50 protein-coding genes and 7 pseudogenes (2 of these 57 cut by a window edge) are annotated in these 57671 nt (G+C 35.3%); 26 read left to right on the top strand and 31 right to left on the bottom strand.

Going from position 1 to position 57671, the window contains the following annotated elements; genetic code table 11:
- From H5J24_RS03795 to H5J24_RS03760, 8 genes are all read right to left on the bottom strand, one after another.
- Nucleotides 1–809, bottom strand: the 5' portion of a protein-coding gene (locus tag H5J24_RS03795; RefSeq protein WP_068944330.1) for an erythromycin esterase family protein. Its footprint begins 427 nt before the window's first position; 809 of the gene's 1236 nt are visible here — the first part of the coding sequence; the start codon lies at nt 807–809; its stop codon lies off the left edge, out of view.
- A 76-nt stretch (nt 810–885) separates the two neighbouring features.
- The gene (locus tag H5J24_RS03790; protein ID WP_232816045.1) at nt 886–1161 is read right to left on the bottom strand and encodes a hypothetical protein; all 276 of its coding nucleotides are present in this window, start codon (nt 1159–1161) and stop codon (nt 886–888) included.
- A gap of 88 nt (nt 1162–1249) precedes the next feature.
- Nucleotides 1250–1735 carry a carboxypeptidase-like regulatory domain-containing protein gene (locus H5J24_RS03785; protein ID WP_232816044.1) on the bottom strand — a complete coding sequence of 162 codons (486 nt, stop codon included), beginning with the start codon at nt 1733–1735 and terminating at the stop codon, nt 1250–1252.
- Between the two features lie 210 nt (nt 1736–1945).
- Nucleotides 1946–3841, bottom strand: coding sequence for a molecular chaperone DnaK (gene dnaK, locus H5J24_RS03780; protein WP_068944332.1), 1896 nt, complete (start codon nt 3839–3841; stop codon nt 1946–1948).
- A gap of 228 nt (nt 3842–4069) precedes the next feature.
- Nucleotides 4070–5083 (bottom strand): DUF2931 family protein, encoded by a 1014-nt coding sequence (locus H5J24_RS03775; RefSeq protein WP_228407662.1) that lies wholly within the window; start codon nt 5081–5083, stop codon nt 4070–4072.
- A gap of 97 nt (nt 5084–5180) precedes the next feature.
- Nucleotides 5181–6194: a DUF2931 family protein gene (locus H5J24_RS03770; protein WP_228407663.1), complete on the bottom strand. Its 1014-nt coding sequence runs from the start codon at nt 6192–6194 to the stop codon at nt 5181–5183.
- Nucleotides 6195–6273: 79 nt separating this feature from the next.
- Nucleotides 6274–7893 carry a phospholipase effector Tle1 domain-containing protein gene (locus H5J24_RS03765; RefSeq protein WP_068944334.1) on the bottom strand — a complete coding sequence of 540 codons (1620 nt, stop codon included), beginning with the start codon at nt 7891–7893 and terminating at the stop codon, nt 6274–6276.
- Nucleotides 7894–7929: 36 nt separating this feature from the next.
- Nucleotides 7930–9903, bottom strand: coding sequence for a type VI secretion system Vgr family protein (locus H5J24_RS03760; protein ID WP_228407664.1), 1974 nt, complete (start codon nt 9901–9903; stop codon nt 7930–7932).
- Between the two features lie 390 nt (nt 9904–10293).
- On the opposite strand from H5J24_RS03760, the gene ppk1 reads away from it, so the two are divergent.
- The 9 genes and pseudogenes from ppk1 (at nt 10294) to H5J24_RS03715 (ending at nt 18965) form a co-directional block, all read left to right on the top strand.
- On the top strand, nt 10294–12366 hold the full coding sequence (gene ppk1, locus H5J24_RS03755; RefSeq protein WP_068944335.1) for a polyphosphate kinase 1: 2073 nt from the start codon (nt 10294–10296) through the stop codon (nt 12364–12366).
- Complete coding sequence (locus H5J24_RS03750) at nt 12363–13247, top strand: Ppx/GppA phosphatase family protein (RefSeq protein WP_068944336.1); 885 nt, start codon at nt 12363–12365, stop codon at nt 13245–13247. Before ppk1 ends, H5J24_RS03750 begins: the two co-directional genes overlap by 4 nt.
- A 388-nt stretch (nt 13248–13635) precedes the next feature.
- Nucleotides 13636–14289, top strand: a complete 654-nt coding sequence (locus H5J24_RS03745; protein WP_068944337.1) for an NAD-dependent epimerase/dehydratase family protein — start codon at nt 13636–13638, stop codon at nt 14287–14289.
- Nucleotides 14286–14435, top strand: coding sequence for a hypothetical protein (locus H5J24_RS03740; RefSeq protein ID WP_167387028.1), 150 nt, complete (start codon nt 14286–14288; stop codon nt 14433–14435). The genes H5J24_RS03745 and H5J24_RS03740 overlap by 4 nt, the downstream gene beginning before the upstream one ends.
- A gap of 138 nt (nt 14436–14573) precedes the next feature.
- A pseudogene (locus H5J24_RS03735) lies at nt 14574–17131 on the top strand (choice-of-anchor I family protein); the annotation flags it as partial.
- Between the two features lie 36 nt (nt 17132–17167).
- On the top strand, nt 17168–17611 hold the full coding sequence (locus tag H5J24_RS26345; RefSeq protein WP_488153956.1) for a T9SS type A sorting domain-containing protein: 444 nt from the start codon (nt 17168–17170) through the stop codon (nt 17609–17611).
- Nucleotides 17612–17830: 219 nt separating this feature from the next.
- On the top strand, nt 17831–18220 hold the full coding sequence (locus H5J24_RS03725; RefSeq protein ID WP_082811265.1) for a DUF3060 domain-containing protein: 390 nt from the start codon (nt 17831–17833) through the stop codon (nt 18218–18220).
- A gap of 32 nt (nt 18221–18252) precedes the next feature.
- Entirely contained in the window at nt 18253–18690 is a 438-nt protein-coding gene (locus tag H5J24_RS03720) for a hypothetical protein (protein ID WP_232816041.1), read from the top strand.
- On the top strand, nt 18642–18965 hold the full coding sequence (locus H5J24_RS03715) for a barstar family protein (RefSeq protein ID WP_232816040.1): 324 nt from the start codon (nt 18642–18644) through the stop codon (nt 18963–18965). Before H5J24_RS03720 ends, H5J24_RS03715 begins: the two co-directional genes overlap by 49 nt.
- Before the next feature lie 73 nt (nt 18966–19038).
- Here the strand turns inward: H5J24_RS03715 and H5J24_RS03710 are convergent, their stop codons facing one another.
- Entirely contained in the window at nt 19039–19287 is a 249-nt protein-coding gene (locus H5J24_RS03710; RefSeq protein WP_045500144.1) for a NifU family protein, read from the bottom strand.
- 48 nt (nt 19288–19335) lie between these two features.
- On the bottom strand, nt 19336–20442 hold the full coding sequence (locus H5J24_RS03705) for an Mrp/NBP35 family ATP-binding protein (RefSeq protein ID WP_068944340.1): 1107 nt from the start codon (nt 20440–20442) through the stop codon (nt 19336–19338).
- A 150-nt stretch (nt 20443–20592) separates the two neighbouring features.
- Between H5J24_RS03705 and H5J24_RS03700 the strand changes: the two genes are divergently transcribed.
- Nucleotides 20593–21048, top strand: coding sequence for a hypothetical protein (locus tag H5J24_RS03700; protein ID WP_068944341.1), 456 nt, complete (start codon nt 20593–20595; stop codon nt 21046–21048).
- A gap of 146 nt (nt 21049–21194) precedes the next feature.
- On the opposite strand, the gene H5J24_RS03695 is transcribed toward H5J24_RS03700, so the two are convergent.
- Nucleotides 21195–23177: a TonB-dependent receptor domain-containing protein gene (locus H5J24_RS03695; RefSeq protein ID WP_232816039.1), complete on the bottom strand. Its 1983-nt coding sequence runs from the start codon at nt 23175–23177 to the stop codon at nt 21195–21197.
- Between the two features lie 16 nt (nt 23178–23193).
- On the bottom strand, nt 23194–23535 hold the full coding sequence (locus tag H5J24_RS03690; protein ID WP_232816038.1) for a carboxypeptidase-like regulatory domain-containing protein: 342 nt from the start codon (nt 23533–23535) through the stop codon (nt 23194–23196).
- Between the two features lie 390 nt (nt 23536–23925).
- Between H5J24_RS03690 and H5J24_RS03685 the strand changes: the two genes are divergently transcribed.
- On the top strand, nt 23926–24762 hold the full coding sequence (locus tag H5J24_RS03685) for a chitobiase/beta-hexosaminidase C-terminal domain-containing protein (protein ID WP_068944343.1): 837 nt from the start codon (nt 23926–23928) through the stop codon (nt 24760–24762).
- A 100-nt stretch (nt 24763–24862) separates the two neighbouring features.
- Here H5J24_RS03685 and H5J24_RS03680 read toward each other — a convergent pair whose 3' ends face one another.
- Both H5J24_RS03680 and H5J24_RS03675 read right to left on the bottom strand, forming a co-directional pair.
- The gene (locus H5J24_RS03680) at nt 24863–25585 is read right to left on the bottom strand and encodes a phytanoyl-CoA dioxygenase family protein (protein ID WP_068944344.1); all 723 of its coding nucleotides are present in this window, start codon (nt 25583–25585) and stop codon (nt 24863–24865) included.
- A 3-nt stretch (nt 25586–25588) separates the two neighbouring features.
- On the bottom strand, nt 25589–26839 hold the full coding sequence (locus H5J24_RS03675) for a dicarboxylate/amino acid:cation symporter (protein WP_068944345.1): 1251 nt from the start codon (nt 26837–26839) through the stop codon (nt 25589–25591).
- Between the two features lie 220 nt (nt 26840–27059).
- Here H5J24_RS03675 and H5J24_RS03670 point away from each other — a divergent pair, with 220 nt between their 5' ends.
- The 6 genes from H5J24_RS03670 (at nt 27060) to H5J24_RS03645 (ending at nt 32829) form a co-directional block, all read left to right on the top strand.
- Nucleotides 27060–27548: a BON domain-containing protein gene (locus H5J24_RS03670; protein ID WP_068944346.1), complete on the top strand. Its 489-nt coding sequence runs from the start codon at nt 27060–27062 to the stop codon at nt 27546–27548.
- 10 nt (nt 27549–27558) lie between these two features.
- Nucleotides 27559–27978 carry an SH3 domain-containing protein gene (locus H5J24_RS03665; protein ID WP_045500166.1) on the top strand — a complete coding sequence of 140 codons (420 nt, stop codon included), beginning with the start codon at nt 27559–27561 and terminating at the stop codon, nt 27976–27978.
- A gap of 76 nt (nt 27979–28054) precedes the next feature.
- Complete coding sequence (locus H5J24_RS03660; protein WP_232816037.1) at nt 28055–28960, top strand: TonB-dependent receptor; 906 nt, start codon at nt 28055–28057, stop codon at nt 28958–28960.
- 7 nt (nt 28961–28967) lie between these two features.
- Nucleotides 28968–30590 carry an outer membrane beta-barrel protein gene (locus H5J24_RS03655; protein WP_232816036.1) on the top strand — a complete coding sequence of 541 codons (1623 nt, stop codon included), beginning with the start codon at nt 28968–28970 and terminating at the stop codon, nt 30588–30590.
- Nucleotides 30479–30760 carry an outer membrane beta-barrel protein gene (locus tag H5J24_RS03650; RefSeq protein ID WP_346729985.1) on the top strand — a complete coding sequence of 94 codons (282 nt, stop codon included), beginning with the start codon at nt 30479–30481 and terminating at the stop codon, nt 30758–30760. Before H5J24_RS03655 ends, H5J24_RS03650 begins: the two co-directional genes overlap by 112 nt.
- 209 nt (nt 30761–30969) lie before the next feature.
- Nucleotides 30970–32829 carry a CocE/NonD family hydrolase gene (locus tag H5J24_RS03645; RefSeq protein WP_068944347.1) on the top strand — a complete coding sequence of 620 codons (1860 nt, stop codon included), beginning with the start codon at nt 30970–30972 and terminating at the stop codon, nt 32827–32829.
- Between the two features lie 297 nt (nt 32830–33126).
- Here the strand turns inward: H5J24_RS03645 and H5J24_RS03640 are convergent, their stop codons facing one another.
- From H5J24_RS03640 to speB, 3 genes and pseudogenes are all read right to left on the bottom strand, one after another.
- Nucleotides 33127–33738, bottom strand: a complete 612-nt coding sequence (locus H5J24_RS03640) for an alpha-ketoglutarate-dependent dioxygenase AlkB family protein (RefSeq protein WP_068944348.1) — start codon at nt 33736–33738, stop codon at nt 33127–33129.
- 221 nt (nt 33739–33959) lie between these two features.
- Nucleotides 33960–34801: pseudogene (locus H5J24_RS03635) on the bottom strand (bifunctional helix-turn-helix domain-containing protein/methylated-DNA--[protein]-cysteine S-methyltransferase).
- Nucleotides 34802–34870: 69 nt separating this feature from the next.
- Nucleotides 34871–35731, bottom strand: coding sequence for an agmatinase (speB, locus tag H5J24_RS03630; RefSeq protein WP_068944350.1), 861 nt, complete (start codon nt 35729–35731; stop codon nt 34871–34873).
- A gap of 300 nt (nt 35732–36031) precedes the next feature.
- On the opposite strand from speB, the gene H5J24_RS03625 reads away from it, so the two are divergent.
- Both H5J24_RS03625 and H5J24_RS03620 read left to right on the top strand, forming a co-directional pair.
- Nucleotides 36032–36691: an HAD family hydrolase gene (locus H5J24_RS03625; RefSeq protein ID WP_068944351.1), complete on the top strand. Its 660-nt coding sequence runs from the start codon at nt 36032–36034 to the stop codon at nt 36689–36691.
- A gap of 16 nt (nt 36692–36707) precedes the next feature.
- Nucleotides 36708–37805: a hypothetical protein gene (locus H5J24_RS03620; protein WP_232816035.1), complete on the top strand. Its 1098-nt coding sequence runs from the start codon at nt 36708–36710 to the stop codon at nt 37803–37805.
- 87 nt (nt 37806–37892) lie between these two features.
- Here the strand turns inward: H5J24_RS03620 and H5J24_RS03615 are convergent, their stop codons facing one another.
- The 6 genes and pseudogenes from H5J24_RS03615 to H5J24_RS03590 form a co-directional block, all read right to left on the bottom strand.
- Nucleotides 37893–39287 carry a type III PLP-dependent enzyme domain-containing protein gene (locus H5J24_RS03615; protein WP_068944353.1) on the bottom strand — a complete coding sequence of 465 codons (1395 nt, stop codon included), beginning with the start codon at nt 39285–39287 and terminating at the stop codon, nt 37893–37895.
- A 122-nt stretch (nt 39288–39409) separates the two neighbouring features.
- Entirely contained in the window at nt 39410–40285 is an 876-nt protein-coding gene (locus tag H5J24_RS03610) for a tyrosine-protein phosphatase (protein WP_068944354.1), read from the bottom strand.
- A 245-nt stretch (nt 40286–40530) separates the two neighbouring features.
- Nucleotides 40531–41161 (bottom strand): annotated as a pseudogene (locus H5J24_RS03605) (thiamine diphosphokinase).
- Nucleotides 41151–41719, bottom strand: a pseudogene (locus H5J24_RS03600) (cob(I)yrinic acid a,c-diamide adenosyltransferase). Before H5J24_RS03600 ends, H5J24_RS03605 begins: the two co-directional pseudogenes overlap by 11 nt.
- A 145-nt stretch (nt 41720–41864) precedes the next feature.
- Entirely contained in the window at nt 41865–44282 is a 2418-nt protein-coding gene (locus tag H5J24_RS03595) for a TonB-dependent receptor plug domain-containing protein (protein ID WP_068944357.1), read from the bottom strand.
- 309 nt (nt 44283–44591) lie between these two features.
- Complete coding sequence (locus H5J24_RS03590) at nt 44592–45176, bottom strand: hypothetical protein (RefSeq protein ID WP_141395722.1); 585 nt, start codon at nt 45174–45176, stop codon at nt 44592–44594.
- 175 nt (nt 45177–45351) lie between these two features.
- On the opposite strand from H5J24_RS03590, the gene H5J24_RS03585 reads away from it, so the two are divergent.
- Complete coding sequence (locus tag H5J24_RS03585; protein ID WP_068944359.1) at nt 45352–45843, top strand: DinB family protein; 492 nt, start codon at nt 45352–45354, stop codon at nt 45841–45843.
- A gap of 74 nt (nt 45844–45917) precedes the next feature.
- Here the strand turns inward: H5J24_RS03585 and H5J24_RS03580 are convergent, their stop codons facing one another.
- The 3 genes and pseudogenes from H5J24_RS03580 to lptB form a co-directional block, all read right to left on the bottom strand.
- The gene (locus tag H5J24_RS03580) at nt 45918–46874 is read right to left on the bottom strand and encodes a helix-turn-helix transcriptional regulator (RefSeq protein WP_068944360.1); all 957 of its coding nucleotides are present in this window, start codon (nt 46872–46874) and stop codon (nt 45918–45920) included.
- A 40-nt stretch (nt 46875–46914) separates the two neighbouring features.
- Nucleotides 46915–48642, bottom strand: a complete 1728-nt coding sequence (locus H5J24_RS03575) for an ABC transporter ATP-binding protein (protein ID WP_068945185.1) — start codon at nt 48640–48642, stop codon at nt 46915–46917.
- A gap of 503 nt (nt 48643–49145) precedes the next feature.
- A pseudogene (lptB, locus tag H5J24_RS03570) lies at nt 49146–49871 on the bottom strand (LPS export ABC transporter ATP-binding protein); the annotation flags it as partial.
- A 154-nt stretch (nt 49872–50025) separates the two neighbouring features.
- Here lptB and H5J24_RS03565 point away from each other — a divergent pair.
- Nucleotides 50026–50322, top strand: a complete 297-nt coding sequence (locus tag H5J24_RS03565) for a TM2 domain-containing protein (RefSeq protein ID WP_068944361.1) — start codon at nt 50026–50028, stop codon at nt 50320–50322.
- A gap of 66 nt (nt 50323–50388) precedes the next feature.
- On the top strand, nt 50389–50565 hold the full coding sequence (locus H5J24_RS03560) for a bacteriocin (RefSeq protein ID WP_141395723.1): 177 nt from the start codon (nt 50389–50391) through the stop codon (nt 50563–50565).
- Between the two features lie 109 nt (nt 50566–50674).
- Here H5J24_RS03560 and H5J24_RS03555 read toward each other — a convergent pair.
- Nucleotides 50675–50893, bottom strand: a pseudogene (locus H5J24_RS03555) (porphobilinogen synthase); the annotation flags it as partial.
- A gap of 95 nt (nt 50894–50988) precedes the next feature.
- On the opposite strand from H5J24_RS03555, the gene H5J24_RS26110 reads away from it, so the two are divergent.
- Nucleotides 50989–51153, top strand: coding sequence for a bacteriocin-like protein (locus H5J24_RS26110; RefSeq protein WP_407918888.1), 165 nt, complete (start codon nt 50989–50991; stop codon nt 51151–51153).
- A 51-nt stretch (nt 51154–51204) separates the two neighbouring features.
- Here the strand turns inward: H5J24_RS26110 and hemB are convergent, their stop codons facing one another.
- Complete coding sequence (gene hemB, locus H5J24_RS03550) at nt 51205–52194, bottom strand: porphobilinogen synthase (RefSeq protein WP_068944363.1); 990 nt, start codon at nt 52192–52194, stop codon at nt 51205–51207.
- Between the two features lie 118 nt (nt 52195–52312).
- Between hemB and H5J24_RS03545 the strand changes: the two genes are divergently transcribed.
- The 3 genes and pseudogenes from H5J24_RS03545 (at nt 52313) to H5J24_RS03535 (ending at nt 54991) form a co-directional block, all read left to right on the top strand.
- Complete coding sequence (locus tag H5J24_RS03545) at nt 52313–52663, top strand: T9SS type A sorting domain-containing protein (protein ID WP_068944364.1); 351 nt, start codon at nt 52313–52315, stop codon at nt 52661–52663.
- Nucleotides 52664–52765: 102 nt separating this feature from the next.
- A pseudogene (locus H5J24_RS03540) lies at nt 52766–53676 on the top strand (ABC transporter ATP-binding protein).
- Between the two features lie 4 nt (nt 53677–53680).
- Nucleotides 53681–54991, top strand: coding sequence for an ABC transporter permease (locus tag H5J24_RS03535; RefSeq protein ID WP_068944366.1), 1311 nt, complete (start codon nt 53681–53683; stop codon nt 54989–54991).
- Nucleotides 54992–55397: 406 nt separating this feature from the next.
- Here the strand turns inward: H5J24_RS03535 and H5J24_RS03530 are convergent, their stop codons facing one another.
- The 3 genes from H5J24_RS03530 to H5J24_RS03520 all read right to left on the bottom strand — a co-directional run.
- The gene (locus H5J24_RS03530) at nt 55398–56069 is read right to left on the bottom strand and encodes a porin family protein (RefSeq protein ID WP_068944367.1); all 672 of its coding nucleotides are present in this window, start codon (nt 56067–56069) and stop codon (nt 55398–55400) included.
- An 18-nt stretch (nt 56070–56087) separates the two neighbouring features.
- The gene (gene sucD / locus H5J24_RS03525; RefSeq protein ID WP_002977143.1) at nt 56088–56960 is read right to left on the bottom strand and encodes a succinate--CoA ligase subunit alpha; all 873 of its coding nucleotides are present in this window, start codon (nt 56958–56960) and stop codon (nt 56088–56090) included.
- A gap of 90 nt (nt 56961–57050) precedes the next feature.
- Nucleotides 57051–57671 carry the 3' portion of a UDP-3-O-(3-hydroxymyristoyl)glucosamine N-acyltransferase gene (locus H5J24_RS03520; protein WP_068944368.1) on the bottom strand. Its footprint extends 282 nt past the window's final position, so the window shows 621 of its 903 coding nt (coding positions 283–903); its start codon lies beyond the right edge, outside the window; it ends in the stop codon at nt 57051–57053.

Genomic DNA, 57671 nt, shown 5'->3' with positions numbered 1-57671 from the left:
GAATTCTGATAGTTTTCTTTCATCCATTTAACATTCTCCGCCATAAATTGGTCCCTCTTGATAAAACTGAGTTCGATATATTGTCTGATAATATCTACATTCAGCAGGAAGCGCGATTTCTCTTCCGGATTTTTTATGGAGATAGATTTTTGTTTTATTAAAAACAGATACTCAGATATAGTGTTTTGACCTTTTTTAGAATAGGTTCTAAAGCCTCTATTATTTTCTTTTAAAGCTGTTTCAAGGTCATTAATCTCTTGTTCAGGCCAGTGATTTTCCTGATATATTTTTCTTATCTGATCTATCGCTCCTTTTGCATACTGCATATCAAAACCATCAAAAAATACTTTTGAATCATGATTTTCATTATGTTTTTTTAACCATTCAACAAAGTTTAAAGTTTCTTCGGTTTGCCACAGCCAGAAATACATACCTTTTAGAATATCTTTAGGGTTTCCTTTTCCTTCCTGAATATATTGATTCATTAAAAAACTTTCAGGCATATTGGCTTCAAGCGAAAAGACATTGAAATTATTATTAGCTATCAAATATTTGCTTATTCTATATTTCATTTGATACACTTCACTCGAACCGTGAGTAGATTCTCCTAATCCTACTATTTTAGAGTTTCCAATTAATTTGTTTAAGATTAGTAAATCATTATTGTCGCTTTCCTCGGGATTAAAAGTGTTTATTGGATAGATAAACTTTGAAATATATTTTTTCTCTTCAGAATTTAAATCATTTTTTGATTGTGCGTTGATTGCTATAAAAAATACAATCAAAATAAAAGATAATTTCAACTTCATTTGCTGGTTATAGTTATAGTCAACAATTATACAAAAATATTGCTTAAAATTATTAATGTAAACATTTTATAATACACTATGTTGCAGATCGTTTTTCTTTTTCAATTCTTACATCAATATTAATTGCCGGACTTCCTGCAATTATTTTCTCCCAATTGCTGTAAAAAGTTCTTTCAAAAACAGTTCTTAACAATGCAGCACTAAAACCAAAATCACCTTTAAATCCGCTCATAACCTGTACAGATACGTAAAAATCTTCTTTATCAATCCAAACAGAATAATCATTTAAATCAAAAGTAAATGTCCCGTCTATGATTTTATCTGCAGTGAGTTCTGTGGTAAGATTTTCCAAAAGAATAGACTCTCCCGGTTGTTTATTTTTATTAGAATAAATATTGAAATTGAGAACGATAGGCTTATCTGTTTTAAACTTTGCAATGTTAAGATGTATTTTCTCTATTTTCAGCCTTTTTTTTGTTTGAAAATGGGATTGCAAATTCCCTATAAGCCGTTTGACTGGAACCATTTGAGCTAAACCCATACAGCATTTTCTTTGCTTTTGATTTGACTCCGATATTCTTATTTTCAAAAGCTTTTGGAACTATTTTTAATTCAGCAATTTCATTAACTTTTTCTTTAAGAATAATAGTATGATTATTTGAATGGATAAAATCTTTGATATTTTGCTCAAAAGAATTATACCCTCCTAATTGAACAATTATTTTTTTAGATTGATCTATATTGGATAAATCAATACTGTAATTTCCATTTTCATCTGTAAGTGCTCCGATATTTTCATTTTCGACTCCGATTCTTGCGTAGGGAATCACCTGATTTTTTTCGTTAGAAATAATTTTCCCAGAAATAAGTTGAGAATTTGCAAAATTGAATAGCAATAAAGAAAAAAAGATAAATTTTATTTTCATATGTATATTTTCTTATTAAAATACTGATCAAATATACTATTTATTATCAATTTTAATTAGTCAACAAATCTTAGTCATTTGCAAACTTATCTGTTTACAAATACCAATAGAAAAATAAAATCAGAAAATATCAAAAGGTAAAAAGAAAACCCACCTTAGATAGTGATCTAAAGCGGGTTTATATATTTATTAATTATTATTAATCAATAATTATTTTACTTCTTCGAAGTCTGCATCCTGTACATCTTCAGCTCCGGCGTTATTTCCGCCAGCGTTTTGAGCACCTGCATCAGCACCTGGCTGTTGACCCGCTGCATATAATTCTTCAGAAGCGGCCATCCATGCTGCATCTAACGCTTCAGTTTTAGCTTTTACATCATCAGCATTTTTAGCTTCGAAAGCAGTTTTCAATTCTCCGTGAGCTGCTTCGATTGCTGCTTTTTTGTCAGCAGAAAGTTTTTCACCGAATTCTTTCAATTGCTTTTCAGTTTGGAAGATCAATCCGTCAGCTTTATTGAAGATTTCAACTTCTTCTTTTCTCTTAGCATCCGCTGCAGAGTTTTCCTGAGCTTCTTTTTTCATTCTTTCGATTTCTTCGTCAGAAAGACCTGAAGAAGCCTGGATTTTGATAGACTGCTCTTTACCAGTTCCTTTATCTTTAGCAGATACACTTAGGATACCGTTAGCATCAATATCGAAAGTTACTTCAATTTGAGGAACTCCTCTTGGTGCTGGTGGAATATCTGTAAGGTCGAATCTACCGATTTCTTTGTTATCGTTGAACATAGATCTTTCTCCCTGTCCTACTCTGATGCTTACCGCTGGCTGGTTGTCAGAAGCTGTAGAGAATACTTCAGATTTTTTAGTTGGGATCGTAGTGTTCGCTTCAATTAATTTAGTGAATACAGAACCCATAGTTTCAATACCTAAAGAAAGCGGGGTAACGTCAAGAAGTAATACGTCTTTTACGTCTCCTGTTAATACACCTCCTTGGATAGCAGCACCAATCGCTACAACCTCATCCGGGTTAACTCCTTTAGATGGCTTTTTACCGAAGAATTTTTCTACTTCTTCCTGGATGATTGGGATTCTTGTAGAACCTCCTACCAAGATTACTTCGTCGATATCAGAAGTTGATAAACCAGCATCTTTTAATGCTTTAGCAACCGGCTCCATAGATCTTCTTACTAGATCAGCAGATAATTGCTCAAATTTAGCTTTAGTTAAAGTCTTCACTAAGTGTTTAGGACCTGTAGCTGTAGCCGTGATATATGGTAAGTTGATCTCAGTCTGTGGAGAAGAAGATAACTCGATTTTTGCTTTTTCAGCAGCTTCTTTTAATCTTTGAAGTGCAATAGCATCTGATTTTAAATCTACCCCTTCTTCAGCTTTGAACTCATCTGCCATCCAGTTGATAATTACATCATCAAAGTCATCACCTCCTAAGTGAGTATCACCGTTTGTAGACAATACTTCGAATACACCATCACCTAAATCAAGGATAGAGATATCGAAAGTACCACCTCCAAGGTCATATACTGCGATTTTCTGATCTTTATGGTTTTTATCAAGACCGTAAGCTAACGCTGCAGCTGTAGGCTCGTTGATAATTCTTTCTACTTTAAGACCTGCAATTTCTCCAGCTTCTTTAGTAGCTTGTCTTTGAGCATCGTTGAAGTATGCAGGAACAGTAATTACCGCTCTTGTTACTTCTTGTCCAAGATAATCTTCAGCAGTTTTCTTCATTTTCTGAAGTGTCATTGCTGAAATTTCCTGTGGAGTATATTCTCTATCGTCAATTTTTACTTTTACTGTATCGTTTGGCCCAGCAACAACTTTATAAGGTACTCTTGAGATTTCCTTAGCATCTTCTTTGAAGTGTGTTCCGATAAATCTTTTGATAGAGTAAACAGTTTTAGTTGGGTTTGTTACAGCCTGTCTTTTTGCAGGATCACCTACTTTTCTTTCTCCGTCTTCTGTAAATGCTACGATAGATGGAGTAGTTCTTTTCCCTTCTGCGTTAGGAATAACAACAGGGTCTTTACCCTCCATTACAGCAACACAAGAGTTGGTTGTTCCTAAGTCAATTCCAATTATTTTACTCATAATATTTTTATTTTTTTCTAATTTTTATATTTAATTTACAATCACTATTTCACAACATTTGTACCATTCAAAGTTTTGTGACAAAATGACACAATCAAGACAAAAACCCTGAAATAATCAGGGTTTTATTTTATTGAAAGTGGAAATTTTTTCTTTTATGTTCCGAAAAAGGGATAGAAAAGGATCTGTACTGGCAGATACTTTATAGAGAAAAGCTGTTTGAAAGATTTACTTATAACTTTCCTTATAATCACCTGACCATTGGTAAATACGGATGCTGTCTGTTTCTAAAGGTTTACCGTTCAGTAAAATTTCAATTGAACTATTATCCGCAGCAATTTTCACCTGCATATCAATTTTATTTCCGGCCTGTTTAAAAGCATCATTGGTTTTTTCCCAATTGAAAAATGCACGGGCATTCAGCTGTTCCTGCTTTTCTTTCCCGGTTTCCCAGAAAAATACCATTTCCTGAGGAATCGCTCTTTCTTTGTAAGGCATATTTAAAACCCACGGTCTCAATGCACCCTCTTTTTCGCCATTATAAGTATAATTGAGAACTTCAAACAATCTGAATTTAGGATTTGTAGAAGATACCACAGGACGCCAATGGTAGCGTTGTCTGTAATCATCCCATTCTTTAGAGTTGGCATCAGGAATATATAACTCTTTAATTGCTTCTTCATAACGTTCCGGACTTATGCGATACATCGTCAGGTATTTTTCTTTTGCTTTGGCAATTTCTGTTGGATTTGTAACAGGCTGAGCCTGGTAACGTCCCAATTCAATACGGGTATTTCCAAAGTTAAGCCATATCACAACCATGCCTTTGGGGGCAAAACCAAAAACCAAAGTAGAAAAACTGTCATAAGCTTTTCCTCCTCCTGATTCAAATCCTCTGCCTAACCTTTTATATTTCATAGTTTCTCCTTTCTTATCTTCTACTCTGGAATAGGCACGTTCCATATAATCCTTTATAGTATCTATTGGAAAGTCCACATTTAATCGATAAAAAGTTTCTGTTCCTTCATATCTTGAATAGTAAGTAATATCTGCACCAATTGGAGTTCCATATTGTTCTGTCCATGTTGATCCTGAATCACCCCAACTCCCAGAACTACCACCATAAGGCAATCCTGCGCGAGTCCCTTCTAAAGTTTTTATTTTATCAAATACAGGCTCTATTCTATATTTCGTTGCTGGAGAACTTATTTCTACATGAAAAGCCATTTTTTTATCATCCATCTTCTGGCATTGTGTTAAATGAATACATAATATAAAGCACAAAATACCCTGTAAAACATTTTTAATATTCATTTTCATACAACTGCCAATATCCAGATTATTTATAACTTTCTTTATAATTTCCCGACCACTGGTAAATACGAATACTGTCCGTTTCTAAAGGCTTACCATTCAGTAAAATTTCTATGGAACTATTGTCTGCTGCAATTTTCACCTGCATATCAATCTTATTTCCTGCCTGTTTAAAGGCTTCGTTGGTCTTTTCCCAATTGAAAAAAGCACGGGCATTTCGTTGTTCCTGCTTTTCTTTTCCGGTTTCCCATGTAAATACCATTTCCTGAGGAATCGCCCTTTCCTTATAAGGCATATTTAAAACCCACGGCCTTAATGCTCCTTCTTTTTCTCCGTTATAAGTATAATTGAGTACTTCAAACAATCTGAATTTAGGATTGGTAGAAGTTACTACCGGACGCCAATGGTAGCGCTGCCTGTAATCATCCCATTCTTTAGGACTCGCATCAGGAATAAAAGCAAGTTTTATTTCTTCTTTGTAACGTTCGGGGCTTATACGATACATCGCCAGGTATTTTTCCTTAGCCTTGGCAATTTCTACAGGGTCTGTAACCGGTTGAGCCTGGTAACGTCCCAATTCAATACGGGTATTTCCAAAGTTCAGCCATACTACGACCATACCCTTGGGAGCAAAGCCAAAAACCAATGTAGAAAAACTGTCATAAGCTTTTCCTCCTCCAGATTCAAAACCTCTACCTAGCCTTTTATATTCCTTAGTTTCTCCTTCCTTATCTTCAACTCTGGAATAGGCCCGTTCCATATAATCCTTTATGGTATCCACGGGAAAGTCCACATTTAATCGATAAAAAATTTCTGTTCCTTCATATCGTGAATAATAGGTAATATCTGCTCCAATTGGAGTTCCATACTGTTCCGTCCATGATGATCCTGAATCGCCCCAGTTTCCGGAGCTGCCACCATAAGGCAATCCTGCACGGTTTCCTTCCAATGTTTTTATTTTATCAAATACAGGCTCTATTCTATATTTTGCTCCAGGAGAACTTATTTCAACATGAAAAGCCAATCTTTTATCATCCATCTTCTGACATTGTATTAATTGAATACATAGTATGAAACATACAAAATATTGTATGATATATCTTATTGTATAAGTACCTTTATCCATATTGTATATTTCTGATTCGTTCTTTTCCACTGACAACCTTTCCTACTCTTGGGCCATATCCTATTTTAGTGGCACTGGCAGACCAGTGGAGGTATTTATTTCTCAATGTTTTAAGTTGATCCAAATCTACAAAATCTTCATAATGCAGCGTTTTTATTTTTGAAAGATAATCTCCCGATGAATTACTTTTGTTAAACTCTTCTACATAAGTATTTCGTAATGTGTTACAGGCATTCATATAATTTCTCAATTGACCATATATCTCGATAAGAAAAGGATCTGTTAATTTATGTCTTTCCTTCAAATTAGCATCATATTTTACTCCAAACTGATCCTGACCTGAGTAATAAAACATGGTATTAAGCGAAACCCTATCATACGTATTAAAAGGTCTTCTTGTTCCTACCAATATGTATTTGGTATTGACCCCATATTTGTGGACTGAGATTATTTTCTTTACTACAATTTCTTCCGGAGTATACCAGCCTTCCTCTATCAGTATTTTCCTGAATTGCTCACATTTTCTTCCTTCATTTTCTCTTTCGGTATACAGATCTACTTTTTCTTCATTCTGGTTGACGTAACAGCCTCCGATATCAGAATGTACACCAGGTAAGATAAATTGTAATCCTTTTACTCCTGTACTGTCAATGTCTGTTAAATCGAAATTATCACGATACTCGTTATCTGCTGCAATCTGTAAAGTAAAATAGGCTTTTTTAACAGCATCCAACCCAAGCTGTTTGGTATCCCCATGAATAATAGGAACTCCTGCTATCGACTTTGGACGATGATCCAATCCATAAGAGGCCACTGTATCATATAACCCGGCAAAGTTGAATGTTATTTTTTTAGGTTCCACATCCCAATATCTTAAACAAGCACCAAAATACCCATGATTAAGTACTAGACTATCATCTAATTTTACTTCTATTCTTTTACCTTCTGCTTCATGAGGCGGAATGGCCATTCCATCTTTACTAGATCCTTTAAGTATTCTGGCACGGTTAGTCGCAATATGCAGAAAATGCCTTGCAGCAGTCGCACCACGGCTAAAACCAAATACATTTACTTTCAGATGAATGTCTTTTCCACTATATTTTGCCAGCTTTTTTCCTGCTTCCACACAGCCTTTGGTCACTTTTGCCCTCACTCCACGTCCATCTGTCCCAAATAGGATACCAGTATTAGGAACATTCCCAAAAAAATGCATTTCACTCTCCCCATCTTTGGTTCCAATACCTTCTATATAAACACGAATTTGATTTTCAGCGGTGGGATCTACAGCATCAAAACCTCTGGCTACATTAGAATAATCATTGGTATAGCTGTCATCATCGTGATTAGATTCCTCATAATCTTTCCCAAGATCAGTATTAGTTTTATTGTTTTGAGTACCGTCAAAAAAAAGATTGAGGCTTACTTCCAATACATTAACGGGCGTATCATTAGGATGTATCGTCTTTGCTTTATTATAACTAACTCCGGATTCTTTCCCGGATTGTTCCAGAGATACTGCAGCGTTGTGGGTGATATTTTCCTTAGAAAATACCAGATAATCTCCTTTTACCTGAGTTTTTATCTTCCCTTCTACTATATATTCTATACTCATGATAGCGGTATTAAAAATTCTTCCTTACTAAATTGATTAGTGATTTTTAGATTTTTCATTACTGTTGTTGGTTATTTCTTTTTCAGCATGATGTTCTATTTTATTTCCACTGCTTACCTCCATTCCTTTTAAGGAAATGGTTTTATGTTCTTTTTCACCATAGGTTTCCATATCTCCTTTTACATAATGGGTAAGTTTTCCGATGACATTCGTGACAAAGTCTTTTCCTACAGTGAGCATATTCATCATTCCTACATTGGAAGATTTATTAATTCCTATAGATTCATTTGAGCTCATTTGAACGGTAGTATTCATATTTTGTCCGACATTAATTGCCAAATTTCCACCTGCATTAAACGTTATATCATTGGGTGCTGTAATGATAATATTCCCCTGTCCGTCCATCAGGTAATTATTACCGCTTGGATCTATGATATTCACACTCTTTTCATCATCGTTCATCAGGATTTTTATTCCCGATTTGGTCTGTATGGATCTCATATGGTTATTCACCCCACCTCCAAGTCCAGTTCCGCCATGAAACATCCCTCCCATGACAAAAGGTCTGTCAGGATGACCATGCTGGAAGTTCACCATTACCTGATCTCCTACTTCTGGGATTGCTACATATCCGCGGTTTTGGGTAATCTGATTGGTTCCCCCAGCATCCGGGCTCATCATACGGATAAAATCAGTGGTCTCATTCAGCTGCCAGTCGAATCTCACACAGACTCTTCCCTGTCCTGCAGGATCGGTATTGGAAACCACTGTTGCAATCTGAGGTTCTGGCCTTGGAGTATAAAATTCTGGCTGGGGCATATATCCTGTTCCTTCAGAAATGGCTTCAAAACTTCCGGTATAATATCCTCTGGCATTTACCTCATGAATGGTTTCTGTAATCATAAGTGTTGTGAGGTGATTTGTTTTGTTGGAGTCCTGCTCTCGTATTTTTATATCTGCCACACATCCCGGATGAAGAAAAGGAATAGAAGTGGAGCCTGAAACATTCATTACTTCTACAGCCTTGCTTCCTGAAGCACTTTTCTGGGAATATTCTACATCAAGATGAGTAACTGCTCTTATGGGAGCAACTCTTAAAGAAGGAGTTTTATAAATTCTGTTATTATTTTTATACGCTGTCTGGGCTAAATCTCCAAGATGTTTTATAGAGGTGTCTCCAGAGGTTAACTTTTCATTTTCATTGCTGTTATAGCCATAAAATTGTGGTTTGATAGGGACTACCCTCAGTTCTATTCTTACATCATTTACATTACTGCCTTCAATAAGCTGAATGTGTTGACTGCCAGATTTCGGAAGCTTTCCAAAGTGCAGAACATAGCCATCGTAAAAGAACTGTTCTCCATATGCTTCAGCCATTCTTGCCAGATAATTGTAATGCGTTTCTTCATATTGGCTGCTGTACAGAATCTGGGAGTTGTCATTAGTATCAATATTAAAATCAAAGTCCGAGCTGTCTAATCCTTGTTTAATAACTTCATTGGCAATAATCCCCATATTTACAGGCTGATTTCCTCCAAAACTCTGGGTATGAGGAGCACCATCAAGCAAAACCGTAGGACTTTGCCCTTTAAGAACAATATCTCCGAGACTTGTCTTTTCCCGGCTGAAACCTACCTGAGTAATCACTCCCACAAAAGACCTGTTGGGGCTATCTTCTACATCTTTATAAGAGAAAGTAGCTGTTAATCTTTTTCCCAATAGCTTGTGAGCATCTTCTAAATTCTGAGTCTGTCTGTTTTCAAGACTGTCATGAGCAAGGATAATTTCAAACTCATGATGCTTTACCGCACTTTGTATTAATTTGAAATGCTTAAAGTGAATTATAGGTTTACCATTGGCATGAACTTCAAGTTTCACCACCCGATTAATTCCAGCTATCTGATTTTCCAAAATCGCTTGAGCATTACTCTCGTGGATAAAAGTTGCTTTTTTAAATTTTGAATACTCCTCATTCGAGGGAATTTCATTGTTGTTGATTTTATTTTTCATTTGTGTGTTTTAAAAATAGGCAGCAAGTCTCCCAAAAGGAAACTTTATTTTAATAGACCGTACATGTTTTGTGGATAATTTGTACTCTATTTCATAGGCTAGAATCAGTCTATGAAAATAAATACAAATCACATAGAAGAAATTTGGTAGTATATCATTTGTGTTGTTTTAGTGTTTAAATTCAAATATAATAAAATATCCAAATAAATCACACATAATAGAAAAATATATTATTCTATAAATAATATTATTAAAAAATGTCACTCTCTTTTCATAAAGCTTATAATGTCTCTACATTTCTGATGTATTAAAATTAATCAAAGTTTAACCTAAGAAATAGAGATAGAATCTGTACGAATTATTATTTTTGATAAAATATACACATTTAGAATGTCATTACACTTTAATCCACGAGATATTACATGGTTGGCCTTTAATGAAAGGGTTTTACAGGAAGCCATGGATGAAAAAGTTCCTTTACATTTAAGAATACGTTTCCTTGGGATTTTCTCCAACAATCTGGATGAATTCTTCCGGGTACGTGTTGCCGGATTAAAGCGTGCCATGGATTTTAAGGAAAAGGTAATTGCCGAATCCTTTTATCAGCCCCCTTCCAAAATTCTTCAGCGAATCAATGAAATAGTGATGAGGCAGCAGTTGAATTTCGATAAAACCTGGAAAAAAATCCAGACAGAAATGGCAGACCATAAAGTTTTCATCAAAAATTCCAAAAACCTGACAGCAGCCCAAAAGGATTTTGTGAGAAACTACTTTGACGAGGTGGTAGAATCTAATGTCATCCCTATTCTTCTTCATGAAAATACCCCAATGCCTTATCTAAGAGATAAAAGTCTCTATCTTGGAGTGGCCATGAGGAAAAAAGACTGGCAATATTCCAGCAACTATGCCATTATTGAAATTCCATCCCGATTTGTAGGCCGGTTTTTATTGCTTCCCACTGAAGATCCTGAAGAAAAAAATGTAATGCTTCTTGAAGATGTCATTACCTTCAACCTACCGCACATTTTCTCTTATTTCGGATATGATGAATTTGCAGCGAATGCTTTTAAAGTAACCAAAGATGCAGAACTGGATCTGGATAATGACATCCGTACCAACTTTGCAGAAAAAATAGAAAAAGGGCTTAAAAACAGAAGAAAAGGAAAGCCTACCCGTTTCGTTTTCGATAAAGATATGGATAAGGCTTTGCTTGAACTCCTTATCAGAAAACTGAACCTGACGAAGAAAGACAGTATTATTCCCGGAGGAAAAATCCATAATTTCAAACATTTCATGGATTTTCCTGATGTTTTTGAAAAATATGAAAGACCTATAGAGCGAACATCATTTACTCATCAGGCTTTTGAACATGGAGAAAGAGTAACAGACGTTATCATGAAAGAAGATGTACTGCTTACTTTCCCATACCATAAATATAATCCGGTGATTGATCTTCTGCGTGAGGCAGCCATGGATCCGGATGTAAAATCCATACAGATTACAGCTTACAGGCTGGCAAGTAACTCAAAAATCAGTAATGCATTGATTTATGCAGCCAGAAATGGTAAAGAAGTAACAGTAATGCTTGAACTGCAGGCCAGATTTGATGAGGAATCCAATCTAGAGTGGAAAAATATGCTCGAACCGGAAGGAATCACTGTTCTGATAGGTCTTCCAAACAAAAAGGTGCATGCCAAGCTTTGCGTTATCAAAAAGAGAGCCCATAATAAAACTATTCAATATGGATTTGTAAGTACTGGGAATTTCAACGAGAAAACAGCAAGAATTTATGGTGATCATTTGCTTCTTACTTCTGACCGAGGCATTATGGCAGACATCAATAAAGTCTTCAATGTGCTTAAAAAGCCAAAAGATGATTACCTTCCCGTTTTGAAAACTTGTAAAAATTTACTAGTTTGCCCCCAATTTATGCGTGAAAAGATTGTTCACCATATTGAAAAGGAAATTGAGGAGGCAAAAGCAGGAAGAAAAGCAGAAATCATCGTTAAAGTAAATTCACTGAGTGACAGATCTTTAATTGAAAAATTATATGATGCAGCTACCGTAGGGGTAACCATCAGACTCATCGTAAGAGGAATCTATTGTGCCGTTAACCAAAAGGAATTTAAAGAGAAAATTAAAGCCATCAGTATTGTAGACGAATATCTGGAACATGCCAGAGTCATGTATTTTTACAATAAAGGAGCAGAAGATATATATATTTCCTCCGCCGACTGGATGACCAGAAACCTTGATTACAGAATTGAAGCTGCCGCCAAAATAACAGATAAGAACCTTAAAAAAGAATTAAAAGACATTCTTGATATTCAGCTTAGAGATAATGTAAAAGCAAGAATTTTAGATAAAAAATTAAGCAACGAATACATTAGAAATGATAAAAAAGAATGTCGATCGCAAATAGAAACCTATAATTATTTAAAAGCTAAAACAAGCAAAAAATGAAGATCGCAGCAATAGACATAGGAAGTAATGCCGCCAGACTTCTCATCAATGAAGTAAAGATAAACAACAAAAAACCAGAATTCATCAAACTCAACCTTCTGAGAATCCCTCTGAGATTGGGGATGGATGTATTTACCATAGGAAAAATAGGTCCCGAAAGAGAAGAAATGGTCATCGATTCCATGAAGATTTTCAGTGATCTGATGAAAATTTATAACGTAGACCATTACAGAGCCTGTGCAACCAGTGCCATGCGTGATGCTGCCAATGGAAATGAAATTATAAGACAGGTAAAAGAAACCTCAGGAATTAATATTGAGATTATTTCCGGAGATGAAGAAGCCACTTTAATCTATGAAAACCATGTCGCTGAAGGCCTTGACAAAGAGTTTGCCTATTTATATATTGATGTAGGCGGTGGCTCCACAGAACTTACCTTCTATGAAAATGGCAAAATGGTGTATGAAAGATCTTTCAATATAGGGACTATCCGGCTTCTCAACAATCTTGTTACGCTAGATAACTGGAATGAAATGAAAGGAGAGATCAAAAAAAATATTGTCAGCAAAAAACCAATTGTGGCCATCGGATCAGGAGGAAATATCAATAAAGTATTTTCTATGAGCAAAACCAAAGATGGGAAACCCATGTCTTTATCTCACCTGAAAAAGGTCCACAAAGAGTTTAATGAGCTTTCAGTAGAGGAAAGAATGACAAAATACAGCCTTAGGGAAGACAGAGCTGATGTATTGGTTCATGCCTTAAGTATTTTCAACAACGTCATGGCCTGGTCAGATATCAATAAAATTTTTGTTCCGAAAATTTCCGTAGCAGACGGTTTGATTCAGAATATTTACAGCCAGTTACAACATAAGAAATAGTTTTAAAAGCATAATTACATGTAAAGCCGGGCAGTTTTTGTCCGGTTTTCTTTTTTCAAGCTGTCATTGCGAGCGAAGCGAAGCAATCTCATCATCACAACAATCAGAAATATTTCATTCAAAACCACCTTATTCTTTAGGTTTTGGCTAAAGCCATATTGAATGGATTTTACAATTAAAGCGGTCTGAAGCCCTCCCCTATTGATGTTGATATTCGAATAGATAATAGTTGTTTAACGACAAGATCTTTTATCTTTTATCTTTTATCTTTTATCTTTTATCTTTTATCTTTTATCTTTTATCTTTTATCTTTTATCTTTTATCTTTTATCTTAAAAATAAAGTAATCCTCCATCCTCATCCGTCATGCAACTATCAATAGCAAAACAATGAACCCAATCAAAATAATTCTTACCGGAGCTACAGGTATGGTAGGTGAAGGTGTTTTAATGGAATGTCTTGAAAACCCAAACGTTTCTGAAATCCTGAGTATCAGCAGAAAACCATCAGGAAAAACACATCCAAAGCTGAAAGAATATCTCGTCCCTGACTTTTTAACCATTGATCTCCATGATGAAAATCTCAAAGGTTATGATGCCTGCTTCTTTTGTGCAGGAATCAGCAGTGTGGGAATGAATGAGGAAGATTACACCAAAATAACTTATGATACCACCATCCATTTTGCAGAAGCTGTTTTACATCAAAATCCGGAAATAATTTTCAGTTATGTATCTGGAGCGAGTACAGATAGTACGGAAAGCGGAAAACTGATGTGGGCGAGAGTAAAAGGCAGAACAGAAAATACTTTAAAGAAGATGAATTTTAAAGGCGTTTACAATTTCAGACCCGGATTTATGAAACCTGTTGACGGCCAGATCAATGTGAAATGGTTCTTCAAACCTTTTATTTGGTTTTTTCCTATTTTTTTACCTTCAAAATCATTAACTTTACATGAAGTTGGAAAAGCTATGATCAATACCGTAAAAAAAGGCTACCCTTCTTCAACTTTAGAAATTCGAGACATTAAAAATTTAGCGATATGAGAGACATGTTAAAAAGAATTGTCCTGGTTATATTTGTACTCTTGGTTCTGACTGCAGTTTCAGGTTTTTTCTACATGCAGAAACATCCTCTGGAAGGCGCTAAATCAGGAACAATGCTAAATTTTTCCGGTAAACCTGCAAAATAGCCGAATTTAAAACATAAGTCTATCATCATTTTATCTTTTATCAGAAAAAAACCTATTTTTTAAACATTTCTTAAAATTCCATTAAAATAGTTATCAAACATAAAGGTCATTTTTGTTTTTATCTAATTGAAGTCAAAAATGATCAACAACTATTTTTTAAAAGGGTCTGTCATTGCTGCATTCTTTTTTCAGACTGGGCTTTTCGGACAAACACTTATCCATTATTGGAATTTTAATAATAATACTTCCCAAGCTTCTATCACTGCACCTTCATCCACATTGGTTAATGGTTCTCTTGCATCCATAGCAGGAGGAACAAGTGTGATAGATTTTGCAGGAGGTACCGGGCAAAATTTTAATATTGATAATCTAAATGCAAGAAACGGAGATGCGTCCGGAACCCATTTAAGATTCAACAATCCTATTGGCGGAGGCTTACAGTTTAACCTGCCAACAACAGGATACAATAATGTTGTTGTAAAGTTTACAACAAGAAGATCGGCACAGGGAGCCGGAACCCAAACCTGGTATTATACAACAGACGGAGCTACTTTTATTCCTTATCAGACCGTTTCTCCTCAGGACGCCAATCCGCAATTAATTAGTTTTGATTTTTCTGCAGTCGCAGGGGTTTCAAACAATCCTAACTTTAAATTAAAGGTTGAATTCTCTGCCACAGGAGGCGGAACCAGTGGTAATAACCGTTTCGATAACTTTACAGTGGATGCAGCCCCGGCAGGAGGGATTGATACTACTCCACCTGTCACCGCTTACCTTCCTGTCAACAATACCAATAATGCTTCAACAACAGTTAACCCTACAATTTCCTTTAATGAAAATGTAAGGCTTACTGATAATTCTGCGATCAACGATTCTAATGCACAAAATCTTGTAGAATTCCGCCTTGGAAATGCTACAGGTGCTCAAGTTCCCTTTACGACGGCTTTTAGCAACAACATCATCACCATCATTCCAACTTCCGGCTTGGTGCCGGGACAAACGTATTATCTGGCTCTTAAACCCAATACAGTTGAGGATTTCAGTGATAATGCTGTAACGGCAATCACTTCTTCTACATTTACCACTGCCGGAACCTCTATTTATCTTGAGAAAAATTTCATCAAGGTGGATGAAAATGTAGGAACACTGGCTTTCAAAATCAACGTAGCCAATCCTTCCACAGCAACAGTAAACCTTGTTGTAAAACCTGCTCCTTTCAGCACAGCAGATAGTAATGATTTTACTTTAGCCAATCAAACCATCAATATAACACCTTCCACAACGAGTTATACTGTCAATATTCCTATTATTGATGATACATTAGAAGAACAAAAGGCTGAATATTTTGTAGTAAGCCTTGAAAATCCAACAGGAGCAACCATTTCAGGAGACAATTCTGCAACGATTTATATTGTAGATAATGATAAACCTGCACCCTCTCCTTCTCATGAAATTCAATTGAACTATATCGGAAGTTTCGATCCTTCCGGAAACAATAACAGTTCAACAGAGATTGTGGTTCATGATCCAGCCACACAGAGATTATTCACCATCAGCTCTCTTACAGATGTTTTTGATATTATTGATTTCAGTAAACCTAGCATACCTTCGGTTGTTAATACAGTCAATATGACTCCTTATGGCGGAATCACCAGTATAGCTGTTAAAAATGGAATTATTGCAGCAGCATCTCCTAATACCAATCCACAACAAAACGGTTCTGTAGTTTTCTTTGATATTAATGGAAATTTCCTGAAACAGGTAACTGTAGGAGCTTTGCCTGACATGATCACCTTTACTCCGGATGGGACAAAAGTAATTACGGCTAATGAAGGAGAGCCTAATGATGCTTATACTGTAGATCCTGAAGGAACCATCAGCATCATTGATATTTCAGGCGGAATTGGTAACCTCACGCAAAGCAATGTAACAACTTTAAATTTTAATAATTTTGATTCACAGGTGGCTGCTTTAACCGCTACAGGCCTAAGAAAAGTAAGAACCAACAATACCCTTTCCCAGGATCTGGAACCGGAATATGTTACAGTAAGTGCAGACAGTCAAAAAGCTTGGGTTACCCTTCAGGAAAACAATGCGATTGCTGAGGTGGATCTTGTTACTAAAAATATTACAGGCATCTGGGGGCTTGGAAAAAAGATATGAGCCTTCCAGGAAATGGTTTTGATGCTTCAGACAATAATGGTGAGGTTCTTATCGCCAACTGGCCTGTAAAAGCCTATTATCTTCCTGATGCCGTACAAAATTATAAGATAGGAAACACCAACTATATTGTAACAGCCAATGAAGGAGATGAAAAAGACCTTTCAGGTTACAGCGAAAGAACTACTGTAGGAGCTAATAGTTACATGCTAGATCCTACAATTTTCCCAAATGCGAATATCTTAAAAGCGTCTCACAACCTGGGAAGGTTCAGAGTATCATCGGCTACTGGGAATACGGATGGAGATTCAGATTTTGAAGAGATTGCAGCTTTAGGAGCCCGTTCATTCTCCATTTTCAATGCGGATACGAAGCAACAGGTATATGACAGTGGAGATCAGTTTGAAAGATATATTGCAGACAAACAGCCATTGATCTTCAATGCAGATAATGAATCCAATACTATTAAAAGCAGAAGCCGCGCAAAAGGCCCGGAACCTGAAGGTGTAGCTCTTGGAACCATCAATGGGCAAACCTATGCCTTCATTACCCTGGAAAGAACTGGTGGTGTAATGGTTTATAATATCACGAATCCCAATAATCCTACGTTTACAGATTATAAACATTCTCGCTCTACCTCAGCTTACGGCGGAGATAATGGTCCTGAAGGAATTATTTATATTGCTCCTGAAAATACCACCACTAATAAAGGATATGTCATTATTGCCAATGAGATCAGCGGAACACTATCCATGTATGAAGTGGCTCTAACTCCTACTTTAGCCACTGGTGAAGTAAATTCCGAAAAAGCAACCTTCAATGTATTCCCGAACCCTGTGAATAAAGGAAATATTTTATACTTCAACAGAAAACAGGACTATGAATTATATGATATGTCCGGAAAACTGATTGGAAAAGAAAAAAATGCCCTTACCATCACTACTACAAGTCTTTCTACAGGAGTTTATCTTGTAAAAACTTCAGAAGGACACCTTAAAAGAATTATTGTAAAATAATATACCATTCTACGATTTGATTGAAGCCTCTATTTTTAGGGGCTTTTTTCATGATAATTTTAAAAGGTGGAAACTACTAATATTGACGTAAAGATTTAAAACCTTAAAGGATATTTTCCCAAGTCCCTTTAACAACAAAAAGCAATCATTTAACTTTTGATTAACTATGAGAAAATTATTTTGTACATATATTTACCCACAACAAAAACCAAATTCAATATGAAAAGTATTAAAACAGCAGGTATTTTAGCGATTCTGTTACTAGGAACAGGAACAGTATTTTCTCAATCCAAAAAAACAGAATCCACAAAAGGAGTTGAGCAGTCTGATGGCAAAACAATACAGGTAGACGGCGTTGGACATAAACTTAATTATACTCTTAACGGTGGAAATGTAGAAGTTGCCGGAGGTGATAATACCGTAACAGTCAAAGGAAATGCAAGAAAAATTTCAGTTTCGGGAACAGGTAACAAAGTATATATTGATAAAGTGGATAATGTTGCCATAGAAGGTGGTAATAATACTGTTTACTATAGAACTTCAGGAACAAAATCAGGAAAACCTAATGCTTCTCTTACAGGGGTGGGAAATAAAGTGGTGAAACAATAAAATAATAATTATTATTAAAACTAGTAACCATAATGTTTGGATTTGCATTGGACACAGATAATGATCCTGAAATTATTTTCTATATAGATGAGGTAGATTCTCTAGAAAGTAGAAAATCAAGATACGTTTACCGCAAAATTAAATTGATTAATATTAGTGATACTACTAAAGCAAAACAAGAAATCAAACAATCAATTAAAAATAAAGAGAATAATGGATTTATTTATTCATTAGATTCTAATCAAAAAATTTTGCATGGAACATTCATTTATAATTTCAGGATTGTACGGTGTGAAGAAAATGATTTGACAATAAATGGTGTAGTATGGAATGAATCTTTTGGCTATCAGAAAGCGTTGAAAATGTATATCAATAATGAAATTGTTGAAAAAAATTTATGGAAAAAATTTAATAAAAAGAATTGCAGGGCTGGCTTGGCTTTGCATTTCATATTCAAACACCAGAAATAGATCATCCCAATGTAAAAATAGAACTTGATGGAAATTTATTTGATAATATAAATGAATTCTATTGTGCAATCGGAGAAGCTGTCAATGGCCCCGGCGGATATTTTGGCAGAAATTTCAATGCATTAATAGACTTTTTCTACGGAGGCTTTGGAGTTCAATCAATGGCTGAAGTCAATTGGAAAAATCATGATAGAAGCAGAAAGCTTTTAAAAAGAGATTTTGAAATTATTCTTGAAATCTTTGAAGAGCGTAGAGTAAAAGTTCTATTGGAATAAATATAAAATATTTTAACAACAAAAAGACAGGCCTTACAAAAAAGCCTGTCTTTTTAATATCTCAGATATAGTCTTACTCTACGTTTACTACTTTCTCAATTTCCGGTGCATGTTGCTTGATTGTGTTTTCCACCCCTAATTTTAAGGTTGAAAAGTTCAACGAGCATCCGGAACAGTTACCAAGAAGTTTTACAAAAACCTGATTATCCTTCACGTCAATAAGCTCAATGTCACCACCGTCTTTATTTAAAAACGGTCTGATGCTTTCCAGAGCTTCCATTACTCTTGTTACTGTATCTTCGTGCGTTATGTTTGTTTCCATATTTTTTCAGTTCAATTCGGTTTTTTCAAATGTAATTGAAATTTATTATTATTTTGCTTTTGGCGAGCAACCTGCCATAGTGGAGATCTTCACAGCTTCAGTTGGTGGAAGATTTTTGTTTCTTTCTACCAAACTTTCTACCATTTTTCTTGCCGTTTCAGTATAAATCTCTGCAATTTTAGAGTCTTCCTGAAGAGCAGCCGGTCTTCCTACATCTCCTGCTTCTCTGATGCTTTGGATCAATGGAATCTCTCCTAATACCGGAATTCCAAGATCTTCTGCCAAATATTGTGCTCCCTGGTTTCCAAAGATATAATATTTATTTTCAGGAAGTTCTTCTGGTGTAAAATACGCCATATTTTCGATTAATCCAAGAACCGGAATATTGATGCTTTCCATCTGGAACATGGCAATCCCTTTTCTTACGTCTGCCAAAGCAACATGCTGAGGTGTACTTACAATCACAGCTCCTGTTACAGGCACTTCCTGAATGATTGATAAGTGAATATCACCTGTTCCCGGAGGAAGGTCAATTAATAAGAAATCCAATTCACCCCATGCAGCATCTCTGATCATTTGGTTTAATGCTTTTGAAGCCATTGGCCCTCTCCAAACTACCGCCTGGTTAGCTCCGGAGAAATATCCAATAGAAAGCATTTTCACTCCATAATTTTCGATAGGTTTCATCATGTTTTTTCCATCCACTTCTACAGAGATTGGTTTTGCCCCTTCTGTATCGAACATGGTAGGAACTGATGGTCCGTAGATATCAGCATCCAATAATCCTACTTTAAAACCCATTTTTGCTAAAGTAACTGCCATATTTGCAGAAACTGTAGACTTTCCTACTCCTCCTTTACCGGAAGCAATAGCGATAATATTTTGAATCCCAGGGATTTGTTTTCCTTTGATCTGACTTTGCTGAATTTCACTAGGTTCCGGAGAAACAATTTTAAGTTTTAAATGAATGTCTTCTCCAAACTCACTGGCAAAAGCCTGCTTCATAGCTGCTTCCAGCTTTTTCTTTTCATGCATTGCTGGTGAATGAGCCGTCATGTCAATATAAACATCATTACCCATAATCTGAAGATTATTCACCAAATCATCTACTTCTATTTCTTTAAGGAATTCCTGAACCTTTTCTTTCGTCAACATATAAATATAAATTGTTTACAAATTTACGTTTTTTTTCGGTAATTTAGAATCAATAAAATCTATAATATCAGGTGATAAATCAGATCGTTAAAAATTTTGTTTATCCTGTTTTTTCATCATGAGGAACCATCCGCCATCAAAACAATATCTATGGAAACTATTGTTTACCCATCTAAATATGCATTACCTAAAGAAATATTCACTATAGGAAAAACAAGATTCAAATGGTATGATCTGGCTAAAGATCCTGCTGAGGTTTCTTTACAGGATATTCAGAATGCCAGAACATGTATTGAAAATGCTGGTGAAAACTTTCAAAATATCGAAGATCTTGGATTTGTGATCATGCACCGATGTGGAGAAAATTATCTTCTTTTGGTATGTACATGGCGAAGTGAAAACGAATTATGGGAAAGCGTATACTATGACGGAAGTGGAAAATTTGAAATATGGGATAGAAATAAAACCCACCTCCCGACTTACTGTGTCTGGGAAATGGGCATTGTTTACCATGAGTCCCAGGCATGGAAAAAATACCTGGGAACTGCAAGGCATGAAAGTCATAAGTTGGAATATCTTAATAACTTGTTTGAAGGCGAGGTTTAGTAGTAAGGAAGCTGAAAGCAGGAGGCTGGAAGCTATAGAAGTTGAAGTTTTATTTAACTGACATATCAGCCTTTCAATAAAAGATCTATTAGTTATTATAAGAGGAAAAGTACCTCCAGCTTCCCTCTTCCAGCTTCCATACATCCTTAATTCGCTCTATTTTTTTCATCAAAGTTTACATTACGGTTCGTTCCTTTTACTTTCTTATTTCCGAAAGTATAAGTGGCCGATACTGTAAGCCTTCTGGCATCGTAATAATTATTGAAATAATGAGATCCTGTCGTATAAAAAATCTCTCCTTTACTTCTCGATTGCTTAAAAATATCTGAAACGATTACATTAATTTGTAATTTTTTATCCATAAGATTCATTTTTACCCCTGTAGTTAAATTCCCTACAAAATCCCATCGCAGATTTCCCGAATTAGAAGGAAGACGAAGCCAATAATTTAAAATTAACTGAATGGTTTTCCCATTATTCAGTGAAAGATTATTCTGAAAATCAAAATCATAGCTATATCCCTTTTTAGAAGAAGCATCGGTAGTAAAAACAGTCATATCTGTATAAGATACATCAGCAGAATAATTGGTTTCCCAACGTTTGAAAAATGTATCTGAATAATTAAGGGTAGCACCTAAGCTATTCTGATTATAAAAATTGAAAAATGTACTTGTTCTGCTCTCCCCCGATAAACTGGCCAATTGACCAAACCCATCCAACGTTCTCTGAAAATAAAGGGTGGTTGATAATTTCCCTTTATAGACATGGGAAAATTCAAAATTATGATTAATAGAAGGCTGTAAAAAAGGATTTCCGGTAAAATATGAGTTTACATTGATGTACCAGCGATATGGATTGATCGCACGAAATCCCGGCCTGTTGATCCTTTTAGAATAATTAAGACTGAACGTATTATTTTCATCACTCTTATAACTCACATAAGCAGTAGGAAAAAACTTGCCATAAGAACTTTCCGACTGCTGACCGGAAGTCAGCGAATTTCCGTTGACCACAGAATATTCGTATCGAAGTCCGGCTTTTGCTGACCACTTTTCATTAAAAGATTTCTCAAGACTGAAATAAGCAGCATAGTTTTTCTCATTGTACTCAAACTCATTACTCTTCAAAACATCTGTTATATAATTTCCGTTATCCAGATTTTGATAAAAGATGCTCGAATTATTATCAAAATTGGTAAACTTAATCCCTGCCTCTGTCTTGGCAAACTGATAAGGCAGAATAAGGTCTGCCTGCCCCGAGTAAATTTTATAATCTACCACCGATGGTGATTTCACAACAAATTGATTTCCAGAACTTTCTTTAGTTGTAAAATCTATGGTAGTTTTGGGAAGGTTAGAAAAATAATTTCCGGTAATACTTAATTTATTATCCTGCTTTCCAAACTTCACATCATAGTAAGCACTTATTGTCTGCTGTGTAGATCTCCCTCTGTGTTCTGCATAAGTAGATAATGTATTGGTATAATTATCATTCTGAAAATAATCTGAAGTATTCTCAATATCCATATTAGAATGCCCCCTTCCATAATCGTAGATAAACCCGATGTTAGATTTCCCGTTTAGCTGATAGTCAATACTAAGATTAGCACCAAGTCCATCTCCAAAATCCGTTCTGTCATCGTGACTTTTAAGTCCTTCTGTTCCTGTTATTCTATAATTTTCAAAAGAATGTTTTTGATATTTACTTTGTCTTAATTTCAGTGAAGAACGCAGTTTTTCATTCTGATAATTGAGGGTTGCACTGTTTGAAAATCCAGAGTAGGTCTGCTGCTGAAAACCTGTTGTAAAGCTTCCATTCCAGCCCAGATTCTGATTTTTCTTCAGAACGATATTGATGAGACCACTATTTCCCTGAGCTTCATATTTAGCAGGCGGCGTAGTGATCACTTCAATTTTCTCTATATTTTCTGATCTGAGACTTTTAAGATAGGTTACAAGTTCGGCTGAAGATAAGTTTAGAATTCGTTCATTGATCATAATGGCAACGCCGCTTTTCCCTGCAATAGAAACGCCTGCATTCTCATCAACTTTCACTAAAGGTGTTGCAGCCAATGCATCTGCTCCATCCATTCCCTGGGAAGCAACAGAATTGGCTACATTAAAAACCAATCTGTCGGCTTTTCTTTCAATCAGTTTTTTTAGCAGTAAGTGTTACCCCTTCAATCTGCTTTTCCTTTTTTTCTTCAATGAAAAAGTCCTGCTTTACATTCCCATTCACCGTAATATCTGTATGGGAAACTTCCATTCCGTCCTGAATCAGTTTTATAGTATAATTCCCCTCTTCAGAAAGCTTCAATGAATAATTTCCTTTTTCATCAGAAATGGCAGTCTGCTTTTTCTGATCCTTTACAGCTATAATTTCCACATAGGAACCCGCTTTTCCAGAATGAGTGATCTTTCCTGTTATGATTTGAGAAAAAAAAGCGGTTGGTAATAAAATAATGGCTGAAACTAGTATCTTCTTCATATGGTTTGATAATCATGGTTTTATATAAGACAACCAGATATTGAGTTTTATTACATGTTAAGGGGAAAGGAGGCTGGAAGTGGGAATAGGGAAGTTATTGAAGCCCGGCTACAAATGGCATTTTAATAAGATTTTCTAAACTTATCCATTCACTACAATCAATAGACAACAAGTTACTCCTAACCTTGCAGCACCTACTGCTTCCCACTTCCAGCCCAAACCTCTTTCTAAACTTATGAATTAATTACAATCAATAAACTGAAAGTTATACATCTCCTAACAGCACCTTCAGCATCCCTCTCCCATCTTCCAGCCCATACGTTCACAATTTCCCGCCCTCTTCTCATATTTGGTACTGTACTTGATTTATATCCGTTTTAATATCAGAATATGAAAAAAGGACTGTTTGCATTGTCTTTATTATTGACCCAGATTATAGATGCTCAAAATCATTCTCAGCATGTGGATCCAAAGATGGAAACCAACGATCCTACAACTACTTTTCAGCAGGTCATTGCCGCTCCGGCCGTTAAAGCGGACAGAATCTTTGATTTTTCCACCAAGGTTGAGATTATTTCGCAGAATCCTGATGATAAAATCTATTATATGACTTTGGATGCCAGTGATATGAACAAAAAAAAGAAGTTCACAGCCTACAAAAAACCTTTTACTATCAGCAGAACAACGCAGATTCAGGCCTATATAGAAAGAAAAAGAGAAAAGAGCTCAGTAACAACAGCTAATTTTAACAGAAGGCCTAATTATTGGGCAGTCACTACCCTCTCAAAAGCTGATCCTCAATATACAGCTACCGGAAAAATCGCATTAATTGATGGGATCAAAGGTGATATAAATTGGAGAAAAGGAGACTGGCAAGGTTATTTGGGGCAGAATTTTGAAGCTCTAATCGATTTTCAATCTCCTCTGCAAATCACCCAGATTTCCTCTACTTATCTTCAGGACCATAAAGCCCACATCTTAATGCCTAAAAAAGTGGAATATTATGCCTCTATGAATGCAAAAGATTTTATTCTTCTGGATACTATCAACAATGATATTGATCCTAAAGACGAAAAGGTGCAGATCAAGGATTTTGCCACTGAAATTCTTCCTACCGAAGCTAGATATCTTAAAGTAAAAGCTTATTATCCTGGAAAAATTCCTGGCTGGCATCAGAAAACCGGTGGTGAAACGTATATTTTTATTGATGAAGTCTCTGTAAAATAGTAAGAATAATTGGAGATGAGGATTCATTCCAAATAGTTCATTTCAGCATTTCAACTCAAAAATAAAGCCCTTCGAAAATTTCGAAAGGCTTTATTTTTTATCAATTCATTCTTTCTGCCCATTGCAGCACTTCAGGAAGCTCCATATCTGAAAATTCTATGTGAATGACTCTTCTTTTCTTTCCATTGGTAGTTCTGTTAGACCCATGAAGTGTAAGAGGTTTCATGAGCATCACTCCACCTTTTTCTACCTTACAGATTTCTTCGGTTTCCACATTCCAGTCGATTGTTTCCGGCCTGTAAATTCCTTTAGAATGAGATTCCGGAACAATTTTCAACGCTCCGTTATTCTCATCCGTATCATCCAGATGAATTCTTATGGTATAAATATTCTCTAAAATATTCAATGGCGGCTGTACCGCAAACTGATTCTGTTTTGTAGTCCAGGGACCAAAACCAGATAACTCCAGCTTTTTATCAACCGAAATAGTCAGATCCTGATGATAAGCAACATACCAATTGGAGGCTTCCGGTTTATCAAAATAGATACTTTTTACTACAAAATACCGATCACCAAAGATTTCATTGATGATTTTCTTGACATTTTCATTAAAGATAAGGTCTTTAACTTCCGGGACTTCCTTCAAAAACTGTCTGATAGCAAACAGGTCTTCTGATTTCCTGAAATTCTCTTTTGATGTATCTATGTTGTCCAGAACATGGATAATCTGAGTAACCTCTGCCTTAGAAAACACTTCATTAATAACTGAAAAGCCATATTTCTCAATATGGCTTTTATAAGTTGATAAGCTGTTTAAACTCATTATTTAAATTTTGTCTAAAGGTTCGGTTAACTGCCCTTCCCATTTCGAGACTGCGGAAGTTGCCAGGGTATTTCCTAATACGTTAGTCATACTTCTTCCCATATCACAGAAGTGGTCAATTGGTAAGATTAATGCAATTCCTTCTGGTGGAATTCCGAACATTGAACAGGTTGCTACAATGATCACCAAAGATGCTCTCGGAACTCCTGCAATCCCTTTGGAAGTAAGCATCAATACTAAAAGCATGGTGATCTGTTGACCGATTGTCATTTCTACTCCATAAATCTGTGCAATGAAGATAGAAGCAAATGTCATATACATCATACTCCCATCCAGGTTAAAGGAATATCCTAAAGGAAGAATGAAAGAGACTACTCTGCTGTTACATCCGAATTTTTCAAGTTCTTCTACCAATTTTGGAAATACGGCTTCTGAACTGGTCGTAGAGAATGCAATGAGTAATGGCTCTTTAATTCTTTTTAATAAATCAAACAGTCTGTTCCCTAAGATAAAATATCCTACCAATAAAAGAACCAGCCAAAGTACACCCAATGCAAAGAAGAAGTCTCTCAAATAGATGGCATATACCTTAAAGATCTCAAAACCATTGGTGGCTACCACAGCCGCAATGGCTCCCAATACTCCAAGAGGAGCAAACCACATGATATATCCTACCATTTTAAGGATACCATGAGCAATAATATCAAAAAGTTTTACTACCGGTTTAGAATATTCTTCTCCTAAATTAGCTAAAGCAACTCCGAACATAATCGCAAATACTACAATCTGCAATACTTCGTTGGTTGCAAAGGCTTCAAATAAACTTTTAGGAATCATATGCTTTACAAAGTCTTCTAATGAAAAACTTTTACTGCTTTTCAAAAGATCTTCCGCTGAAGCAACGTCCTGAACGGGTAATTTGGTTACATGTCCCGGCTCCAGCCAGTTAACAAGTATCAACCCGATAAAAAGGGAAATCAAAGAAGCGGAAATAAACCAAAGCATTGCTTTTGTTCCTACTCTTCCGATCATTTTGATGTCACTCATTTTAGCAATTCCTACCACCAGTGTAGTAAATACCAAAGGCGCAATAATCATCTGTACCAACCTGATGAAAACCGTTCCCAATAGTTTTATATTCTTTGAAAAAGGTTCTGCACTTTCCGGATATTGCACATGTACAATTCCTCCAATTCCTACTCCCAGGATAAGTGCGATGATAATTGCTATAAAAAGTTTATTCTGTCCTTTCATATATATAGTTCAATTTGCGCAAATATAATGGTTTTTGAATTGGCAGAATATTTTATTCTCATCATGCTAAGGCCACAATAAGTTTTTGAAACATAAAAATTAAATCGCTGGTTCAGAAAATATTGTAAAAAAATTAAGAAACATTTATTGAATTTTTATTCTTTTGGTACAAATTTTATTATTACATTTGATTGTATAACAACATTAATAAATATACAATATGAAAAAAACTATCGCAATGGCTGCATTAGCTGTAGCTGTATCTTTCGGGGCAGTTTCTTGCAAGAAAAAAGTTTCTGATGCCGATCTTCAGACTCAGGCTACAACTGTAGTAACTTCTAATCCCAATGCTTCTGTTGAAGTAAAAGAAGGTGTAGCTCACTTAAGCGGAACTTTCGCGGATCAAGCTTCTAAGGATGCTATGATTGCTCAATTAAAGTCAATTAAAGGAGTAAAAGACGTAATGGATATGTCTAAAGTAGAGGTTACTCCGGCTCCAGCACCAGTTGAAACTAAATCTGCTGTAGATCCTGCTGTTCAGAAAAAAGTTCAGGATGCAGTAAAAGACTTCCCTACCGTAAAAGTAGAAGTTATCAATGATGAGCTTACCCTTACAGGAAACGTTTCTAAGGAACAAGCTAAAAAAATTAAACAGTCTGTTGACGCTTTAAAAGTTGGTAAAGTTAAATTTAACTACACAGTAAAATAATTAAATTAAGATGAGTACATTACAAGATAAATATTCAAGCGTAGTTTCAGCAGCTCAATCTGCTGGGATTTCAAACTTACAGGTTCAGGAACAAGACGGAATTTTATATGTTTCCGGAGATGCTTCCAATACAGCTGCAAAAGATGCAGTTTGGAATGCTTTAGGTGCTATTGATTCTACTTATTCTGCTTCAGATATCAATATCGATGTACAGGTTGCAGGTCTTGCTTCAGGTGCTTCTCTTACTGTAGCTACAGATGAATCTAATCTGAACATCAGACAAGAGCCTTCTACTGAAGCTGCTGTAGTAGGAAAAGCGGCAAAAGGTTCTGCTGTAACTTTAATTGAGCAGACTTCTGATGACTGGTGGAAAGTGAAAACTGCTGACGGTCAGGAAGGATATGCTTATTCAAGATATTTAAGAGCATAAAAATATTTTTTGAAATATTCAAAAGGAACATCCCTATATTGGGATGTTTTTTTATTTTTACGCTTTGGAAAGCTCAATGAAGAAAATCTTATTATTCGTGTTTTTGGTATGTAATTTTTTAATTATATACGCTCAAAGGCTATATATTGATGGAAAAGTAACCGATCCGGAAAAAAAACCTGTAGAAAATGCCACCATATATCTGCTAAAGGCTAAAGACTCCACCATTATCAATTATACAGCAACTAATAAGGAAGGTAAATTTTCGTTGCAGACCGATGAGATAAAAGAACCTTCCTTCTTAAAAATTGACACTGAAAAACTATCGTATTCAAAAACGCTTGAGAGTATTCAGCAGTCATTATCTCTGGGTAATATAGAACTTGAAAAAAAGAAAATCATTGCTCTTGATGAGGTGAAGATTACGGTTTCTCCGGTGAAAGTAAAGAATGACACTATAGAATTCAATGCTTCTGCTCTTAAAGTTCCGCCAGACAGTCAAATTGATGAACTTTTGAAACAGATTCCGGGAGTAGAAATTGGGAATGATGGAAAAATTACAGTCAACGGAAAAGCTGTAGACCAGATTATGGTCAACGGAAAACCTTTTTTTGACAAGGATGGAAAGACTGCCCTACAAAATCTTCCTGCAGACATCATTAAAAATATTCAATTTACCACTACCAAAACTAAAGAAGAAGAATTCACCAAAAGAGCTCCGAAATCTCAGAATACTACCATTAATTTCAATATTGATGAAAAGAAAAACAAGGGTCTTATGTCAAAAATACTGGCCGGATATGGTTCTGATAAGCGGTATGAAGGAAATGTATTTTTAAATTACTTTAAAGGAGATACCAAAATCAGTGTCCTAGCATCTGCCAATAATATCAATTCAAAAAGCAGCTCAGGAGATCAGATCTTTGATACAATGGGGCGTGGAAGTGGCCAGCAGGGAGGCGGAATTCAAAAAATTCAATAGTTTTGGATTGAATTACAATGACAAACTTGGGAAAGATGCCAATCTTGACAACCTCAGCCTGCAATATACAGACTCTAATACTGAAACCCGGTCCAAAGCTTCAAAGACAACACTCCTTCCGGATTCTACCCTTAAAACGGATTCTGAAAGCAGCAATGAGAATGAATCCAGGCAATACAATTTCAACAGTTCTGTGGGAATAAAGCTGGATTCATTGACTAATATTTACATCGCGCCTTCATTTTCAAAAGCAGAAACTTTCAGCTCAGGACAATCCATATCATCAACCTTAAAGGATGAAAAACTTTTAAATGAAAGTAAAAATAGTACTCAAACCAAAGGAGAGAGCAATACTTTCAGCCCCAATATTAATTTTTTCAAAAACTTTAAGAAAAGAAACAGGTCAATGATGGCCATGATAAATACCTCTATTACAGAATCTAATAATGATAATATCAATCAGTCACTGAATACCTTTTATAAGGATTCCGGGATGACTACTGATAACCGTAATCAGTTACAAAAAACCCGTTCTCAGGATAATAATTATAGTTTTATGGCCAAATATACGGAGCCTATCTCAGATTCTGCCACCATAGGTATCGGCCTGCAATACAACTCAAAATTAACCCGAGATATAAGAGATTTTAATGATTTTGATCCATCTACAGGGCAGTATTCTCAGTACAATACCCGTCTTTCTAATAGTATGGATCAAAAGATCAATCAATTTACTCCTGAATTGTCTTACTATCTTTATAAAAAGAAATTCGGTCTCTGGGCTACGGTAAATGTTGATATTTCAGAGATGGATGTCAATTCGGTTTTTAACGGACAACTGTATAATCTTCAGAAAAGTTTTGTCTTACCCAAATATTCAACCAATTTCCGATATTCTTTTACAGATCGCCAATCATTAATTATATCCAACTCTTCCAGTTTCACAATTCCTGATGCCGGAAAGCTGATTCCCTATAAGGATGAATCTAATCCTTTAATTACCAACACCGGAAATCCTGACCTTAAAAATACCTGGACCAACGAAACAAGCGTATCTTTCAACAGTTACAATATGGTCAAGAATTTAAACTACCATATTATGGCAGGGTTTACTTACAGAAACAACGATGTTATCAATTATTCCAAATATGATAATTCCGGAAAGCAGATTATCACCTACAGCAATATCAGTGGTAATAAAAACTTCAGCTTCAGTATGGGACTCACCAAAACATTCAAATGGAATGAGCATAAACTTAGGATTGCTCCAAGGTTCAGCATGAATTACAATTATAATAATGGATTTATCAATGGTGAAGCATTTACAAGCAGAGCATATAATTTCAACCCGGGCCTTAATCTGAATTATGAAATCAAAGATATATTTACGATAAAGCCATCCTACAGCCTTGGTTATAGTTTTTCAGATTATACCAACTATAATGTAAACAAAGTGAACACCACCAGCCAATCCCTTAAGGTTGAACTAACCAATTATTTGTTCCAAAAGACTTTTTCATTGGCAATGATCTCTCCTACAATACAAACTCCAATATTGCTCCCGGATTTAAAAAGGATTTTTATTTCTGGAATGCCAGCCTTGGATATTCATTCTACAATAAACAACTGACCGCAAAAATAAAAGTCTATGATGTACTGAATCAAAATCAAAGTGTAAAAAGAACCATTACAGATTCTTATTTTGAAGACCGTGAAGATCTGATCCTGAAACGGTACATCATGTTTTCTCTGAGTATGAAGCTGAATAAGTTTGCAGGTAAAAAACCGAAAAAGAAATAAACACCATACTTTTATATACTTTAATGAATAGCCGGGAATTTTCCTGGCTTTTTTTGCATTTTTATAGTCACAAAAGTTCATAAAACTTCTTATTACAAAATCCATAATTCAAAGCAAAAAATCAAAACAAATCCACTTTTAAAAGAAGATTCATCTGAGAAAATGCTGGGAAAGTATTTTTATTTCTAAATTAGCCACAAATTTTACTTATGAAGACCCCTATTTCAGTTGTATTCATTCTTCTTTTCATTTTTGGAAAGGCTCAGAATACAGAACAAAAAGACAATTTCGTTAAAGATAACTTTACCAAGAAGGAATTTTATATTCCCATGCGTGACGGAGTAAAACTTTTCACTGCTGTTTATATCCCCAAGGATATTTCAAACAAGAACAAATATCCGTTCCTGATGCAAAGGACCTGCTACAGCATCGCTCCTTATGGTGAAAATGAATATAAAACCAAAGTGGGTCCCAATGCTTATCTGATGAAAGACAAATACATTTTTGTGTATCAGGATGTACGCGGAAGATATATGAGTGAAGGAACCTTCACCAATATGACTCCACAGGTAGAGCGTAAAACCAAGAAAGATGTTGACGAAAGTACAGATACCTACGATACGATCGACTGGCTTTTAAAAAACGTTAAAGATAACAATGGTAAAGTAGGACAATTCGGAACGTCTTATCCTGGTTTTTATACTGCTGTAGGAACATTAGCACAACATCCGGCATTAGTTGCTTCTTCACCACAAGCCCCGATCTCTGATTTCTGGAACGATGATTTTCTTCACAACGGAAGATTTATGTTAGGGTATTTCAGAACATTTCCTGTTTTTGGAGTTCAGAAGACAAAACCGGAGCAAAAGGCTTGGTATATGGATTCATTCATTAAACAAACTTCCGAAGATGGTTTAAAATTCTACAGAGATATGGGAACTCTGAAAGATGCCTATGAAAAATATTATAAAAATAATTTCTTTATGACGGAAATTATGAACCATACCAACTATGATGAATTCTGGCAAAAAAGAGGACTGCTTCCTCACCTGAAGAATATCAACCATGCAGTAATGACTGTTGGAGGCTGGTTTGATGCTGAAGATCTTTCCGGACCTCTAAATATCTACAAAACGATTGAAAAGACAAGCCCTAAGGCAAAAAACACCATTGTAATGGGCCCCTTTTCTCATGGTGGGTGGTCTCAGGAACAAGGTAAGCACTTCCACAGTGAAACTTATTTCGGAGACAGCATTGCAACGTATTACCAGAAAAATGTAGAAACAAAATTCTTTGCTCATTATCTTAAGGGGAATACTAAAGAAGATGCAGGTCTTCCGGAAGCTTTGATGTATGATACTGGAGCCAAACAATGGAAAGAATTCGCCTCTTATCCGCCTAAAAATGCTCAGAAAGTAAATTTCTATCTATCAGATAAAACATTAAAAAATACTTCCGCACAAGGATATTCTGAATATTATAGTGATCCTAATAATCCGGTTTTAAGTTCCGATCATTTAAAGGACTTCAATGGGTTTACTCCAAAAAATTATATGTCTGAAGACCAAAGATTTGCTGTAGGAAGACCTGATGTATTGACATTTACTACAGATGTACTGACAGAAGATATGGCTTTCGCAGGAGAAATTATGGCAAAATTGAATATTTCTTCATCTTCTACAGATGCGGATTTCGCTGTAAAGCTAATTGATGTGTATCCTGAAGATTTTAAACCGGCAGAAAAGAAAGATGGCGTGATTTACGGTAACTACCATCAGATGGTAAGAAGTGAAATTATGCCGGCAAGATTCAGAAATACTAAAGAAAAAGGTGAAGCATTGGTTCCTGATCAGAAAACGGCCGTCAACTTCAGACTTCAGGATGTGGTTCACACCTTCAAAAAAGGACATAAAATTCAAATTCAGATCAGCAGTACCTGGTTCCCGCTTTTTGCGCTGAATCCTCAGAAATTTATGGATAATCCGAATTTTGCTTCTAAGGAAGATTATACCAAAGCATTTATTAAAGTATACGGTGACAGCTCTATTGAAGCTGATGTATTAAAATAAATTTAAAAAGCTGTTTGGATGAACAGCTTTTTTGTTTTTTATCTCTCCCAGATTTTACTGATGATGCAGCCTTGTCAAGGCTCATTGATGGAAGCTGAAACTTAAAATAATTTTTGTTTTATTCTCTCGCGGATTAAGCAGATTTCGCAGATGATTGCGTTATAATCGGCGTTATCCGCTCAATCTGCGAGAGTTTTTTATTCTTCAATCATTTTGCAATGAATATTAAATATGCTTATTTCCCACTGATTACACAGATCTCACAGATGATTGCGTTAAAAATCTGTGAGAGTTTTTCTATTCTTCAATTGTTCTGAACGTAAGATTTACTCTTGGAGTTTTCACTTTGGTCGTAGGTGGCAGCCTATGAAGCCAGTAGTCCTGAGTTGTTCCTTTCATAATGAGCAGACTTCCAGTTTCCAGGAATATCTCTACTTTTTCTTTGGTTGTTTTATGCTTGAATAGAAACTTTCTTTCTGCTCCGAAAGTCAGGGAAGCGATAGCTCCATGTTTTTTCAAATCGGTTTCTCCGTCACTATGATAAGCCATTCCTTCACTTCCATCATGGTATAGATTTAGCAAGCATGAATTATAGGTTTCTCCTGAAACTTCTTCGCATTTTTGTTTTAATTTCAATAACTCAGGAGTCCAGGGTTTGGCATATTTTGTTCTGTTAGAATAAGTATACTCAAATGCTTTTTCTCCAAACCATGCTACTTTTCGCTTCGTCAGAATTAACTTTCCGAAGATAACGGCCTCATCATGTTCCCATGGAATCTGATTGAAAAGATAGTCGTAATACCTATCAGACTCTTCTTTTGAGAAGACTTTCCCATAGTACAGAACGGTTCCGTCATGTGGAAGAAGACTTAATGGATAATCTGGTGTTTCATCGAACAGGCTTAACATTGGTTTTGGTTTTGGAAATACAAATTACGGAATGTTTTTGAAATGTAGTTTAGTGTAAAACCACCCCGTCAAAAATTCTTTGAATTTTTGACATCCCTCCAAAGGATGGGAATATTTACGTCTTCAACTGACATTTTCGGGAAGCTTAAGTGTACTTATCAAACAGTTAGTAGTAACTTAAATGTCTAAAAACTTTTGTGACTTTTGTGGTTAAAAAAATATTAAGAGTAAAGCTGTGAACTTTCCCAGCCCACAATCATTTGTTTTCTTCCACTTCCCCATCGGTAACCGCCAAGGTGTCCGGTAGACTGAATAACACGGTGACAAGGAATTAAGAATGCTACAGGATTACTGCCTATGGCTGTCCCCACAGCTCTTGAGGCTTTAGGGTTTCCTATTTTTTCTGCAAGACTGCCATAAGTAGACAGTTTTCCCATAGGAATCGTCAGTAAACTTTCCCAAACTTTTAGCTGAAAATCGGTACCTTTTAAATGAAGTTTTATGGTATTGAGTTTCGTCCAGTCTTTATTGAATATGGACAATGCATTTTTTTGAAGCGTGTCTTGCTTTTCAAAAAAGAAGCATTAGGAAATTTATGCTGTAAATTCCCTAATGCTGTTTCTTTATCATTTTCAAAAGCCATATAGCAGATTCCTTTTTCCGTGGAAGCTACCAGGATATTTCCAAACGGACTTTCTGAAAAACTATAATTGATCACAAGACTTTTTCCACCATTCTTATATTCAGCCGGAGACATTCCTTCTATTTTCACAAACAGATCATGCAATCTGCTAGTACTGGAAAATCCCGTTTCATAAGCGGTATCAAAAATACTTGCCTTTTCTTCCTTCAATAAATTTTTAGCATGTTCAAGACTGATGAACTGTAAAAATTTCTTCGGACTTGTTCCTGCCCAATCTGTAAAGATCTTCTGAAAATGGGCCGGACTCAAGTGAATATTCTCTGCCACTTCCTCCAAACTTGGCTGAAGTCTGAAATTGCTCTGGATATACTCTATCGCTTTAGCAATTCTATTGTAATCTATTTGATTTTGTGTGGACATCTTACTATGTTTTTATCTCACAAATTTCCAAAGAATACATGACAGAAAAAATCCGATTCTTGCGGAATATTAGTTATCGTTGTTATAAATATCGTTATAAGCAAGCATTTTATAATATAACTTAGCCGCAAGGAAAGCGGTTGGCTTAGCCATTGGAGAATCCATTAATTCTACAATATCGAATGCCACTACGTTACATTTTTCGAATACTTTTCTTAATAATTCCAATGTTGGATACCATTGTAATCCACCTGGTTCAGGAGTTCCTGTAGAGGGAGCGATAGAAGGATCAAAAGCATCAAGGTCAATCGTAATATATACGTTTCCTGAAACTTTTTCCAATACATCATTCACCCAGTTCTCATTGTTAGCGATCTCGTGAGCAAAGAACACTCTCCCTTCAGGTAAATACTGAGCTTCTTCAGCATCCATAGAACGAATACCCACCTGCACTAAGTTATGCTTCTGATTCGCTTCAAACACAGCACAAGCGTGGTTAGAAGTAGAACCATGAAACTCAGGACGTAGATCTGTGTGAGCATCTAATTGAAGAACGGTAAGGTTTTCAAATTTTTCTCCTACTGCACGAATAGAACCGATAGAAACGGAGTGCTCCCCTCCAAATAAAGTAAATACTTTTCCTTCATTGTTCAAAAGCTCTTTTGTTTTCTGATAAACTGCTTCTGTCATTGCTTCAGGAGTAGAGTTTTCAGAAACTTCTCCAGCTAAATATACACCCTGAAGGTAAGGTTCAGTTTGTGTTTCGATGTCATAAAGTTCCATGTTTTCAGAAGCGTCAAGGAATAATTCAGGACCTTTGTCTGCTCCTTTTCCCCATGTTGAAGTTCCATCGTAAGGAACTGTTACCAACATTACTTTCGAATTCTCCAACGTTGCGTTTTCCTCTGGAATTCCTGCGTATGTTCTCATGCTTTATTTAAAAATTTTAATGTTGTAATTAATCGCAAAGATACGAAGAGTTTGCCAATGATGTTCTGGCTAAATCTAAACTACGTATATTTTTTAGAAAGGAAGATGGGGCGGGAAGCGGGAAGTTATGGAAGCCTTAAAAAGAGTTTGAACCTTATTTTAATCAACATTTTCCACCCATTATCATACCCACATTGAAACGTTGCTCATAATAACTTCCAGCCTCCCTCTTCAGACTTCCTGCCCTATTGAGCTTTCCCCTTTCAACTCAAATTCCTATTTTTGTGAAAAACTTAAAATATGCCTTTAAAAGCTGTTCTTTTTGATATGGATGGGGTCATTGTAGACACAGAACCATTGCATAGAAAAGCCTATTTCAAAACGTTTGATGAATTGGAAATTGCAGTTTCCGAAGATTTATACACCTCTTTTACCGGAGCTTCCACCAAAAGAGTTTCTGAAACTCTGATTAAGGAATTTAATTTAGATCAGACTTACGAATCCATTGCGGGTATCAAAAGATCTCATTTTAAAGATTATTTTTATAATGATGATGAATTTGATCTGATTCCCGGAGTAAGAAACCTGATTCAGCATTATCACGAAAATGGCATCAAACTTATTTTAGCTTCTTCTGCGACCATGACAACCATTAATATGGTGTTTGAAAAGTTCGGACTTGAGCAATATTTCAGGGGGAAGATCAGCGGAGCCGATTTAAAAGAATCCAAACCTCATCCTGAAGTTTTTCTCCTGGCGGCTGAAATGGCTGGTGAATCTGTTGAAAACTGTATGGTGATTGAAGATTCTACGAATGGAATTCTAGCGGCCCACAGAGCTAAAATATTCTGTGCTGCTTACAGAAGTCCACATTCAAAAAATCAGGATTATACCTTAGCTGATACTGTGGTTTCTGATTATGAAGATCTTGAACTGGATAAAATTTCAAAATATTTTTAAAAATTAATTATAACTTATGAAAAAATTATTTCTATTCCTTTCTGTTCTTTCAATTGGGTCATTATCCGCACAAATCTATACTCCCACAGGAAGTATTGAAGGTGTTATAAACAACCCATCAAGTAATAACGTAGGGATTGGAATCCAGAAACCAGAAGCTAAACTTCATGTTTTTCACCCTGGAAGCGATCTTTCTATAGATGCAATGACAATTGATGTTGTATCATTTGGTACCACTGCTAATTCAGATAACAGTCACTTTTTTAGAGTTAGAGATATTGGAGCTGGTAATTATGTTCCTTTTATCATTAAAGGAAATGGAAATGTTGGAATAGGTATTTCTACTCCAAAATCAAGATTAGCTATATATGATTCTGGGCCCGCAGGATCTAACCAATTTGATCTACTTACTAGTCATGTAAGAAATCCTGATCGATATTTTATGAAAAATACAGTTCTGGGAAGTGGTACAGAAGATGTTACTTTCTCATTAAGACATGATGGGCAAATGTATGTAAATGGAAATGTAGGAATAGGTATAACCACTCCTAAATCAAAATTGACCGTACATGATTCCGGGCCTACAGGATCTAATCAATTTGAGCTAATTACTAACCATGTAAGGAATCCTGATAGATATTTTATGAAAAATACAATCTTTGGAACTGGTACAGAAGATGTTACATTTTCATTAAGACATGATGGACAAATGTATGTGAGTGGAAATGTTGGAATAGGAACAAGTACACCTCAAACCAAACTTGATGTGATCGGAAAAGCTTCGTTTTCAGACAATGTTTTGATTAATGCAAAATTAGAGGCAAAAGAAGTTAAGGTAACATTGACCCCAACTGCGGACTTTGTATTTGATGAAAACTATAACCTTCCCACTCTCCAGGAAGTTGAAAAACATATCAAAGAAAAAAAACATCTACCAGAAATTGCATCTGCAAAAACGATGGAAAAAGAGGGTGTTAATGTTGGAGAGTTTCAGATTAAACTTCTCCAAAAAATAGAAGAGCTTACACTCTACTCAATTGAACTGCAAAAAAGAATTGAAACCTTAGAAAAAAATACGGTAAATAATTCTATAGAATTATTTACACCAAATTGAACTGCCTTAAAAAGTTAAACTTTTTAAGGCAGTTTTATTTATTATGAGATTTCGTCACTTTCGTTCCTCACAATGATAGTTAAAGTATTACTTGTACCCAAGAAGTTTCAAGATATCTTCCGGCTCCTGTTTTTCACGGAAAATCTCATACTGTAACTCTCCGTTTTCATCTTTCTGAATCAAAACGTGTCTTGGCTGAGGCATCAGACAGTGATGTACTCCGCCATAACCTCCGATCGTTTCCTGATAAGCCCCTGTATGGAAGAATCCGATATACAAAGGTTTTGTATCACTGAAAACAGGCAGATAAATGGCATTGGTATGCTGCTCAGAATTATAATAATCATCTGAATCACATGTCAACCCGCCTAAGAATACTCTTTCATAACTATCTTCCCAACGGTTTAGAGGAAGCATGATAAAGTGTCTTGAAATCGCCCATGTATCTGGAAGTGTCGTCATGAAAGAAGAATCAATCATATTCCATTTTTCTCTGTCATTCTGACGTTTCTGAGAGATGATTTTATAAAGGTTAGCCCCACTTTCCCCAACGGTAAAACTTCCGAATTCAGTATAGATGTTGGGTTCTTCTACTCCTTCTTCTTCACAGAATTTTTTGATCTGAGAAACAATTTCCTCAACCATATATTGGTAATCATAATCAAAATTCAAAGAGGTTTTGATTGGAAAACCACCACCAATGTTTAGTGAATCTACTTCAGGAGCAATTTTCTTCAAACGTGCATATACACGAAGACATTTGTATAATTCGTTCCAATAATAAGCAGTATCCTTGATCCCTGTATTGATAAAGAAGTGAAGCATTTTCAATCTTGCATTCGGGTGTTCAGCGATTTTCTGGCTGTAATAAGGAATGATATCTTTATATCCGATTCCTAATCTTGAGGTATAAAATTCGAACTTAGGTTCTTCTTCTGAAGCAATTCTGATCCCGATATTGAATGTAGAATCTATACTTTCTGTAAGTTTATCCAGTTCACGGTAGTTATCCAGAATCGGAGTGATGTTTCCAAAACCATTATTGATCATATCTGAAATATTTGTCAGATAATCATCCGTTTTGAATCCATTACAGATTACTTCAATATTTTTATCTACTTTCCCTTTCTCATAAAGAGATTTTACAATATCCATATCATAGGCAGAAGATGTTTCTATTGAAATATCATTCTTCAGTGCCTCTTCCAATACGAAATTGAAATGACTGGATTTTGTACAGTAACAGTAGGTATAATTCTTTTTATATTCAATTTTTTCAAAAGCTTCTTTAAACCAGCTTTTGGCCTTTTGAATATTTTGAGAAATTCTCGGCAGATAGCTAATCTTTAGCGGAGTGCCAAATTGTTCAACTACGTCCATCAATGGAACGTCGTGAAACAACAAATTGTTCTCAGAAACATTAAATTCCTCCGTAGGAAAATATAATGTCTGATCAATAAGTTCCGAGTACTTTATTTTCATTTCTAAACAAGTGAATTAAGAAATGCAAAATTGCTAAAAAAGTTTGATTTTTAGATGTTAAAATTATTATAATTTTAAATAAACCTCCAATATTCTGTTTTATGAAAATTTAGGTCTGATAATCAATGCGTAAACTTTTGAATATATTCTGCTCTTTTAGCCTCAGAAATGCCTAATACCTCCTGAATATAAGCATCTGTGGACCCATATTTTTTATCGATCTCATTAAAAGCCGCATCAAGGTATCTTTTTTCAACCCAACTCAGCTTTTCCAAAACCTGTAAATCCATCTTTGGATAGAGAAAATGCAGATTGTTTGCCAAACGGAGCCTTTTGTCTACTAAGGATTTTCTGAAGTTGTTAGACAGAAGGTATTCATTATAGATCGTTTCTTTATCAAACTTTAGTATAGTTAAAATTAAAGCGGTAACAATTCCTGTTCTGTCCTTTCCTGCAGTACAGTGATAAAGAATAGGCTTTTCAGATTCCATAATCTCCGTAATGATGGTTTTTATAGTCTCCGGATTTTCTGTAACATATTCACGGTAAAAATCAATCATTCTTTTGTCTGCATCCGAAGCATTTACTTTTCCTTTCAGTACCAGTTTTCTTGCCTGTGACAACTGATCTCCTTCATCTTCAAAAGCTGAATATTTCTTATACGTGATCCCATTCGGCAAATGGTCAGGACTCTCGAAAATCTCTTTTGAATTCCTTAAATCTATGATTTCCGTAATTCCTAATTTTCCAAACTCATCAAAGGATTTCTTTTTAAGTTTATGAAGATGGGCACTTCTGTAGAGCATTCCTTCTTTCAAAGACCGTCCTTCGGTATTTTTAATATTGCCTACTGCCCTGAAATTATGGACCTTTTTAAGCTTAATAACTTTTTCTGTTTCATTCTTGCCATATTCAGGGCTTTCAAAACGCTGCGTTTTACATGAGAAAATACAGAATAATGAAATAATGACAATCGGTATTTTAATGAATATATTCAATAGCTTTTTCTTTTACAACAAAAGGTACAAAAGTTTATTTTAATAACCCTTGAGTTCACTTAATTAAGCTTAAAAGTTACATAAAAGAAGTACACTTAAGAAGAAAATCAAAGATTTTCAGAACTTAGGTGAACTTCTCGAACGGTGAGTAGTTACTTAAAAAACTTAAGTGTTCTAAACTTTTGTTACTTTGTGGTTTAAAATTTATTTTAAGTTTTGGCTAAAGCCAATGGGTCTTATTTTATTTACAAATAATTTTTTCCAATAAAAATCAGCAGATCTCCTTTTTCATAGGTAATGGAAACCTCATCTTCAACTGCAAAATTTCGGGTTCCGATTCTTGAGATAATGTCTAAATTTCCATTATTCAAAGGCCAATTCAATCCTGTTGTTGTAATATTCTCAGCTGCAGGAAATGGATATAGAGAGATCATCTTATCTTTTACTCCTTTTACTGTAATTTTTTTTGGAATGAAATAATACGCTGAAAATTCATCATAAAACTTCACTTCTAATCTATCTTTAAAAGCATAAGCAACTGTAAGATTTCCTAAAAAATGATCCTGTTCGCCCCCCACTGCCTCCAAAAACATCTACATTCTTTCCTCCTTTTTCAATAATGATATCCAGTGATTTATAAAAATCTGTATGATTCTGATCTGGTGTATGGATAAATTTTTCTTGATAAATGTTTTCATCAGATCCGGAGTGGGAATCAAAATCACCAGAAATAAAGTCCAGTTTATCCAAAGGAAATCCTATTCTTTTGAGATAGTGAAAAGCACCGTCTGTACAAGCGATGAGGTCATAATGGTCTGGATTAGGGAAAGATTTTGGAGCTTCTCCGTTGATGAAAAGTAATACTTTATCTTTCATTCGGGTTCCAGTATTCTTCAGGTTCGTTGTTTAGTTTTGATATATATCTTGCCAAAACAAAAAGATAATCTGACAATCTGTTTAAATATTTAATCAATTCCGGACGTACTTCTTCAGATTCATTTAAAAACACCAATGAACGTTCTGCTCTTCTACAAATAGTTCTAGCGGCATGCAAAAATGTTGCAGGTTTTCCGCCTCCGGGAAGGATAAAATACTGCAGTGGTTCCAGTTTCTCATCAAAAGCATCCATCCATTGCTCCAGTTCTTCAATTTCTGTTTCTGAAATAATGATTGGAAGTCGTGATTTTCCGTTAGCCAGCATCAGCTTATCAACTGGAGTGGCTGCTTCTGAGCCTACAGTAAATAGATCAAACTGAATTTTTTCAGTTGTCTCAAAACTTCTTGATCTTCAATATGACTTTTTGCAATTCCAATGAACGAATTCAGTTCGTCTATATTTCCATAACTGTCTACTCTCGCACTGGCTTTGGAAACTCTTGTTCCACCATAAAGTGCTGTCTGGCCTTTATCTCCTGTTTTTGTATAAATTTTCATACTACTAAAATACTTTTTTTTGTACAATGTAAAAAGTAAAATATAGCAATAACATCCTATTCTATCTGAAAAATAATTAACTGACATCAGGAGTTAATGTCAGTTAATATTTACATATGTGGGTTTTATATCTTTTAAATACAGCTTAAAACGTATAATTAACATTTAGCTGAAAAATGGTTCCGTTAAATCCAAACTGATTCACTTCCCAAGGATATTTGAACCTTCCTCCAAGATCTGTTACGATATCTCCTTTACTATCTATAACATCCGGATAAATATTAAATAAATTATTTACAACTCCTGAAACTTTAAGATCTTTCGTGATTCTATATGTTAAAACGATGTCTGTAATTACTTTACCAGAAAATGTCTGATCTTTGGCAGGATCGGTTGCGTGCTGCCATGTAACAGAACCAAAGTAAGTATTATTTAAGTTAAAATTAAACTTTGAAATATCATAAGAAAGACTAAGAATAGCTTTTGTTTTTGGTCTTGCAGAGATAATTCTGGATTGTTCTTTTCTATCAAAAAAGTTTTCTGAGTAACCGTTTTCAGCCAAAATAGGCGGAACGGCAATATTATCTACTATTTTAGTTTCGTTATAATTGAAAGCAGCAATAATCCCCAGTCTTCCTTTACCTATAGCAGAATTATAATTAGCTACGAAATCTACCCCTTCAGTAACGGTATTTACCGCATTGGTGAAAAATTTCAAAGAGGTTATTTTATTATTATCTAATATTACTTCTACAGGGTTTGTTGTATCCGGACTACCTGGAGACCCGGTCTTATAACCAATATCTCCTGAGAAAAGGACCCGATCTTTAATTTTTATTCTATAATAATCTGCTGTAATAGTAAGATTTTTAAAAGGTTTTACGGCAAATCCTCCAGTAATGTTAAAGGCTTTTTCAGCATTTAATTTGGGGACACCAAGATCAGATCTTACAATTTGAGAATCGTTATTGAAGGTCCCCTGATTAGCTACGGTATTTCCTGTAATCTTGGTTTGAACATTGGAATAATAAATTTGGTGTAATGAAGGTGCTCGAAACCCTGTAGAAACAGATCCTCGGAAAACTAATTTATCATCCAGCAATTTATACCTTGCATTTCCTTTCCAGGAAACATTGTTTCCAAAATCACTAAAATTTTCATATCTCACCGTTCCTCCAACCAGCAAATTTTTCGTAACATCCCATTCAGCATTCATATAAGCTCCAATATTCTGGCGATTTTTATTGACTTCATTTTGAGGCTGCAATCCCGGAAATGACTCTGCACCAGTTCCTATATAGGACGCTTGCTCTCCTGCCGTTGCCTGATAATTCTCATTGCGTACTTCAACACCGGCTCCTAAAACAAACGTACCAAAATTTCGGTTGATATCTATGTTTCCTATAATATTATTAAACTGATGACCACCTGCTTTAAAACGGGTTGGTGAATTTGCACCCAAAGATGTATTAATGGTATTTCCTACAACATAATCTACTGCATTAGAGCCAAAGGTCGCACTCCCATCAAAGCTCCATTTTCCAAACATACCTTTCCACCCGGACGTTAAATTATAATCATAAACATCTGTTTTAAATTCTGGTTGAAATCCATTGTAAGGCTGTCCTTTTGGAGTTAATAAGCCAAAATCTGAAGTTACCCAATAAGGTGTTCTATACAAACCATAACTGGTTCCATTCCTATAAGTTGTACCCCCAAAAGCATAAAACTTGCCTGTTTCACCTGTTGGCAATTCAAAATTGACAAACATATTGGCAACTTTTGTCTCCGGCTGTCCTATAATCATTCCTAGACCAGGGTGAGATTGCGTCCAGGCATTATCCACACCAAAAAGTTCATCTTTTGTAATAGAACCTGCACGGTTAGTTTTATTTTGGGAAGAATATCCTACTGTAAGATTCAAGCTTCCATTTTTTGCCACTCTTATTCCTGTATTAAAATCTGCTCCGATATTAAAGCCATCTCCTTCTGAGGTAATACCTGAAAAAAGATTGACTGTACTTTTTCCAACGCTGTTCTTAAGAATTATATTGATCACTCCTGCAATAGCATCAGAACCATATTGCGCAGAGGCTCCGTCTCTCAATACCTCTACATTCTGTAAGGCAGCAGATGGAATACTTTTCAGATCCGTACCTACCTCACCTTTTCCTGGGGTATCATTTACATAAATTAAAGCACTTTGATTTTTTCTTTTACCATTAACCAAAACTAATGTTCTGGAAGGCCCCAATCCTCTTAAGTCTGCCGGATCAAAATGAGCTGTAGCATCAGAAACAGTTTGCTGTGATGAATTAAAAGAGGGCACAGAATAGGTCAAAGCTTTATCAAAGGTAACCTGTCCTGTGGATTTTAGCTGTACAGCCGAAATATTATCAATTGGAATTGCCGAAGTAATGATGGTTCTGGGTTTAGTTCTCCCCGTAGTAACCACTACTTCATCAATATTATTTTCTTTTACAGTTTCCTGAGCATATGCCATAGTACCAGCTCCGCTTAATACTAATACATAGATTTTTTTACTAAAGATTTTCTTTCTCATATCAAGTGTTAATAATTAAATAGTTTTATAAAATTATTAAATACTTAGTACAAAAATCAAACATAAAATAAAAATACCATTCAAAACATAGTAAAATATTATTAATATGTAAAAACGAAAACTTAGTTTACAAAATATAAAGTAACTTATTAATCGTCTAAAAAAGAAATATAACAATCATTCTGTATTTTACATGAAAAATAATTAGTTAATATTACAAAATATCATAATTTTATTCTTTCAGAGAAATAGTGTATCTCGTAATCACTGGGTACAAAAAATGGCCGGGAGAAACCGGCCATATCCAAATTATTTATTTACCTCTACATATTGTATGATGGTCTGATTTTTTGGGTTGTAGATAATAGTACTACTGTTGGGAAATCTTTTCAGCTTATAATACTGAATGCTTTTATCGGTTTTAATATCTTCTAAAAAGCTTGTATCAAAAGTATTATCAGGAAGAAATTTTGAAAGAAGGCTTATTTTATTAATGATGCTTTGTCCATCAATTTTTCTTGCTGTTTTATCTGATTTTTCTTCATTAGAAGTGGGCTGCTTTTCTAAAAAGGGAAGCAATATGGCAATGTCTGCTTTATATTTAAAAATATAGCCTTCAGTTCCTGTAGGAAGTTTTATTTTTTTCCCTTTTTCTTCTGAAATCATCTCAGTTCCGGCATTAGGGAAAACAGTATTAAATTTAACATCCTCAGAATTAGTCAATGAATTAATAGATTCATTGACTGTTTTTTTAACAGTCTCTTCTACTGCCTGCTGAGCTTTCTGCTGTACTTTTTCTGTGGTTTCCTGAACCGTCTGATCTATTTTTTCTTCAATTTTATTACATGATACTAATAAAAAAGTGGCCATTACAGGCAAAACATACTTCTTCATACTTCTAAATAATCATTTTCTTTTATTAATATACTTCTCTTAAACGGAAAAGTAGCCTTCAATATTTTAGCAAAGAAATAAAATATTTTTTCATCATCAAAAATCCTACTGACAAACTGTTGTCATCACCCGGTCTTACCTTTGTATCAACAATAACAAACAAAAACAATACATTATGACAACTACAGCAACAGCAACCCAGCAATTCATGACTACTGAGCAATTATTAAAAGACTGGCAAGGTCACAGAAACCTTACAAGAAGAGTGATTGAGGCTTTTCCTGAAAAAGAATTATTTGAATTTTCAATTGGTGGAATGAGGCCATTCGCTAAAATGGCAGTAGAACTCATTTCTATCGGAGGTACAGCTTTGAAAGGAATTATTGAGAACAATGTGGAAGCTTATAGTGAAGAAGCTTTTAATCCAAAAACCAAAGAAGACATCCTAAAAAAATGGGATGAAGAAACTGAGGTGATCAACCATTATTTCAGACAAATTACTGAAGAGCGTTTCCAGGAGACTTTTAATTTATTCGGACAGTATGAGTTCCCGGTCTACGAAAATATTCTTTATTTTATTGATAATGAAATTCACCACCGAGCGCAGGGATATGTCTATCTGAGAGCTTTAGGTATTGAGCCGCCTTTCTTCTGGGAAAGATTTTAATACAACAGTTTATAAACCATTTCATCTATTACCAATAAAAGTCAATCTACCTCAGCAGTTTTTGCTGAGGTTTTTTACTGATGTTTTTCTATCATTTTGACAAGAAGTTCATTCATTCTTGTCCTAAGACTCTCTGGTTCCAGAACTGTGGCATAGTCTGCAAAAGTGATAACCCAGCGGGGAAATCCATCATTAATCCATTCTGTTTCAAAAGTAAGCTCCATTCCCTGATCAGTTTCTACTTCTTCAATCAGACCATAATATTTCTTAGAATTAACAAGGTGAGCCATTATCTTTTTGTCTACCAAAAGTCTTGCCTGAACTTTATTGCCGTGTGACTTTCTGTAATCGTTGATCTGACCGTATTCCTGTAAAAAAGGAATCTGTGTTTTAGAAATTTTTAGAATTCTATCTACTCTAAACTGTCTGAAGTCTTTCCTGAGTGTACAATAGGCCATGATATACCAAAAATTAAATTCAAAGAAAATTCCAACTGCTTCAATCGTTCTATTGGTCACTCTTGAATCTACCGTCTGATATTCAATATTCAGCTGTGTCTTCTCTGCAATACTTTCCAGAATAATAGGAATGACATTCTTCAGAGAGTCTTCTTCCTTCTGCTGGGTATGAACATTAAAAACATCAATTTGTTTTTCAATATTCTGTATCAAGTTTTTATCCGAATACCTCAATACTGAACGCACTTTTTCCATCGCGGTCTGATAATGATTTCCCAAACTCTGATGAGAAAACTTCTGCATCAGCTTTTCAGCAGTGATAAAACTCAAAACTTCTTCTTTGGTAAACATGATTGGCGGAAGTTTATAACCTTCCATCAGTGAATATCCGTTTCCTGCTTCTCCCACAATTGGAATTCCTGCATTCTCAAGGGTTTTTACATCCCGGTAAATAGTCCTTACACTGACATCAAATTTTTCAGCAAGATCCTGAGCCCTTACTACAGGTTTAGACTGCAGCTGGGTAAGAATGGCTGTTACGCGGTCGAGTTTTTTTAGATAATGATCGTTCATTTTGACAATTGTTGGCCGAAGAAGTAAGTCAACAAAATTATTAATTTTCTTTAAGAGTATTCATCAGTTTGTCAAGATTTAAACTTCGTGCTGAAGCATCAAAAATCTCACGGTAGGTTCCTTCTTTGTTATAAAGCTCATCATGAGTTCCATTCTCTACCACTCTCCCCTTTTTCATCACATAGATGGTATCTGAATCCAGGATCTGCGATAAGGAATGGGAAATAATGATCACCGTTCTTCCCTCTTTGATAGCATCCAAAGAATTCTTGATCTGTTCGGTAGCAATGGCATCCAGACTTGCTGTAGGCTCATCCAGGAATATAATCGGAGGATTCTTCAAAAACAATCTTGCAATCGCAATTCTTTGCTGTTGTCCTCCTGAAAGCTGGGTAGCATCATGCTGATATCCCGTAGGAAGATCCATGATCTGATCGTGCAGATATGCTTTTTTAGCGGCAGCCTGAATCTCCTCAAAAGTAGCATTCATATCTCCATAGCGGATGTTGTCTTCAATACTTCCCTGAAAAATATGGTTTTTCTGAAGAACCAATCCAAGATCGCTTCTCAGAAATGTATTATCAAATTCATTTAAGTTCACCCCATCCAGCAAAATTTCTCCTGAATTGGGCAGATAAAATTTACACAGAAGATTAATCACAGTGGATTTTCCGGCTCCGCTTAATCCCACCAATGCTGTTGTTTTCCCATTTTCAATTTTCATGGAAACATCATGCAAAGCTTGTGTTCCGTTAGGATAAGTAAAATCTACATTTCTAAGTTCAAAAGTTCCTTTAATCTCTTTCTCTACAAAGCTTCCGTTTGGTTCTGTTTCACTATCAGCATTAAGAATATCAAAATATCCTTCGGCATAGATCATTGCATCATTCATATCATCATAAATCCTATGTAATTGACGGATAGGCGCTGATACATTGTTGAAAAGCATAATATGAAGCATAATGGCTCCGATAGTCATTTGCTGATCCAATACCAGATACACTGTTAGAAGAATAATTAAAACAACACCAAACTGTTCAATAAAGGTTTTTAATCCATCATATATAAAGTTGGTTCTTCTTGTGAACATCTGGCTTTCCATCAGCTGCATCTGGAGATCATATTGTTTTTTCCCTTCGAATTTTTCGCGGACAAAACTTTTGATCACCATAATAGAATTGACCAAGTTTAAAAGCCCGGAAGTTTTCTTTTCTCTCTGATTTCTGAGCTGCCGGCGTACTCCACTTAGTTTTTTAGCCTGTAATGAGCTTATGTAAAAATAGATTGGGACAATAATTGTAGAAACCAATCCTACATACACATTCTGCATGTACATGATGATCAGTGCAATAATCGCATTGGAAAAAAGCGGAAGAATATCGATGAAAAAATTTTGTACTAACTTGGTTAAACTCTCAATCCCACGGTCTATCCTGATCTGGAGTTTTCCGGATTCGTGATTTTCATCATTGAAATAAGCCACACGGTAGCCCAAAATTTTATCTATGGCTGATTGTGCCAACACCGAACTGACATTGATTCTGATTTTTTCTCCATAGAATTTCTGTCCAAAATTGATAAAAATATTCAATAATTCTTTTCCTAATAAAATAATGGAGATGATGATAAGAATATGAATTCCCTCTGTCATCGGATGCGGAAGATGGGTAAGTTGGGTAACCTCATCCACTGTATATTTAAGTACTATCGGATTGACCTGTGCCGCCAGAGCTCCAAGAAAAGTAAGAAACAATGTTCCGTAAATCATTAATCGGTAAGGTCTGATAAAGGGAACAAGCTGTTTATAAATCCCGAATAAAGTAACTGTTCTGTTGAATGGTTTTGCCATAGGAATTATTTAAACTGAAAAACGTACCGTTTCGAAAAGAAAAGGTACGTCTTTATTATGGTTTTAAACTATTAAATACTTAAATTTTATCCTTCATACATATACGTTGTCAGATAATGAAGCTCTGGCTGACTCACTTTTTTAGATTCTGCCTCTGCTTGCTCCAGAGAATATTGTGAATTAATTTCTTTTTTCTGGAAAACAAATGAGTTGTTTGCATTTTTATCCACTACCTCACTAAAGATATGCTCGATCTCTGAGTTTCCTAATGAAGCAAAACTAACATCTTCAAAACCATACATCAGTCTCAGATTATCATATTCCTTAAAGTTTTCATCAACAAATCCCTGCAATTGAGATTTTGAATCAAAATTACCTGCCCAGATGTTATAAGCGTACTTTTTCTTCTTCGGTTTGTCTAAAATGCTTTGGTATACGAAGTTTTCACCAAGATAAGCTTCTCTTACCTGTGGATCATTCGCAAGATCTTCCGGAAGTCCTTCTTTAAGAATCTTTCCTTCAAACATAATATAGGTCTTATTGGTAATTGCAAGGGTCTGCTGTACGTTGTGGTCGGTAATCAGGATTCCGATATTTTTATCTACAAGGCTTCTTACAATCTTTTGAATATCTTCTACCGCAATCGGGTCTACCCCAGCGAAAGGTTCATCCAAAAGAATAAAGTTCGGGCTTGTTGCCAAACAACGGGCAATTTCCGTTCTACGTCTCTCTCCTCCGGAAAGAAGATCCCCTCTGTTTTTACGAACATGCTGCAAAGAAAACTCTTCGATCAGTTCATCACATTTGATTTGCTGTTCACGTTTGGACAGTTTTGTCAGCTGCAATACTCCCATAATATTTTCCTCTACAGACAATTTCCTGAAAACGGAAGCTTCCTGTGCCAGATATCCGATTCCCTTTTGAGCTCTTCGGTACATCGCATCCGTAGTAATCTCCTGTTTATCCAAGAAAATTTTTCCTGAAGTAGGCTTAACCAACCCTACGATCATATAAAACGATGTGGTTTTTCCTGCTCCGTTTGGACCAAGCAAACCTACAATTTCTCCCTGCTGAACCTGTACAGAAACGCCTTTTACAACTTTTTTAGGACCGTATTCTTTGATTAAGTTTTCTCCTCGTAAAATCATAAGGCAAATATATCAAAAATATAAACTTCACTTATATCTTAATGTAAACTTGTTGTTCTAAAATTTGAAACCTTTTAACATTCAGTGTTTGTAACTTTTAATAATTTAAATCTACTTATTATAAAAAAATTCAATCAATTACAAATACTAAGAAATGGAAAACTACGGTTACACAAAAACAGAAAATACAGGAAACCAACAACAGGCGAATATCCCTTACCGTTCAGAGAAAAAACTTCCTGCGGCCCTATTAGGTATTCTTGTAGGCTGGCTGGGCTTAAATAAATTTTATCTTGGGTATACCAAAGAAGGAATTATCCAATTGGTTCTGAACATTGTTACCTGTGGTATTGCCTCCATTATTCCTTTTATTGAAGGCATCATCTATCTTTGTATGGATGACAAACAGTTTGATGACACCTATGTTTATGGGAAAAAACCTTGGCTATAATTAAATATCAAAATAATGTGAAATATTTTCATTATTTTAGTATAACTAATTAATAAAATATTCACCATGAAAAAATTAACAAAAAAAGATTTAAAACAAATCGAAGGCGGATATTATTATACCTATCCTGATAAAAACGGGAACTGTTTTCGGGGATGGTATCTATGTCCAACAAAAATTTGTCTTTTAGATCATCCCGATAACCCTATACGTCCTGAAGACCCTCTCTGTGCTGGAAGATAAATGAAAAAATTATAATCAGGGAGGCAAAACAATTTATCTTAATAAAAGCAAAAAATGCTGCCTCAGTGAGACAGCATTTTTTGCTTTTATTATTCATATTGAATTATTTCTATTTATTTAAAATCATTGCTGCTTCTTTAGCAAAATAAGTAAAGATCTTATCTGCACCTGCTCTTTTGAAACATGTAAGATTTTCAATAATGGTTTTATCATTATCCAGCCAACCGTTCTGAACAGCTGCTTTTACCATTGCGTATTCTCCACTTACGTTATAAACGGTAATTGGAAGATCAATCGCTTCACGTACTTTAGAAACAATATCCATGAAGAACAATATTACCCTTATCCCAATTTAAAAAAAATAATCCTACATCTATTTAATTTTTTATTACATTTAAAGCTCAATAAAACAAATTATTTAAAATGAAAAATTTCAAGAAAATTTCAAGAAATGGACTTAAGTCTGTTTTAGGAGGAGGAATTCTACAATGCCGAGTAGGATATGTTTACATGTGTAATTCAATATACGTATGTGATCCATCAACTGACCAATACGAGGGATGTTGCGGATGTGTTCCTAAAGTATAGTAAGATGAGGCTGTCATAAATTGATAGCCTCATTACTCTTCTATTTTAAAATTACTTATTCAAAATCATCGCTGCTTCTTTAGCAAAATAAGTAAAGATCATATCTGCACCTGCTCTTTTGAAACATGTAAGATTTTCAATAATGGTTTTATCATTATCCAACCAACCGTTCTGAACAGCTGCTTTTACCATTGCATATTCTCCACTTACGTTATAAACGGCAATTGGAAGATCAATCGCTTCACGTACTTTAGAAACAATATCTAAGTAAGGAAGTCCTGGTTTAATCATGATAATATCTGCTCCTTCATCAATATCTTTAAATACTTCATTCAAAGCTTCACGAGAGTTGTGAAAGTCCATCTGATAAGTCTTTTTATCTTTCGGAATTTCAACATTTTCTTTAGGAGCACTATCTAAAGCACTTCTGAAAGGCCCGTAGAAAGAACTTGCATATTTTGCAGCATAGCTTACGATACCCACATCCGTGAATCCGCTTTGTTCCAATGCTTCACGGATCACCTGTACTCTTCCATCCATCATATCACTTGGTGCTACAAGATCTGCACCCGCTTCAGCATGAGATACTGACATTCTTGCCAATGCCTCGTTCGTTGCATCATTTAGAATTTTTCCATTTTCAATAATACCGTCGTGTCCATAGATTGAATAAGGATCTAAAGCTACATCAGGCATTACTACCATTCCTGGAACAGCGTCTTTAATAGCTTTGATGGTATTCTGCATCAATCCGTTTTGGTTCCATGCTTCCTTTCCGGTATTGTCTTTCAGATGTTCTGACACCTTCATGTACAAATTGACAGCTTTTACGCCTAAAGAAAATAATTCCTTACATTCTTTTACTGTTAAATCGATGCTTCGCCTGAAAATTCCCGGCATCGACGGGATCGGTTCCTGCATGTTTTCGCCCTCCATTACGAAGATCGGCATTACAAAATCATCAGTTGTAAGCACATTTTCTCTTACCAAACTTCTGATAGATTCATTAACTCTAAGTCTTCTATTTCTTGAATGTATCATTTTGGAATACTTTTTGAATAAGTTTCTACAAATTTACTATAAGTTATACAAAAAACTATTGTATGAAATTATAGAATTTGTTATATTTGTTATATATATTCGAGAAATTATAAATTTGATGAAAAAATTTTTACTTTTATTTTTATTTGTAGGCGCTTTTGTTGGGTTTTCCAACAATTTACAAGCTCAGCTTAGAGAGCCGGGTTCCATCTCTCAGAAAGCAGATGATGGTGTTTTGCTTGCCTATCCAAATCCTGCAAAGGATTTCCTTATTATTAAGGCAAAAGATTCTTCTTTAAGAATCAAAAGTGTGACCTTTTATTCTATTTTGGGTATGCAGGTTGCCAATTATACAGTCAATATGAACTCCGGAGAGATTAATATTGAAAAATTAAAACCCGGAAAATATCTGATTCGTTATATTTTGAGCGACAATACGCAGAAAGTTACTCAAATCGTGAAACAATAAATTAAGATCCTGATAATCATCAGGATTTTTTCTTTATACCAATCTCGTTTAATATTTCCGTAACTTTAAGGACTTTTTTATACTAATTGTAAAAATAACTTAATGCTAAAAGCTGAACATATTAAAAAGACCTATAATACTGGAAAAAGGTAGCATTGGATGATTTCAGCATCCATGTTCCTAAAGGCAGTATCTACGGACTTTTAGGACCTAACGGGGCCGGAAAAACATCATTCATCCGTATTATTAACCAAATTACCCAAGCAGACTCCGGAGAGATCTTAATCAATGGACAAAAACTGAACCCTAGCCACATCAAGGATATCGGTTATATGCCGGAAGAGAGAGGACTATACAAAAATATGAGTGTAGGCGATCAGATCTTGTATTTTGGAGAATTGAAAGGGATGAGTAAAAATGATGCCCTGAATGAAGCAAAAAAATGGTTTGACAAACTGAATATCGACCAATGGTGGAAGAAAAAACTTTCTGAACTCTCTAAAGGGATGGCACAAAAGATTCAGTTTGTAGTTACGGTACTTCACAGACCCCATCTTTTAATCCTTGATGAACCTTTCTCAGGTTTCGATCCTGTAAATGCCAACTTAATCAAAGATCAAATCATTGATCTTAAGAATAACGGAACCACCATCATTCTTTCTACTCACAGAATGGAAAGTGTAGAAGAAATGTGTGATTATGTGGCGTTGATTAACAACTCTAAAAAAATTATTGACGGAAGAGTTTTTGACGTAAGAGAAAAATTCAAGAAAAATATTTTTGGAATTACCCTTTCTGAAGTGAACAATGAACAATTGGAAAGCTTCAGAAATAAATACGAGATCTTCAACTTTTCCAACGAGAACAGCCTGGTTTCTTTTGACCTCAAAAATGAAACGGATCAGAACAATATTCTTCTGGATCTTGTACATATAGGAAAAGTAAGATCATTTGACGAAAGAATTCCTAGCATGAATGAAGTATTTATTAATGCCGTAAGCAACCATTCTTAATTTTATGAAAAATATTTTTTTAATTACAAAGAGGGAGTTTCTTACGCAGGTTAAGAAAAAATCCTTTATCATATTGACTTTGTTGGCGCCCGTTATGATTATTGCTTTTGGTGCAGTGATCGGATTGATGTTTAAAGCCAACGAATCACACAGCGTTATTGAAGTGGTTGACAGAAGCGGCTTATTCATCAATCAATTGAAGTCTAATGATAAGCTAAACTATGTATTTGTTTCCGCAGCAGACGAAAAATCGAAGATCAACAACTTAAAAGGAAATGAATCTCTGGATGGGATCTTAATTTTACCTGAATTAAAAAGGCAGAATTATGAAGAGCTTGAAACAGGAGCAAGATTGGTTATCAACAGTAAAATGGGCTTTGACACCAAACAGAAAATTGTTTCCGATATTTCCAATGTTGTTAAAAAGGAAAAAATCAAGCAATTAGGAATTCAGGAAACTCAGTTGAATGATCTGGATAAGAGTTTCAGCCTGAAAACCATTAATGTTGCCGATAACAATAAGGAAGATTCTGATCTTACTTTTGGTGTTAAATCCGGACTTAGCATGGTGCTGATGTATGTTACTTTCATGTTTATTATTATCTATGGAGTAAGGGTAATGCGAAGTGTTCTGGAGGAAAAGAATAACCGTGTTGTAGAAATCATTATTTCTTCAGTGAAGCCTTTTGAACTGATGATGGGTAAAATACTTGGAGTAACTTTGGTTGCCCTTACCCAGTTTTTGATCTGGATCACCATGTCTGTAATTGGAGCTTTGGTTTTAAATACAGGATTCTCTCCTCTTCAACAGAGCGTTCCTGGTGCCAATGAACAAATTGCAAGTAAACTGGATATGACGCAACTTGCTACTCAGATTTCTCATAGTTTACTGGAGTTGAATTTCCCATTGATTATTTTTGTATTCATCGTTTTCTTCCTTTTAGGATATATTTTCTACAGTTCCATTTACGCAGCTATTGGTTCTGCTGTGGATAATGAAACGGAAACTCAGCAATTCACTTTATTTGCGATTTTACCATTAACTCTGGGAATGTATGGAAGTTTCTCATTAATGAACAACCCTGACGGTCCTATGGGCTTCTGGCTGTCTATTATTCCATTCACTTCACCGGTGGCCATGATTGCCAGAATTCCATTTGGAGTTCCGGCATGGCAGATTGCCTTATCTATTATACTATTGCTGGTAACAACTGTCTTTATGATATTCCTAGCCGGAAAAATCTATCGCGTAGGAATTTTGATGTATGGAAATAAGGCTACTTTAAAGGAGCTTTGGAAATGGATTAAAGGATAAACTGATAAAAATAAAAAACTCAAAAGGGCAGATTTGCAAGGTATGCGAATTTGCTCTTTTTATTTTTAGGGATGAAAAATATTTGATCAATAGGAGCCCATCATTTTATTTAATCTGCTTTCTTTACTACGAGAAATTAAAAAGATTTAACGTAAAGTTTCATAATAAAAACTTTATATTTTTAAGGAACCAAAGATGGAATCAGTTCCATTGATTCTTTCTAAGCAGACGAAGACTAGTTGAATAATTTTACTTCATTTAAATAAAAATATAACTCAAATGATTTAGAAACTTTTTCATTGGATTGCTTACTTATCCTATTTTTACTATACACATTTACCTTAATTCAAAAAAATCCCGGAAATTAATTTCCGGGATTTCTTATTTATATTCTGAATAAAATGTTTTATTTGAATATATAGCTTAAGGTAAGAGCTAACACCTGTTCAGACTTTTTCTTATCAGTACCTTTAGTTTCTTTTTTAAGGCCAGGATAAGTATCTCCTAAACCTAAGTCATATTTTAAAGCTACTTCAAGTTGTCTTTTATAACTATATCCTATTCCCAGTCCTATTCCCCAGTTAAAGCTGTTTGCTTTTCCATGCACCCCTGAAGGCTGCGAAGGATCAGTAACATCTGGATCATAATAAGGTCTGTTCGCAGGAACATCTTTAACATTTTGGCTCAACAAAAAGTTAAATCTAGGTCCCAATAGTCCAAAGAATTCAGATTCTGCTTCCGAAAAATACCCTTTAAAGTAAAGTGGTACACTCAGATAGTTATTCGCATATACTGCATTATACCCATCAAGATTCTTTGCATCACTATCTTTACCTGTTTCTCCGGCACCATAGTATGAAACTTCAGGCTGGATATAAAACTGGTTGGTCTTTCCTACGGGAATTAAGGCCAAGACTCCACCTTGAAAAGTGTATCTTGGGCCAGAAGGATTATGGGCGTTTGATACTCTGGAATAGTTGAGTCCAGCTGTAACTCCGAATCTTGTATTATTCCACTGCACTTGTGCAAAGGATAATGTAGAAAGGACTAAAGCTGAGGTTAATAAAAGTTTTTTCATATTTTATTTGGTTTTATATTATCCTAGGATCTTAGCTACAGTAGCACCGATATCAGCAGGAGAATCAACAACGTTGATACCGTTCTCTCTCATGATTTCCATTTTTGCCTGAGCTGTATCTTCTGCACCACCTACAATAGCACCAGCGTGTCCCATTGTTCTTCCTTTTGGAGCTGTTTGTCCAGCAATAAATCCTACAACTGGCTTAGTAGATCCACTAGCTTTGTACCATCTAGCAGCTTCTGCTTCTAGTCCACCACCAATTTCTCCAATCATTACAACAGCTTCAGTTTCAGGATCGTTGATGAATAATTCTAGAGCTTCTCTTGTAGTAGTTCCGATAATTGGGTCACCACCGATACCGATCGCTGTAGAAATACCGTAACCTGCTCTTACTACCTGATCAGCAGCTTCGTAAGTAAGGGTACCTGATTTAGAAACGATACCTACTTTACCTTTTTTGAAAACGAAACCTGGCATAATACCAATTTTAGCTTCTTCAGAAGTAATGATTCCAGGGCAGTTTGGTCCGATTAATCTGCAGTCTCTGTCAGCGATGTAAGATTTTACTTTTACCATATCAGCTACAGGAATACCTTCAGTAATACATACAATTACTTTGATCCCTGCTTCAGCAGCTTCCATGATAGCGTCTGCTGCAAATGCCGGTGGTACGAAAATGATACTTACATTTGCTCCTGCTTTTTCAACAGCATCAGCTACTGTGTTGAATACCGGCTTTCCTAAGTGCTCGCTTCCTCCTTTTCCTGGAGTAACACCACCTACTACGTTTGTTCCGTATTCAATCATCTGACCAGCGTGGAAAGTTCCTTCGTTCCCTGTAAATCCTTGTACAATTACTTTAGAATCTTTGTTTACTAAAATTGACATTTTATTGTTGTTTTAATTTATTTATTATTTTATTAATGCTCACAAATTTACTCAAATTTCTTTGATTTTAGACAAAACCTTTGGAATTGTTTATTTGAGATTTCTCAGCTTTACTTCTTTTTTCAGATAAGTTTTGAAATCTTCTGCAAACATTCCGATATAGGTTCCTTTTTCAAGGTCTCTGTTCACTCCGGTTTTTCCTAAAAGTACAGATCCACTCTCGATTTTATTCCCGGAAGCGATCCCAACTTGCCCCCATAGCGTTACTTCATCCCCTATCACACAACACCCAGCAATTCCAACCTGAGAAGCAATCAGACATTTTTTTCCAATTACAGTATCATGTCCAATCTGAATCTGGTTATCTAAAACAGAACCTTCTCCAACTATGGTAGAGTCTGTAACTCCTCTGTCAATAGTACAACCATTTCCAATTTCCACGTTATTTTCGATCACTACATTTCCTACAGAAATTAAACGGTCAAAGTTTCCATTCAGTTTTCTGTAATAGAAAGCATCTCCTCCCAATACGGTATTGGACTGAATGATTACATTATCACCAATAACGGTTCTGTCACCAATCACTACATTTGGGAAAATTAAAGTATTTTTTCCAATGGTCACATTGTTTCCGATTACAGCGGAAGAATGAATTTTTGTTCCTTCTCCTATTTCCACATCGTGAAGCACTTCTGTGAAGTTATAAATTCT

Origin of the sequence: Chryseobacterium capnotolerans (assembly GCF_021278965.1) — a bacterium.
In the GTDB taxonomy this organism is placed as follows: domain Bacteria; phylum Bacteroidota; class Bacteroidia; order Flavobacteriales; family Weeksellaceae; genus Chryseobacterium; species Chryseobacterium capnotolerans.
This window is presented reverse-complemented; position numbering and strand designations above follow the sequence as displayed.

Coding starts and splice junctions, on each gene's coding strand:
- H5J24_RS03645 (WP_068944347.1), top strand. CDS start 30,970: ATGAAGACCCCTATTTCAGTTGTATTCATTCTTCTTTTCATTTTTGGA.
- H5J24_RS03775 (WP_228407662.1), bottom strand. CDS start 5,083: ATGGATGATAAAAAAATGGCTTTTCATGTAGAAATAAGTTCTCCAGCA.
- H5J24_RS03585 (WP_068944359.1), top strand. CDS start 45,352: ATGACAACTACAGCAACAGCAACCCAGCAATTCATGACTACTGAGCAA.
- H5J24_RS03765 (WP_068944334.1), bottom strand. CDS start 7,893: ATGAGTATAGAATATATAGTAGAAGGGAAGATAAAAACTCAGGTAAAA.
- sucD (WP_002977143.1), bottom strand. CDS start 56,960: ATGTCAATTTTAGTAAACAAAGATTCTAAAGTAATTGTACAAGGATTT.
- H5J24_RS03625 (WP_068944351.1), top strand. CDS start 36,032: ATGCCTTTAAAAGCTGTTCTTTTTGATATGGATGGGGTCATTGTAGAC.
- H5J24_RS03725 (WP_082811265.1), top strand. CDS start 17,831: ATGAAAAGTATTAAAACAGCAGGTATTTTAGCGATTCTGTTACTAGGA.
- H5J24_RS03665 (WP_045500166.1), top strand. CDS start 27,559: ATGAGTACATTACAAGATAAATATTCAAGCGTAGTTTCAGCAGCTCAA.
- H5J24_RS26110 (WP_407918888.1), top strand. CDS start 50,989: ATGAAAAATTTCAAGAAAATTTCAAGAAATGGACTTAAGTCTGTTTTA.
- H5J24_RS03710 (WP_045500144.1), bottom strand. CDS start 19,287: ATGGAAACAAACATAACGCACGAAGATACAGTAACAAGAGTAATGGAA.
- H5J24_RS03670 (WP_068944346.1), top strand. CDS start 27,060: ATGAAAAAAACTATCGCAATGGCTGCATTAGCTGTAGCTGTATCTTTC.
- H5J24_RS03615 (WP_068944353.1), bottom strand. CDS start 39,287: ATGAAAATAAAGTACTCGGAACTTATTGATCAGACATTATATTTTCCT.
- H5J24_RS03760 (WP_228407664.1), bottom strand. CDS start 9,903: ATGAAAAATAAAATCAACAACAATGAAATTCCCTCGAATGAGGAGTAT.
- H5J24_RS03640 (WP_068944348.1), bottom strand. CDS start 33,738: ATGTTAAGCCTGTTCGATGAAACACCAGATTATCCATTAAGTCTTCTT.
- dnaK (WP_068944332.1), bottom strand. CDS start 3,841: ATGAGTAAAATAATTGGAATTGACTTAGGAACAACCAACTCTTGTGTT.
- H5J24_RS03740 (WP_167387028.1), top strand. CDS start 14,286: ATGAGAGACATGTTAAAAAGAATTGTCCTGGTTATATTTGTACTCTTG.
- H5J24_RS03545 (WP_068944364.1), top strand. CDS start 52,313: ATGAAAAAATTTTTACTTTTATTTTTATTTGTAGGCGCTTTTGTTGGG.
- H5J24_RS03660 (WP_232816037.1), top strand. CDS start 28,055: ATGAAGAAAATCTTATTATTCGTGTTTTTGGTATGTAATTTTTTAATT.
- H5J24_RS26345 (WP_488153956.1), top strand. CDS start 17,168: ATGGTTTATAATATCACGAATCCCAATAATCCTACGTTTACAGATTAT.
- H5J24_RS03705 (WP_068944340.1), bottom strand. CDS start 20,442: ATGTTGACGAAAGAAAAGGTTCAGGAATTCCTTAAAGAAATAGAAGTA.
- hemB (WP_068944363.1), bottom strand. CDS start 52,194: ATGATACATTCAAGAAATAGAAGACTTAGAGTTAATGAATCTATCAGA.
- H5J24_RS03690 (WP_232816038.1), bottom strand. CDS start 23,535: ATGAAGAAGATACTAGTTTCAGCCATTATTTTATTACCAACCGCTTTT.
- H5J24_RS03685 (WP_068944343.1), top strand. CDS start 23,926: ATGAAAAAAGGACTGTTTGCATTGTCTTTATTATTGACCCAGATTATA.
- H5J24_RS03785 (WP_232816044.1), bottom strand. CDS start 1,735: ATGAAAATAAAATTTATCTTTTTTTCTTTATTGCTATTCAATTTTGCA.
- speB (WP_068944350.1), bottom strand. CDS start 35,731: ATGAGAACATACGCAGGAATTCCAGAGGAAAACGCAACGTTGGAGAAT.
- H5J24_RS03745 (WP_068944337.1), top strand. CDS start 13,636: ATGAACCCAATCAAAATAATTCTTACCGGAGCTACAGGTATGGTAGGT.
- H5J24_RS03720 (WP_232816041.1), top strand. CDS start 18,253: ATGTTTGGATTTGCATTGGACACAGATAATGATCCTGAAATTATTTTC.
- H5J24_RS03590 (WP_141395722.1), bottom strand. CDS start 45,176: ATGAAGAAGTATGTTTTGCCTGTAATGGCCACTTTTTTATTAGTATCA.
- H5J24_RS03560 (WP_141395723.1), top strand. CDS start 50,389: ATGAAAAAATTAACAAAAAAAGATTTAAAACAAATCGAAGGCGGATAT.
- H5J24_RS03595 (WP_068944357.1), bottom strand. CDS start 44,282: ATGAGAAAGAAAATCTTTAGTAAAAAAATCTATGTATTAGTATTAAGC.
- H5J24_RS03565 (WP_068944361.1), top strand. CDS start 50,026: ATGGAAAACTACGGTTACACAAAAACAGAAAATACAGGAAACCAACAA.
- H5J24_RS03535 (WP_068944366.1), top strand. CDS start 53,681: ATGAAAAATATTTTTTTAATTACAAAGAGGGAGTTTCTTACGCAGGTT.
- H5J24_RS03620 (WP_232816035.1), top strand. CDS start 36,708: ATGAAAAAATTATTTCTATTCCTTTCTGTTCTTTCAATTGGGTCATTA.
- H5J24_RS03580 (WP_068944360.1), bottom strand. CDS start 46,874: ATGAACGATCATTATCTAAAAAAACTCGACCGCGTAACAGCCATTCTT.
- H5J24_RS03575 (WP_068945185.1), bottom strand. CDS start 48,642: ATGATTTACGGAACATTGTTTCTTACTTTTCTTGGAGCTCTGGCGGCA.
- H5J24_RS03750 (WP_068944336.1), top strand. CDS start 12,363: ATGAAGATCGCAGCAATAGACATAGGAAGTAATGCCGCCAGACTTCTC.
- ppk1 (WP_068944335.1), top strand. CDS start 10,294: ATGTCATTACACTTTAATCCACGAGATATTACATGGTTGGCCTTTAAT.
- H5J24_RS03680 (WP_068944344.1), bottom strand. CDS start 25,585: ATGAGTTTAAACAGCTTATCAACTTATAAAAGCCATATTGAGAAATAT.
- H5J24_RS03530 (WP_068944367.1), bottom strand. CDS start 56,069: ATGAAAAAACTTTTATTAACCTCAGCTTTAGTCCTTTCTACATTATCC.
- H5J24_RS03675 (WP_068944345.1), bottom strand. CDS start 26,839: ATGAAAGGACAGAATAAACTTTTTATAGCAATTATCATCGCACTTATC.
- H5J24_RS03770 (WP_228407663.1), bottom strand. CDS start 6,194: ATGGATGATAAAAGATTGGCTTTTCATGTTGAAATAAGTTCTCCTGGA.
- H5J24_RS03700 (WP_068944341.1), top strand. CDS start 20,593: ATGGAAACTATTGTTTACCCATCTAAATATGCATTACCTAAAGAAATA.